The following is a 57,671-nucleotide window of genomic DNA, read 5'->3' on the forward strand; positions in this document are numbered from 1 at the left end:
TGAGTTTCTTTCCGCCATAGGCATCAAGCTGACCTTCGCCGCTGACACCTCCGACTATTAATCCTACAGATGCGTTCCAGCCTTTTTCTTCAGTTTCAGCGAGCGCGTTACTGCCAAACAAGAGAAACCCCAGTATTAGCATTGCTCTTATAGGTAGTGCTTTCATTTCAATACTCCAAGAAAAATTAATAGCCTTGCGACTGTTATCAATACTTTATTCTTAGAGGCATTAATAAAACGTTAAGAAGCGATCGTGCGAGGGGCAACCACTGTTTGCTCAGATTATGCAGCATGGAAAAAGGCTTGTCGGTGATGATGCAGGCTATGGCATGTTATTAAGTAAATATTTGTTGGATCAGGCTGATCACCCTATCGCCAACGTATTCTCAAGTCGCTCAGTAGCGAATTTTGAACATCAATGAAAATAGTAGTGATTTCTGCTCTATCTCGGGTGGAATTGGATAAAGCGCTTGCAAAGGGCGCTGATGCGGTATTGGAGAAGCCGCTTAATGATGGGTTGCTGGTAGATGCGGTGACTCGTTTGGCTAAATAAACTTCTTAGGAGTGAATGATTATGCAACGAAATCTCTTGTTAGTTGATGATGAGCACAATATCCAGACCGCGATGCGACGCGCATTGAAGCAAGATGGCTACAATATCTATTGTGCGACAAGTGGCGCTGATGCTTTGCAGGTGCTGGGGAAGCATAAAATTAACGTCATTATATCGGATCAGCGTATGCCGGGAATGACGGGTTCTGAGCTGTTTAATAAGGTGAGCCACCGTTTTCCTGAAACGATCCGTATTGTACTGAGTGGTTATGCTGATTTTAGTGCTGTGACCGATGCAATTAATCAGGGATCAATTTCTAAATTTCTGACAAAACCGTGGGATGATTCACTGCTGAGGTGGCATGTGCTGGAGGCATTTCAGCGCTACGAGATGAGTTGGCACAATCGGCAATTGACCGAGATATTTAATAGCACCATGGAAGGGATCATGATTACTGACAACGCGGGGGTTATTCAATCGACCAACCCCGCCTTCTCAGCGATTACCGGCTATTCCGAAGGGGAGGTTGTGGGGCGTACACCACGATTGTTACGCTCAGATAAAGAGTCTCCTGAATGTCACCAGCAGATGTGGAAAAACCTAAAATCCCAAGGCCATTGGCAGGGTGAGGTGTGGAATCGGCGCAAAAATGGTGAGGACTATCCACAATGGATGACTATTAGTACATTGCCTAGTGAGTATGGTGAAAATAACCAGTATGTCGCACTGTTCATAGATATCACCAAGCAAAAAGAGCGTGAGGCATGTATCGAATATCAGGCTTATCATGATGCTTTAACGGCTCTGCCTAATCGTCGCCTATTTCATGATCGACTCGAATGTGCTTTGGCTCAGGTGGAGCGCAGCGGTGAATCATTAGCCGTACTATTTCTTGATCTGGATCGCTTTAAAAATATTAATGACAGTCTCGGTCATCGTATTGGTGATCAGTTATTGCAAGCGGTGGCAAAACGGTTGAAAGAGACGGTGCGTCATGAAGATACTGTTGCTCGTTTGGGCGGTGATGAGTTCACCGTGCTGCTCTCACGTATAGCAAAACGACAGGAGGTGGAACAGGTTGTACACAAATTAATTACAGCCTTTCGTCAACCGTTTAAAATAGATGGGCATACTTTGCATATTTCCAGCAGCATCGGTGTTGCACTTTTTCCTTGTGATGGAGAGACTCCTGAACTACTCATGAAAAATGCTGATAGTGCGATGTATCGTGCCAAGGAAAAGGGTCGCAACAACTACTGTTTTTACTCTCAAAATATGAATGCTCATTCTGAAAATCGGCTCACACTGGAGAACGATTTGCATGAAGCTTTGGTGCGCGGTGAGATGACCCCCTTTTATCAGTTGCAACGTGAAGCACATAGCGGGGCAGTCAGTGGCTTCGAGGTGTTATTGCGCTGGACTCATCCAGAACGCGGTATTGTGATGCCCAGTGAGTTTATCACTCTGGCCGAAGAGAGTGGCCTGATCGTACCCATCGGTGCATGGGTTTTGGAGGAGGCGTGCAAGCAGGCGAAGGTGTGGGTTGATGCCGGTCAGGCTGATCTTACCGTAGCGGTGAATCTTTCAGCGCGCCAGTTTCAGGAGCCTGATTTGGCGAAACAGGTGGCCGATATACTTGAAAAAACAGGGTTGCCAGCGAAACATCTGGAACTGGAAATTACTGAAAACCTGTTATTACAGAACTCTGATCAAAATAGTGCAGTGTTGCAAGAGTTGCATGAATTAGGTATTTGTCTGGCACTGGATGATTTTGGCACTGGCTACTCATCATTGAGCTATCTAAAAAAATTCCCGTTTGATCGGCTGAAGATTGATCAATCCTTTGTGCGTAATTTGCCTGATAGCCATGAAGATGCAGCACTTGTGGATGCCATTATTACTCTGGGTCACACTTTGGGTCTCGAAATTATTGCCGAAGGGGTGGAGAATGAAGTACAGCTTGCATTTTTACGTGACCGAGGATGTGATTTGATTCAGGGATATCTATTCAGTGAGCCGTTGCCTGCGGTGCAAGCTGCACGGTTTTTGTGATAGTTATTTTTGCACCGTAACTTGCAGAATTTAGGTTATAATCTGCGCCTGGTTTTGTTTACAAAGGGGAATCATTGCAATGACTGACACCGAAAAACCACTGGTTGGAATCATCATGGGCTCGACCTCTGACTGGGATACCATGAGTCATGCTGCCGAGGCTTTGGAGCGCTTGGGTGTACCCCATGAAGTTGAAGTCGTCTCTGCTCACCGTACGCCGGATAAATTGTTCAGTTATGCAGAAGCGGCTGAAGCGCGGGGTATTGAGGTCATCATCGCTGGTGCGGGTGGTGCGGCTCACCTGCCTGGTATGGTGGCCGCGAAAACTGTGGTGCCGGTGTTGGGTGTGCCGGTGCAGTCCAAGGCGCTTAATGGCATGGATTCCTTGTTGTCGATTGCGCAAATGCCTGCCGGTATTCCGGTTGGAACCTTGGCGATTGGTAAGGCGGGTGCCACCAATGCGGGTCTGATGGCGGCGGCGATTGCTGGAAATAAACACTCTCAGTTCCGTGAGGCGCTGAAAGAGTTTCGTCAAAGCCAAACCGACAAGGTTCTGGCTCACTCTGACCCAAGAGAACAGGGCTAATGATTGGTGTTTTGGGCGGTGGGCAATTGGCGCGCATGCTGGCTTTGGCGGGTTATCCGCTGGGGCTGAATTTTATTGTGCTCGACCCTGCTGAGGGCGTTTGCTCTGCCTCACTGGCGCATCAACTGAAAGGTGCCTACGACGATAAAGTCTTATTAGCCAGGCTTGCAGAAAAAGTTGATGTAGTGACTTACGAGTTCGAAAATGTACCCGCCGAATCAGTGGCTTTCCTCGCCGATAAGGTGGCGATCTACCCACCACGACAAGCCTTGGCAACAGCTCAGGACAGGTTGACTGAAAAAACAGCCTGCCGTGATCTCGGTATTGATACCGCTCCTTTTGTTGCCGTGAATAGTCTGGCTGATTTGCAGGCAGCCATGGACAAGGTGGGTTGGCCCGCTGTGCTTAAAACACGCAGTGAAGGTTATGATGGTAAAGGTCAGGCCGTTTTGCATCAGCCAGAAGATCTGGCCGAGGGCTGGCGGGCCATTGGTGAAGTCCCGGCTATCGTCGAGGGTTTTGTGTCTTTTGATCGTGAAATCTCAATGATTGCTGTTCGCAGTTGCAGCGGCGAAACTGCTTTTTATCCCTTAACCGAAAATGAACATCAAGGTGGTATCCTGCGGGTGTCGATAGCGCGACCTAACGATGCGATGCAAGGTCTGGCAGAAGAGTACGCCGCGAAAGTGCTTAATAAGCTGAATTATGTCGGTGTTTTGGCATTGGAGCTTTTCCAGGCTGGGGATCGTTTGCTGGTTAACGAGTTTGCGCCGCGTGTTCATAATTCTGGCCATTGGACTCAAGATGGTGCAGTGACCTGTCAGTTTGAAAATCACCTGCGCGCCATTCTGGGTTTGCCTTTAGGCGCGACCGATATAGTGGGCTATGCGGGCATGGTGAACCTGATTGGTGAAATCCCAGACAGTAAAGCTGTGCTGGCAATCAACAGCGCTCGCCTACACCTCTATGACAAAAAACCACGTGCAGGCCGTAAGGTGGGGCATATTAATTTAATGAATCAGGAACAAACGGCTTTTGAAACCGATTTTCAGACTGTTCTGGATCTGGTGGCTGACCGTCATGGAAAGGGAAGTGAGGCAGATTGATTTGCGGCGATGAGATAGTGGCTTACACCTAAACTCAGGATAAACAGGTTTACGAATTAACTGAAGAGAGAATGTATAAGTTGTTTCGTGATCGTTCCTAAATACTTGTTCGATAATCTTCGAATTTTTCTAATACTCGTGTCATTTCATGTTCGTCAAGCAATAATGGTGTTCCAATCTGTAATGTCTGGCTGTAGATTTGTGCGAGGTTTTCTATTTCTATGGCAAGTGATAGGGCTTTGGAGAGGTCTTGTTCCAGGCAAAGCATGCCGTGATTGGCAAGTAAGCAGGCTTTGCGTTCTTTAAGGGCATCAAGAGTATAGTCTGATAATTCTTGTGTACCAAAAGTGGCGTAAGGTGCGCAGCGAATATCATTGCCGCCTGCAATAGCAATCATGTAGTGAAATGCAGGTATCTTTTTATTCAGACAAGCCAGAGTCGTGCATGAGGGTGAGTGAGCGTGTAACACAGCTCCTGCATCTTTGCGGTTAAGATAAATATCTTTATGAAAACGCCACTCACTGGAAGGCCTGCGTATGCCCTCCCATTCACCAGACAGGTTCATAAAAACAATATCTTCACACTGGTATTTGTTGTAAGGCAGCGCAGATGGCGTGATTAGAAAACCACCTTCAACACGTACGCTGATATTTCCAGAAGTGCCTTGGTTGATGCCGCTGGCATTCATGGCTAAAGTGGTATCAATGAGCTGTTGGCGTAAGTCGAGGTGTTTCATTGTTGCCCCTGAGCAGTGATGACGATATGGCGACTGCCGCCATAATTTCTATGTTCACAAAGGTATATTCCTTGCCATGTGCCCAGATTGAGTCTGCCATTGGTGATCGGTATCATCAGGCTGTTGCCCAGTATGCTGGATTTCAGATGAGCGGGAAGGTCATCAGGGCCTTCATCGGTGTGTAGATAATAGGGTTCGTTTTCTGCAACGGCACGACTAAAGTAGCTCTCAAAATCCTGCCGTACTGTCGGGTCAGCATTTTCGTTGATTGTCAGCGAAGCGGAAGTATGTTTGATAAAAATATGAATCAAACCAATACTGAAATTTTTCAGTTCTGGAAGTTCACCCGTTATTTCATCTGTAATGAGATGAAAGCCTCGGGGGCGCGCTTTTAAATGGATCTCTTTTTGTAGCCACATCGCTGTTTTTCTCAAGCCGTTTTGATATGGCGACACTTTAACATAGCGCTGTACAATGGCGGTTTCTTTGTAATAGGGTTTTCCATGAAATCACCAGACGTTATCATCATCGGTGCAGGTGCAGCGGGTTTAATGTGCGCCATTGAATCAGGCAAACGTGGGCGTTCGGTGCTGATGTTGGATCAAGGTAATAAACCAGGGCGCAAAATTTTGATGTCTGGAGGAGGGCGTTGCAATTTCACTAATTATGAAGTGAGTGCGGAACATTACCTTTCTCATAATCCCCACTTTTGTAAGTCTGCATTAAGCCGCTTTTCTCAGTGGGATTTTCTGGCTTTGATTTATGATTATCAAATTCCTTTTCATGAGCGTGATCACGGTCAGCTATTTTGTGATAACAGTGCCAAAGATATTCTCAACATGTTGTTGGCCGAAAATAAAAAAGCAGGCGTGGAAACTCAGTTAAAAACTGAAATTAATAAAGTTAATAAACTGGATAATGGTCACTTTACTTTAAAAACATCACGAGGGGATTTTCTGTGTAAATCGCTCGTTATTGCTACGGGAGGGCTCTCTATTCCCTCCATGGGATCCTCGCCCTTTGGCTACAAAATTGCTGAGAAGTTTGGAATTAAAATTCAGCCTACTCAGGCAGGTCTAGTGCCTTTCACCCTGCAACCAGAAGATAAAGCACGTTACTCGGCTTTGACGGGTATTGCTGTAGACAGTGTAGTGACGAATGCGTGTGCCAGTTTTCGAGAAAATGTTCTGTTTACTCACCGTGGTTTGAGTGGCCCGGCAATTTTGCAGGTATCTTCTTTCTGGAGATCGGGTGAGTGGATTGAAATTAATTTGCTCCCGAATTTGGGTTTGTATGAGGGTTTAAAAAAAGCACAGAAGGCGCACCCTAATCAGCAGATTAAAACCTACCTGGCCAAGCATTTACCGAAGCGTTTAGTGACTGCATTTTTGAGTAGGGAGCTGGCCGATAAAATAGTGGCTGATACATCGAATGTACTGCTTCAACAGATCGCTGATACTTTTCATTGCTGGAAGATCAAACCGAATGGCACCGAAGGTTATCGAACAGCAGAAGTCACAATTGGTGGTGTAGATTGTAATGCAATTTCATCAAAGACAATGGAAGCCAATAATGTACCTGGGCTCTATTTTATTGGTGAGGTGATGGATGTGACAGGTTGGTTGGGCGGATATAACTTTCAATGGGCATGGTCATCAGGGTGGTGTGCAGGGCAGTATGTTTAATGCATATACTCAGCCTTTCCTGTATCTTGACCCTACATGAAAAGTCAGGGGAAAAAATTATGGAAAAAAGAGCTGGCACGGTCGATTAAAGCACCGAATGCGTTAGCAGATGCGTTGCAACTGTCCTCAGAGCAGCAGGCCGATATGCAGGGTGCTCATCAAAGTTTTCCCGTTCGTGTGCCGCTGGACTGGATTGCGCGGATTAATCAAAATGATTCGAACGATTCTTTGCTGCGTCAGGTGCTCCCTCATGCGGATGAACTACTGGATGTAGCAGGCTTCACTGATGATCCCTTGGACGAATCCAGTTCAATGCCGTACAGAGGTATTTTGCATAAATATCGTGGCAGAGCGCTGTTGATTGCAAGTGCCGCCTGCGCTATCCATTGTCGATACTGCTTTCGTCGTCATTTTCCTTATCAAGATGCAACGCCAACAACAGAGCAGTGGGCGCAAGCTTTTAGTTATCTGGAAAGTCATGCTGATATTAGTGAGGTTATTTTAAGTGGCGGTGACCCACTGACATTGAACAATGACCGGCTTTTCCAGTTGATGCAGCGCCTTGAAAAAATACCTCATATTCGCAGGTTGCGTTTGCATACGCGCACGCCGATTGCATTACCTTCCAGAGTTGATCATGGGTTTGTTGAACGACTAAGCCAACTACAAGAAAAAATCAAAGTGGTTGTTGTGCTGCATGTGAATCATGCTAATGAAATTGACGCTCATGTCAGTGACTCAATTTTTAGAATAAGACAAACCGGAGTGACCTTGCTCAATCAATCCGTTTTGTTGCGCGGAGTGAATGATTCTGTTGATGCATTGGAGAGCCTGAGTGAAAAGCTGTTTGGTGTTGATGTTTTACCTTATTATTTACACCTTCTGGATAGAGTGCAGGGCGCTGCACATTTTGAGGTGAGCCGAGCTGAGGCGGTTGATTTGATGGTCGCACTGCAAGGGCGATTGCCAGGTTATCTGGTGCCAAAGCTGGTGCAAGAAAATGTGGGTGAGCCATTTAAAACATTGATTGATCTGTCGGTGGCTAAATGATGAATAAAACGCTACACTTCTGCCCTAGATTTCAGCACTACTTACTATAAAAAACTGGAGATAATTCATGGCAATTGAACGTACATTTTCTATTATTAAACCTGATGCTGTTGCAAAAAATGTGATTGGGAAAATCTATAGCCGTTTTGAAAATGCGGGTCTAAAAATTGTGGCTTCAAGAATGGAGCAACTGACGCGTGAGCAAGCGGAAGGTTTTTACGCTGTTCATAAAGAGCGTCCGTTTTTTAATGATCTGGTTTCATTCATGATTTCTGGCCCTGTGATGTTGCAAGTGCTCGAAGGTGAAGATGCGATCAAAAAAAACCGTGACTTGATGGGCGCAACCAATCCTTCGGAAGCAGCGGGCGGCACGATTCGTGCAGATTTTGCAAGTTCCATTGATGAAAATGCAGTGCATGGTTCTGATGCGGTTGAAACGGCTAAAGAGGAGATTGAGTATTTTTTTGGCACAAAATGTGGAAGTTGTGTGTGTGCACGTACTCGGTAATTTGCTTTGAGTGTCGGGACTAAAAAAACTTCGGTCAAAACCAATCTTCTGGATTTAGACCGGCAGGCGATGGAGGCCTTTTTTTCTCAGATGGGAGAAAAGGCTTTTCGTACATCGCAGGTGTTAAAGTGGATCTATTCGGTTGGCGTTCATGACTTTGATGAGATGACCAATTTAAGCAAAGTGCTTCGTACTCATTTGAAAGAGAGTGCAGAGATTAAAGTGCCCGAAATGATACGGCAACAAACATCAAAAGATGGAACATGCAAATGGCTTTTTCAGTTAGACGATGGCAACTGTATTGAAACGGTTCTGATTCCTGAAAAGGAGCGGGGAACATTATGTGTTTCGTCTCAGGTGGGTTGTGCGCTTGATTGCTCTTTTTGCTGCACGGCACAACAAGGTTTTAACCGAAATTTGAGCGTGAGTGAGATCATTGGTCAGGTTTGGTGGGTTTATCATCATTTAAACAGCGAGCGTGGAAAGCCACGCCCCATTACGAATGTTGTTTTAATGGGAATGGGCGAACCTCTGCTTAATTTCAATAATGTCATCAGCGCGATGAACTTAATGAAGGATGATTTGGGCTTTGGTCTATCGAAACGGCGTATTACTTTAAGTACTGCGGGTGTAGTGCCTGCGCTAGATCGTTTCACTGAAATAAGTGATGTAAGTTTGGCGATCTCTTTGCATGCGACTACCGATGAAATACGTAATACGTTAGTGCCTGTGAATAAAAAGTACCCGCTTGAATCACTGATCGCAGCGTGCAGGCGTTATGTTGAAAAGCAAACTGGGCGGACGATTACGTTTGAGTATGTCATGATTGATGGTGTTAATGACTTACCTATACATGCAAGGCAGCTTGTTAAAATGTTAAAAGGAATTCCTTTAAAAATTAATTTAATTCCATTTAACCCTTTTCCGGGAACAAGTTATGTGTGCTCAACACTGGAGGCGATTGAGCGATTCAGGCAAATTTTGATGTCATCAGGGTTGATTACAGTGACTCGTAAACCCCGTGGCGAAGATATTGACGCGGCATGTGGGCAGTTAGCCGGGCAAGTAAAAGATCGAACTAAACGCAATACGATTACCAGGGTGGGTTAATCTCGAATGTATAAAATTATTTTGCTTTTAATTATTGTTGTTAGCCTGATGGCTTGCAGTACAACATCGACAAAAACTCTTGAGGATAATCGTCAAACAGCGGCTGATGTGAATTCTCGGTTGGCACATGCTTATATTCTCCAGGGCAATAAGAGGGATGGTATAGCGAAGTTACGCAAGGCGCTGGAATTAAAGCCGGAGATGCCTTCAACACACCACTATATTGCGGAAACCTATCGTTTGTTGGGGCAAGCAGCACTGGCAGAATCTCACTATTTAAAGGCAACAAAACTCACGCCTGATGATTCATCAATGCAGAACAATTATGGTGTATTTTTATGTGAGCAGGGTCGTTATGATGATGCTGAAAAGCGTTTTTTAGTGAGTGCGCGTAATCCACTTTATGCGACACCGGAAGAGGCTTATGAAAATGCAGCGCTGTGTGCATTGCGCTTGCCGGATAAGGAGAAGGCTGAGTTTTACTTTCGCAAGGCAGTGGAGGTTCATCCACTTCGGGCACGCTCGCTTTATCAGTTGGCGCTTCTTGAATTCGAACAAAAAAACTATATGCAGGCTCGTGCGTTTCTTCAGCGCTATGATGGAGTTTCTGTGGAGAGCTCTGAATCTTTGTGGTTAGGTTTACGAATAGAGCGCTTCAATGAAAATCAGACAATGATGACACAATATGCCAAATCTTTGACTGAGAAGTTTCCTGAATCTCAAGAGGCTCAATGGTATCTGGAGTCGAAAAAACCATGACGACATTTGTCGAATCTTCCAAAAAAGATCAATGCCACTCTTCTGCGGCCGTTGGGATTGGTTCTCAATTGCGCAAAGCGCGTGAGTCACGCCAGTTAAGCCAGATGGATGTTGCTGAGCAATTATATCTGGATGAAAATATAGTGAGCGCATTAGAGCGAGATGATTATGGTGCATTACCTGAGGCTATTTTTGTTAAAGGTTATATTCGTAATTATTCACGTTTAGTGGGATTGAACCCTGACACTTTAGTTAAGCTTTACGAAAATAGTGAAATACAGCAGCCTTTACCTGTGTTGGAAAATGTTTGTAAAACTAAAGATAATGTATCTGAGCAACACGCTTTACCGCGCTGGCAGATTTTATCCTTGGTTGCGGTCAGTTTGGTATTGCTCCTGTTTGTCTATCTTTTTAATAGTTCTGAGCGGCCGGAAAAATCTGTGGCAACAAACGCATTTGAAGAACGTGCTCTGGTGTCATTGCCTGGTGATGAAGTTGAAACGACTGTTTTGGTGGAGCTTCCTCAAAATAGTAAAAACAGAGAGGTGCAGTGGCCCATAGATTATTCGAATGAAAATAATGAGCATGTTAAAGAGTCCTCTCAAGCGGTTGAGACTGTTCAATCTGAATATGTCGTGACCGCACTTGAAGATGAGAGTAAAACGACCAAGGAAGAGCTTCTCATCGATAAAAATGTTGGAGTAAAATTTAATTTTACACAAGATTCCTGGGTCGAGGTTGTGGATGCAACAGGGCAGCGTTTATATTTTAGCTTGGCAAAAAGTGGCAGCGAAATCAAATTGTTGGGTGTTGCTCCTTTTGATGTTATTTTGGGGTTCGCTGTTGGGGTGACAGTTAAATACAACAATAAACCCTTTGATTTAACACCTCATGTTCAAGAGGGTGTGGCGCGCTTTACACTGGGAAAAACAGGCGGCAAGGCGAATAAACAATGAGCTTTAAAACAACGATCAAACGTCGGTTATCCAGAAAAATTCATGTTGGCTCTGTCGCGGTGGGTGGTGATGCGCCTATTTCAGTTCAGAGTATGACCAACACGGACACCTGCGATGTGCAGGCGACCGTGGCACAAATTAGAGCGCTAGAGAGTGTGGGGGCTGATATCGTACGTGTTTCCATTCCGACGATGGATGCCGCAGAAGCTTTGGGAGCCATTCGTAAAGAGGTTGAGGTTCCTTTAGTCGCTGATATTCATTTTGACTATAAAATTGCATTGCGCGCTGCTGAGCTTGGAGTGGATTGTTTGCGCATTAACCCTGGAAATATCGGGCGTGATGATCGTGTTAAAGCCGTGGTTGATTGTGCTCGTGAGCATAATATTCCGATCCGTATAGGAGTGAATGCGGGTTCTTTGGAAAAAGAACTCCTTCAGCGTTACAAAGAACCCACGCCACAAGCGATGGTTGATTCGGCGATGCGGCATGTTGATCTTCTTGATAAATATGATTTTCAAGACTTTAAGATCAGCTTGAAAGCCTCTGATGTTTTTATGACTGTTGCGGCTTATCGAATTCTGGCCAGTCAAATTGAGCAGCCACTGCATTTGGGAATTACTGAAGCCGGTGGTTTTCGTGCGGGTACTGTCAAATCTGCAATTGGTTTGGGTATGTTGTTGGCTGAAGGAATCGGCGATACGTTACGTGTTTCCCTGGCGGCTGATCCCGTTCAGGAGATCAAAGTGGGCTTCGATATTTTGAAAAGCCTTCACTTGCGTAGTAAAGGGATTAATTTAATTGCTTGTCCGAGCTGCTCAAGACAGAACTTTGATGTGATTAGCACTGTAAATGCATTAGAAGCACGTCTGGAAGATATTATTGAGCCTTTGGATGTTGCCGTGATTGGCTGTGTAGTGAATGGGCCTGGCGAGGCGCGTGAAGTTCAAGTCGCTGTGACGGGGGGAACGCCCAACTTGATCTATCTCAATGGCAAACCGGATCATAAAGTTTCCAATGAACAGTTGGTTGATCGCATGGAAAAAGAGATTCGTGATGCAATTGCATCAAGACAGGAATAGAAGCCAAAATGAGGCTTGATGATCGGGTTCGAGTACGTCGATTTTATTCCTGGGCAAGAGTTTATGAAATTAATCATCGACTTTTGCTCAAGCTCATTCCTGAGCTTAAAGAGCTTCCTGATGAAATTTTTCTGCTGGACGGTGGTTCGTGCACGGTGGCTGTTTCTGTTGTTGAACGCTGTAAATTTACCACTTCCATCACGCTGAGTCATGATCTGAAAAGCCATGATCTGTTTGTTATAAATCCTTCTGTAAAAATTCGTATCTACCATGATGCTCGGCTTGCCGAAGTTGTGGCTTGTCAGCAAGATTCGAAATTTTTTGCTGTTTACCCCTTTATTTTAGCTAAAGTCCCTTTTCAAAATGAGAAGCGTGATGTCAATCTATTTTTAAGAGAGTGGCTCAACCACTGCCTTGCACAAGGCTATACTCAAAAATACCGTAAATTAGACTTTTAACGCCCAATAACTGCGTTATAATTTCTTCCTTTATAGGCAGGCTCATACTTCATAGTGATTAAAAAACCACATTTATATGTGGTTTTTTTGTGGGATTTATTTTTACCTTAATAAACAATGAATCATGTATTTTATGTATTTTTTTACATTCAATAATATATTTAACTATTTGATTTGTATATTTAATCATTTTTGTTGGTAATAGATTATATGTAAAGTGGTGATTTTTCTTGTGTGGCATTTAATTGGGGTATATAGTGTTGAAATGTGGTTGTATGTGGGTAAATGTGGGTAATTATGGGAGTAGGTTGAGTTGTTTCGAGGTGTTTCAGCACTGAATCTTGATGGTAAGGGGCGCATGGCGATCCCTGCCAGGCATCGCGGTCGCTTGGCTGATTGTGATGAAGGTCAGTTGATACTTACTGTGGATAACAACTCGCCTTGTCTATTGCTTTACCCTTTGGCGGAGTGGGAAGAAATTGAAAGGAAGCTTATAAAACTTCCCAGCCTGGACAAACAAGCACGTCGTTTGCAGCGCCTTTTGATTGGCCATGCAACTGAGTGTGATATGGATGGTGCAGGCCGGATTTTAGTGCCCTCACCTCTGCGTAGTTTTGCTCAGCTTGAAAAACGTGTCGTGATGATTGGTCAGGGCAATAAATTTGAAATCTGGAATGAGCAAACCTGGCAGACAAGTTGTGATGAGTGGATGTCTGAAAATGATGTCGACGAACCACTTTCGAGTGATTTGGAATCGTTATCTTTATAGTCAATGATGAAAAAATTTTCTCACCAACCCGTATTGCTGAATGCTGCGGTGGATGGACTGGCTGTCGAGCGTAAAGGGATTTATGTCGATGGCACATTTGGGCGAGGCGGCCATGCATCGCTTGTTTTGTCTCGTCTGAATGATTGTGGTCGCTTGTATGCTATCGATAAAGATCCTGAGGCGCTTAAAGTGGCTCAGGATCAGCTGGGTACAGATCCCCGTTTTTCTATTACGCAGGGTTCGTTTGCTATGCTGGCAAGGTATGCCCATGAATGGGGTGTTGCTGGAAAAATCAATGGCGTTTTACTTGATTTAGGTGTCTCATCTCCTCAGTTGGATGATGCGATGCGTGGTTTCAGTTTTAGCTCTGATGGTCCATTGGATATGCGTATGGATCCCAGCTCTGGTATCAGTGCTGCTTCGTTTCTTGCGACGGCAGAGGCTTATGATATTACTCAGGTACTTCGTAAATATGGCGATGAGCGCTTTGCCAAGCGTATTGCTAAAGCGATTGTTGCCTCCAGAGAGACTCAGCCGATTACAACAACAGCTCAGTTGTCAAAAATCATATCTGAAGCCAATCCGCGTTGGGAGAAGAAAAAACATCCCGCAACACGTAGTTTTCAGGCGATTCGTATTTTCATTAATAAAGAGCTGGATGATTTGGAGAGTTGCCTGGATCAAGTTTTGGATGTTCTGGCTCCGGGTGGGCGTTTATCTGTTATCAGTTTTCACTCTCTGGAAGATCGGATTGTTAAACGTTTTATGCGTAAACAGGCGCGTGGTGATGATTTTCCACCTGATTTACCCATTCCCCAGTCACAGCTAAACCCCAAGCTTAAACTGATCAGTAAAGCGATTCGTGCAAGTGACGAAGAGGTGGCGCAAAACCCACGAGCACGCAGTGCAGTGTTGAGGGTTGCTGAAAAAGTGGGGGCTTCAATATGATTGCATGGGAAAAAGCATTACTTTTTTCATTAATGCTAGCTGTATTGCTGTCTGCAATCGGTGTTGTGTATAGCAAGCATACTCATCGTCAGTTGTTTTTTAAATTGCAATCTTTACAAGTCGATGGAGATCAGTTGGAAATTGAGTGGGGTCAGCTTCAGCTGGAGCAAGGGGCTCGCTCAGCGCACTCTGAAGTGGAAAGAGTTGCACGCAATAAGCTTGACATGGTCTCACCCTCAACAGAATCAGTGGTTTTTATTAAGCCATGAATGCGAGCAATAGAAAAATAAAAGCGCAACCTATTCTCCAGCAGCGGAGAATATTGTTGCTCGCTATGTTAGGTGTTTTTGCTGTTGCATTGATGGGGCGGGCAGTTTATTTGCAGGTTCTTAATAAAGAGTTCTATCAGGGAAAGGCGAAGAACCATTCAAGTACCGTGGTAATTGTTTCTCATCGCGGCATGATTACAGATCGTTTTGGTGAACCACTGGCGGTGAGTACTCCGGTCTATTCTGTTTGGGCGAACCCTCAGGAGCTTGATGCAGAGTCTCAGCAGCTCCCGCATTTAGCGCACATACTGGATATGAAAGTATCAAAAATCCATCAGTTACTAGAGAAATACAGTAACAGCTCATTTGTTTATTTAAAACGGCAAATAGAGCCAAGCCAAGCCGAGTGGGCAAAAAAAATTGGTTTGGATGGCGTTCATATTCAGCGTGAATATCGTCGCTATTATCCAACGGCAGATGTCATGGCGCATGTGACGGGTTTTACCAATATAGAGGATCATGGTCTTGAAGGGCTGGAAAAAACTTACGATACCTATTTAAGCGGCATCAATGGCAAAGAGAGGGTGCTGCGGGACAGTCGGCGTCGAGCCGTTGAGAAAGTTGATCGTATGCAGGAGCCTGTTCCTGGAAATGATTTAAAGCTGAGCATTGATCGTCGGTTACAGTATTTGGCCTATCGAGAACTGCAAATAGCCATAGACAAACACAATGCGGTGTCTGGATCAATTGTTATGCTGGATGTTAAAACGGGTGAAGTGCTGGCGATGGTCAACTCCCCCTCATATAACCCGAATGACTGGTCATCTCGCAAAGGGAGTGCTTTACGTAATCGTGCTGTAACGGATATTTTTGAGCCAGGATCCACCATCAAGCCTTTTGTGGTTGCGGCGGCTTTAGAAACGGGACGCTATTTGCCTACAACACAAATTAATACGGCTCCTGGTTATTTTAGAGTCAATAAGCATCTGACGGTGCGAGATATTAAGAATTACGGGTTGATTGATGTCAGCACCATCATCAGTAAATCAAGCAATATTGGGATGAGTAAAATTGCCTTGTCGCTAGAGTCTGAGCTGTTATGGCAGACCTTTTCTGACGTGGGTTTAGGCATGATTACGGGAAGTGGATTTCCTGGGGAAGCGGATGGTTGGTTGAGTTATCCCGGGCGTTGGCGTGAAGCGGAGCGTGCGACTTTATCATTTGGTTATGGATTATCGTTGACTCCACTGCAGTTGGCGCGTGCCTATTCGGTGTTGGCTGATGATGGTTTGATTAAGCCGGTATCATTTACTGTGATTAATGATACGCCTGTCAGTGAACGTGTATTCCAGGCAGAAACAGCCGTACGTTTACGGAGCATGATGGAAGATGTTGTCGCTGATGGGGGAACTGCAATACGAGCGCAAGTGCCTGGATATCGCATTGCCGGTAAAACAGGGACGGTGAAAAAGTCATCAAAGTCTGGGTATAGCGATGATAAATATCTTTCACTGTTTGCCGGAATGGCACCTGCGAGTGATCCACGACTCGTGATGGTGGTGGTAGTTAACGAGCCACGTAATGAAGACTATTATGGCGGAATTGTTGCGGCACCTGTCTTTTCTAATGTGATGTCAGGGGCACTTCGTTTGATGGATATTGCACCAGATCATCTGGAATCACTGGATGCTCATATGGTGCTGGGCTCTGAAGTGTCCGAGTCTTCTCTGGCGGGTGTGCGATGAAACAGCACTCTATAATAAAACTTCAGACTTTATTGAATGGTGATCTGTCAGTAGATGGCATCGTGGATTGTGATGTTTCTAGTATCACAATGGACAGTCGAAATGTTCAGTCAGGCTCTCTATTTTTAGCATGTTCGGGTGAGATGAGTCAGGGGCATCACTTTATTGAGCAAGCCATACAGATGGGTGCTGTGGCAATACTCTATGAAACACCTGTACCTGAGGGCGTATCAGAAAAAGAGCTGAATGACTTGTCTGTCCCTGTTTTAGCATTTCCAGAATTAAGTGCGAAGGCAGGGGTGATTGCAAGCCGTTTTTATGATGACCCATCAACGGATATGACCGTGGTAGGCATTACTGGAACCAACGGTAAAACGTCGTGTTGTCACTTTACAGCTCAAGCATTGCATGACAGTGGACTGTCTTGTGGTGTGATTGGAACATTGGGTAATGGCATTTACGGCTCATTAAAAAGTACAACACATACAACACCAAACGCTATTAAATTGCAGCAGTTATTGGCACAGATGCGTGACCAAGGCGTATCGCATGTGATCATGGAGGTGTCATCACACGGTATACAGCAGCACCGAATTTCAGGGGTTCAATTTGATGTGGCTCTGTTTACTAACTTGAGCCGTGATCATCTTGATTATCACGGTGATTTGGTCAGTTATGCCAATACAAAAAAACGTCTGTTTGTTATGCCTGGGTTGCGTTTTTCTGTGATTAATTCAGATGATTCGGTCGGACGAGAACTGCTTCATGAGTTATCTGAAAAATCGCCTGGAAAAGTTAAATGTTTGAGTTATGGTTTATCGGATGTTGAAAGTAATGTTCAGGGTTATGACTTGGCGTTGATGTCCAGTGGCTTGACGATGCAAGTGAAAACACCTTGGGGTCAAGGTGAGTTGAATAGTCCGTTGTTGGGTCGTTTTAATGCCAGCAATTTATTGGCGGTGCTGACTGTTTTGTTATCACTAAAAATTTCCCTTAATGATGCAATTTATCGTTTGGCTCACCTTAAAGCTGTGCCTGGGCGTATGGAGTCTTTGGGTGGCCAGCAGGGGTTGCCATTAGTTATAGTTGATTTTGCACACACTCCAGATGCTTTGATGCAGGTATTGCAAGCGCTGAGGTTGCATTGCGGTGGAACTCTTTGGTGTGTTTTTGGCTGTGGCGGTGATCGAGATAAGGGTAAGCGAGCGGAAATGGGGGCTGTTGCTGAGCAGTATGCTGACCAGATTGTGATTACCGATGATAACCCTCGTTTTGAACGTGCTGAGACTATTACTGAAAATATCTTGCAGGGAATAAAATCGCCTGAGCAAGTGAAAGTAATGAGTGATCGCGGTGAGGCGATTCACTATGCCATAAGTCATGCTGCCGCCAATGATATGGTGTTGATTGCAGGTAAGGGGCATGAAAATTATCAGCTTATTAATGGTGAAGCAGCGCCGTTCAATGATTGTGAACAAGTGGTTGCAGCGTTAAAGGAGGCCGCTTGATGAACATGCATTTATCAGAAGTTGCCAGCGCTGTAGATGGGAAATTAATTGGAAGTGACTGTCTGTTCCAATGTGTCACTACAGACAGTCGTACTCAAGTTTCAAATGGCCTGTTTGTTGCCCTGAGCGGTGAAAATTTTGATGGACATGATTATATAGAAAAAGCGCAAGAACAAGGCGCTGTTGCGGCATTGGTGTCGCAACAAATAGATTGCCAATTGCCTCATGTCGTTGTGGCTGATACTCAAGTGGCTTTGGGTAAGTTAGCCGCGAGCTGGCGAACACGTTTTGAAATACCATTTATCGCGATCACGGGCAGTAATGGAAAAACCACAGTTAAAGAGCTTGTGGCCTCAATTTTAAGGCAGTGCGGTCAAGTATTAGCGACAAAAGGGAACTTGAATAACGAACTGGGTGTTCCTTTAACGCTACTGTCATTGCGACAAACAGATCAATTTGCTGTTATTGAAATGGGTGCGAATCATTCAGGGGAGATCGCATACTTAAGTCGCCTGGCTCAGCCTGCTGTGGCGATTCTTAATAATGCAGCCCCTGCTCATCTGGAAGGCTTTAAGACAATTGAAGATGTAGCGACAGCAAAAGGTGAGATTATTGAAGGGTTAGGCCCCGATGGTATTGCCATTTTGAATGCGGATGATCCCTTTTATAAAACATGGTGTAAGCGTGCGGGCGTACGGCGCTGGATCAGTTTTGGTTTGAATGGCTCAGCTGATGTTCATGCCTATGTCGATGATGGCTCTTCAAATGCTGCGCTTCAGAACACAAGTTTTCGTATGACAACGCCAGCGGGGAGTATCCCGATTAATTTGCCATTGCCTGGTTTGCATAATGTGAAAAATGCTTTGGCTGCGACGGCGGCATGTCTGGCCGTCGGCATTGATTTGGCTGTGATCAAAAAAGGGTTGGAGGAAGCAGGTGCCGTTGAAGGACGCTTAAATGTTAAAGAGTGTAGGCATGGTTTGACTGTAATTGACGACTCTTACAATGCAAACCCTGCATCGGTTCAAGCCGCACTGTTATTGTTGTCACAATTGACAGGAAAGCAGCGAGTATTGGTTTTGGGCGATATGGCTGAGCTCGGTGACACAGCAAAAAAACTACATAAAGAAATTGGAGTTCAAGCCCGTGAATTGGGCATTGAGTTTTTATATGCGACAGGCGAGCTGAGCAGCTCAACCGTAGAAGGGTTTGGTGAAAATGGATTTTATTTTGAAAACAGAGAGCAGTTACTTGGACAGTTGCAAGCTGATTTAATCGGGAAATTAAAAACAGATGTGGTTGTATTAGTGAAAGCTTCACGTAGTAGTCGTCTGGAAACTGTTGTCCAGGCTTTATACAAAGGAGTTATATAAACAGTATGTTGTTGTACCTGACCGAATATTTGACACAGTTTCATAGTGGCTTCAGTGTTTTTCAATACCTGACACTGCGTGGAATTCTTGGTGTGCTGACGGCTTTGATTATTTCATTCATCGTGGGGCCTTATATGATTCGAAAGTTAAGCTTTCATCAGATTGGCCAAAATATACGCGACGATGGCCCTGAAAGTCACTTCAGTAAAGCGGGTACTCCGACGATGGGGGGTGCGCTGATTATTGTGACAATCGCAATTAGCACACTTTTATGGTCAGACCTCAGTAATCGGTTTGTCTGGATTGTGTTGGTTACAACTTTGCTGTTTGGCATTATTGGTGCGGTGGATGATTATAAAAAGCTGGTCTACGGAAACAGCAAAGGGCTTTCTGCCTCGCAGAAATATTTATGGCAATCCATTGCTGCATTAGGCATTGCATGCTTTATATATTTTAGTGCTTCAAGTCCTGCTGAAACAACGCTTATTATCCCATTTTTTAAAGACTTTGCTTTTGAGTTGGGAATGGTCGGTTTTATTGTATTGTCCTATTTTGTCATCGTTGGCACCAGTAACGCCGTGAATCTGACCGATGGACTGGATGGGTTGGCTATTTTGCCTACAGTGATGGTGTGTGTGGCTCTTGGAATTTTTGCTTATGTGACAGGGCATATCAAGTTTGCAGAATATCTGGGAATTCCTTATATCCGAGGCGTGGGTGAGGTGGTTGTTTTTTGTGGCGCATTGGCTGGGGCTGGGCTGGGTTTTCTCTGGTTTAATGCTTATCCCGCCCAGGTATTTATGGGTGATGTGGGCGCGCTGGGTCTGGGGGCAGCTTTAGGTGTTTTAGCGGTTGTCGTCAGGCAGGAGTTAGTGCTATTTATTATGGGAGGCATCTTTGTGATGGAGGCTGTTTCAGTCATATTGCAGGTAGCCTCTTATAAGTTGACCGGTAAGCGTATTTTTCGCATGGCACCACTGCATCACCATTATGAATTAAAAGGCTGGCCTGAGCCACGTGTGATTGTACGGTTCTGGATTATCACCGTCATACTGGTTTTAATTGGTTTATCGACACTGAAGTTACGTTGATGAATATGACAAACAATGACTCTCAAGAAACAATGGTCAGAACCTCAGAGGAGAAGGTGACAGCTTTACCTGAGTCTGCGGTTGTGATTGGACTAGGTAAAACAGGCTTGTCATGTGCTCGTTTTCTTGAGAGATCAGGCGTGCATGTGACTGTTGTAGATAGCAGAAATGAACCCCCTTGCCTGATTGAGCTTCAAGAGAGAGTTCCAGGCGCTGATATTTGTGTCGGTGGTTTTGATAAAGCACTATTTTGTACAGCAGAATTACTTGTGGTTAGCCCCGGTGTGCCACTGGATACGCCTGAGATTAGCGAAGCGGTAGCGTTTGGTGTGCCTGTGATTGGTGATATTGAGTTGTTTGCTCGATATGCAACGGCTCCCGTGATTGCAATTACGGGTTCGAATGGTAAAAGCAGTGTCACGACGCTGGTTGGGGAGATGTTCAAACAAGCGAATCGCACTGCTATTTTGGGGGGTAATTTAGGCATTCCTATACTGGATCTTCTTGAGCAGGATAAACCTGATTGTTATGTGCTGGAGCTTTCCAGTTTTCAGCTGGAAACTACATTTTCACTGAATCCTGCTGCGGCAGTAATTTTAAACATTAGCCCAGATCATTTGGACAGATACGACAGTGAAAAGAGTTATTTAGTAGCTAAACGACGAATATATCACGGTGATGGTGTGATCGTGATCAATGCGGATGAGCCTCGTTTTCAGCAAAGTTTTGCTGCCACTCGTAAGCTGGTACGATTTGGTCTGAAACAATCAAAACGGGCAGATGATGATTTTGGTGTAGAGCAGTATCAACACGAGCTTTGGTTAATGAAGGGAACCGAACATTTGTTGCCTGTGTCGAGCTTACCTCTACAAGGCCAACATCACCTTTTAAATTCACTGGCAGCACTGGCGTTGGGCTCGGCGCTTAAACTACCCATGCCTGCGATGCTTGGTGCATTACGTGACTTTAAAGGGCTGCCTCATCGAACTTCATTGGTCGCAGAAAAAGAGGGTGTGACTTGGATTAATGACTCCAAAGGCACCAATGTGGGCGCGACGCTTGCAGCACTTAAGGGAATGCCCGGAAAGGTAGTATTGATAGCTGGCGGTGTTGGAAAAGGAGCTGATTTTTCACCACTGCGTGAAGTTGTGTCTGAAAAGGTGCGAGGCGTTATTTTGATTGGACAAGATGCGCCTCTTATTGCAGATGCACTTGAGGGTTGTTCGATCCTCAAACACTCAGACTCACTAGAAAATGCTGTTCTGCAAGCGCATCAATTGGCTCAAAAAGGCGATACAGTTTTATTCTCTCCTGCATGTGCCAGTTTTGATATGTTTAGTGGTTTTGCTGCACGTGGTGAGAGTTTTGTAATAGCCGTTAAAAATTTTCTGAAGATTGATTCAGGAGGTGTGGTATGAGTGCTGTCAGTATGACAGGTTCACGTTCATCCCAGCTGCTGGATTATGAGCTGTTATTCAGTATTCTCATCCTGCTGGGGCTGGGTATTGTCATGGTGGCTTCGACTTCCATGGGAATCAGTGAGAGTAAGTTTGGAAATCCGTTTCACTATCTATCTCGACAGTTACTGTTCGTTGTAGTGGGTGGAGTTTTTGCTGTCGCTGTTTTCAAGCTTCCACTGCAACTGTGGCAACATATCGGCTTTATATTACTGTTGGTCAGTGCTGTTTTGCTTGTTGCGGTGTTAATTCCTGATGTTGGAAAAACAGTGAACGGCAGTTCGCGCTGGCTACCGATGGGGCCTTTTAATTTTCAAGTCTCAGAATTTGTAAAACTTGTTGTGCCCATCTATATGGCGGGCTATCTAGTGCGACATGCTGAGGAGGTGAGAGGCTCATTTACTGGTTTTTTAAAACCGATGGGAATTCTTTCAGTTTTTGGTGTTTTGTTGTTGCTGGAACCTGACTTTGGAGCAACAGTCATCATTATGGCAACGGCTTTGGGCATGCTGTTCTTGTCCGGAGTGCGTTTTGGCCAGTTCTTTTTACTGATCGCATTGATTGCTTTGGCAATGGTTTTATTGGCGGTTTTTTCCCCTTACCGCTGGGAGCGTTTGACAACGTTCCTTAACCCATGGGCGGATCCATTTGATAGCGGTTTTCAGTTAACTCAAGCATTGATCGCTTTTGGGCAGGGAGAGTGGTTTGGTGTTAGTTTGGGCGGCGGTGTACAGAAACTGTTTTATTTGCCTGAAGCACACACTGATTTTCTATATGCAACACTGGCTGAAGAGTTAGGGCTTGTGGGGTCGGTGGTTGTTATTTTGTTATTTGGCTTTATTGTTTGGCGGGCTTTTGATATTGGCCAGCGAGCACTTCGAATAAAAAAAGTATTTGAAGCTCATTTAGCACATGGCCTGGGTTTGTGGTTTGGTTTACAGGCTTTTGTGAATCTGGGTGTGAATATGGGAATGCTGCCCACTAAGGGGTTGACTTTGCCATTGATGAGTTATGGTGGCAGTAGTTTGATTGTGACCTGTATTGCAGTGGCGCTTTTGCTACGTATTGATTACGAAGTGCGTGGACATGTGAAAAAGCAGGAGCAGTCAGCATGAATGCATCACCGCTTAAAAATTATACACCGATGCGGATTCTGATCATGGCCGGTGGCACCGGTGGGCATGTGTTTCCGGCACTGGCGGTTGCAAATGAGTTACGCGCCCAAGGCGCTGAAATAATCTGGATGGGTACGCGCTCGGGTTTAGAAGCGCAAATTGTACCTAAAGCGGGAATTCAAATCGAATGGGTCAGTATCTCGGGTTTACGTGGGAAAGGTCTGTTCAGTTTGGTACTGGCACCGTTTCGATTGTTAATTGCACTGAGCCAGGCATTGAAAATTTTGATGTATCACCGTCCGATGGTTGTGCTGGGAATGGGTGGGTTCGTTGCTGGGCCTGGTGGGTTGGTGGCTTGGTTATTACGCAAACCTTTGGTTATTCATGAACAGAATGCCGTGGCAGGAATGACAAATCGTCTCTTGGCACATGTGGCAACAAAGGTAGTGACAGCATTTCCTGATGTATTACCTGATGCCATTCATTTAGGTAACCCAGTACGTGCGGAGATTAGTCGTTTACCTGAACCGAAAAAACGTTTTGAAAATCGCGAGGGTGCATTACGTTTGTTGGTGATTGGTGGAAGTTTGGGGGCTGCTATTTTTAATGAAGTGGTTCCAGCCGCTTTAGCATTGCTTGCTAAAGAGCAAGGTGGTGATGTGCCGTCGATTGATGTTTGGCATCAAGCGGGGTCACGTAATATTGAAGAAGCTCAGTCGCAATATCGTAAAATGAATGTTAAAGGTCGTATTGAGGCTTTTATTGATGATATGGCCGCGGCATATGCATGGGCCGATGTTGTTCTGTGTCGTGCGGGCGCGTTGACGGTCTCCGAGCTGGCCGCAGCGGGTGTTGCATCCATTCTTGTGCCTTACCCTTATGCGGTTGATGACCATCAAACACACAATGCAAACTATCTGGTTTCAGCCGGAGGCGGCAAATTATTGCCGCAAAACCAATTGAGCAGTGAACGTTTGTGTCAATTAATTGGCTCTTTGGATCGAGTCGAGTTGCTTGAGATGGCTCAAACGGCACGAAATATGGCAAAACTTGATGCAACTCAATCGGTTGCGTCGTTATGCCGAACGCTTGCAGAAGAGGGTGTCGGCTGCAGTCAAGGTGGGGCTCAATGATCAGAGAAAAACAGACACAACAACAGATTATTTTGGAGCCAATGCGACGTATAAGGCGCATTCATTTTGTCGGTATTGGTGGTGTTGGCATGGGGGGGATTGCTGAAGTTCTTCTGAATTTGGGCTATGAAGTTTCAGGTTCAGATATTCAGCAAGGGGCGATGACCAAACGTCTCGGTGATTTAGGTGCTCGAATTTTTATTGGTCACCAAGCGGAAGCTGTTTCTGGAAGTGATGCTGTTGTTGTGTCAACAGCAGTAAGTCAGGAAAATCCTGAATTGATTGCAGCCAATGAACAACGCATCCCTGTCGTACCTCGTGCTGAAATGCTTGCTGAACTGATGCGCTTTCGCTATGGAATTGCAGTGGCGGGTACACATGGTAAAACAACCACGACAAGTTTGATTGCAACAGTATTGGCGGAAGGTGGCTTGGATCCCACTTATGTGATTGGTGGGAAACTTAACAGCGCGGGTAAACATGCACAGCTGGGTACTGGGCGATACTTGGTTGCTGAAGCGGATGAAAGTGATGCGTCGTTTCTCTATTTGCAGCCTATGTTAGCGGTTGTGACGAATATTGATGCCGATCATATGGGAACGTATGGCGGTGAATTTAGCCGTCTAAGGCACGCGTTTACTGAGTTTCTGCACCATCTGCCTTTTTATGGCCTTGCTGTGATGTGTATTGATGACCCTGTGATTCATGAACTATTGCCATCTCTGAATCGACCACTATTGACCTATGGTTTTGATGAAAATGCGGATATTCGAGCCTTTGATCTTGAACAAAATCAAGGGAAATGTACATTTAAAGTCACCTTTTCTACTCGAGAGCCATTGCTTGATATTACGTTGAATATGGCAGGGAAGCACAATGTATTGAATGCACTGGCAGCGATTGCTGTCGCTCACGAGTTAGGGGTTGATGGTTTGGCGATTCAAAAATCATTGGCAGATTTCCAAGGCATTGGACGGCGTATGCAAGTCAATGGTGACATTGAAGTTGCACAAGGTCGAGTGTTGCATATTGATGACTACGGACATCATCCCAGTGAAATTTCAGCCACTTTAAATGCGGTTAAAAAAGGCTGGCCAGGGCGGCGTGTCGTCGTCGTGTTTCAGCCACATCGTTATACTCGCACGAGAGACTTGTTTGAAGATTTTGCAAAAGTGCTTTCTGCCATCGATGTTTTGGTTCTGTTGGATATTTATGCGGCAGGCGAGGAGCCTATTTCTGGAGCCGACGGTCGAGCACTTTCTCGGGCGATCCGTTTACGCGGTCATGTCGATCCTGTTTTTGTTGAGAATGTGAGTGAGTTGCCGGATGCTTTGAAAGTGCTGCTTGCTGATGGTGATATTGTTTTGACGATGGGGGCGGGTAATATTGGTGCCGTAGCAGCTACACTGGCACAAAGTTTGCTAGGTTGATGTTTATGAATTCAGCACAGAGACTACAAGAGCAACGAGGCCAGCTTCTAATTGAAGAGCCGATGTCTCGCCATACTTCATGGCGCGTAGGCGGGATGGCTGAGAATTTTTATATTCCTGCTGATATCGACGACCTTGTACTATTTCTTGAACAATTGCCTGCAGGTGAGAATCTGTTTTGGTTTGGTTTGGGTAGTAACTTGCTGGTTCGTGACGGAGGTATTAAAGGTACGGTGATCTGTATGACGGGTGTATTGAATACAATCAGAAAAACAGATGCGCTGCATGTTGATGTGGGTGCCGGCGCTTCCTGTGCAAAACTGGCACGATTTTGTGTGAAATCCGGGCTAACAGGTGCAGAGTTTCTTGCAGGAATACCGGGCACAATGGGTGGCGCACTGACAATGAATGCGGGGGCTTTTGGTGGAGAAATCTGGCCACTCGTAGAGCAAGTTGAAGTGATAAATCGCTTTGGAAAACGAGTATGGCGATCAAGTGATGAGTATCGCTACTCTTATCGTCATGTTGAGGGGCCTGAAAATGAGTGGTTCATTGCGGCACGGTTAAAATTGAAAATCGGCGATAGCGCTCTGGCCATGGTTCGTATTAAAAAGTTGCTTGAACAGCGTAACGCAGCACAACCCATTGGTTTGCCGAGTTGTGGTTCAGTATTCAGAAACCCTGATAACGACCATGCGGGGCGATTGATAGAGATGTGTGGTTTAAAAGGGCACTCTCTAGGCGGGGCTATGGTCTCTGATAAACATGCCAATTTTATTATCAACAAAGGTCATGCGACTGCGGCAGATATAGAGTCGTTAATAAATTTGATTGTAACAACGGTTGAAAAACAGTGTGATGTACGGTTGAAAACTGAAGTGCGTATTGTAGGGGTCAGTTCATGATTGATGAGCGACAAAATAAAATAGATCATCCTGCAGATTTTGGGCGTGTTGCTGTCTTGGCGGGTGGAAGTTCAGCTGAGGCTCATATTTCACTGAAAAGTGGCAGTGCCGTATGGCAGGCTCTGCGCACACGCGGTGTTGATGCTGTTTTAATTGATACTGCGATGGGTGCGGTTCCGTTGCTGCAGAAACTTGTCAATGAATCTTTTGATCGAGCTTTTATTGCACTGCATGGGCGCGGTGGCGAAGATGGATTGTTGCAAGGTGCTTTGGAAACATTGGAGATCCCTTATACGGGAAGTGGTGTTTTAGGTTGTGCCATCAGTATGGATAAAGTGCGTTGTAAAATGTTATGGAAAGGGGCGGAGTTACCGACGCCTGATTTTTGTATTTTAGATAGTATTGATGCTTGCACTCGTGCGGTGAAAAAATTAGGTTTGCCGCTGGTGGTAAAGCCTGCTCATGAAGGTTCCAGTTTTGGAATTAGTAAAGTCACCACTGAAAATCAAATTGAAGCGGCATGGCAAACAGCATTAAAGTTTGATGAATATGTGATGGCTGAGTGCTGGGTCGAAGGCAATGAGTATACGGCGACCATTCTTGAAGGCGAGGCACTGCCATTGATAGGGATTAGCCCTTGTGATGGGTTGTATGATTATGCAGCAAAATATGAGCTGGATAATACTCAGTTTTTTTGCCCATCGGGTTTATCTGCAGAGATAGAAATTCAACTTCAAGCACTGGCAGTAAAAGCGTTCAATTCCGTGGCCGCCCGAAGTTGGGGGCGAGTTGATTTCATGCTTGATGAAGCGGGCAACCCTTGGTTGATAGAAGTGAATACTGTGCCTGGAATGACAGATCATAGTCTGGTACCTATGGCTGCCAAAGCGGTGGGAATTGAATTTAATGATTTGGTATGGCGTATTTTAGAAGGTGCAACAGCATGAGTTTGCGTAATAAGCGAAAAAAAACAAACCAGCGCAACGCTGTTGAGCGAGAAAAACGTCAGTGGTTGAAACCTGGTTGGCTTAAGCGAGGGGCTGTTTTTGTAGCCTCCGTGAGTGTTGTTATGTGGGGTTTGGTTATGTTGTCAGACCCACAAACAATGCCGTTGAAAAATATTCAGGTTGAAAGTGAGTTTCGTCATATTGATGCGGATCAAATAAGGCAAGTTGTTGCAAATTATGCAGAACAGGGGTTTTTGAAAATTGATACTGATACGGTAAAAAGTGATTTGATGACAATGCCATGGATTGCTGCGGTAAATATAGAGCGTGTATGGCCTGATGAGCTGTATGTGAAGGTCGTTGAACATAAAGCGGTTGCTCGTTGGGAGGATGGAGGATTGCTTGATGAGTCAGGTGTACATTTTTCTCCAGAAGAGAGTACTTTTCCCGAGAGTCTGGTGATATTTTCCGGGGATGTGGATCATGCTTTAGAGATGACCCAATATTATCAAAATAACAAAGAAACGATATCCCAGTTGGGTTTGAGTATTGTACAAATTAAACTTGACGAGAGACATGCCTGGCATATCACTCTGAATAACAGTATGACGTTGATTTTAGGGCGAACAGAAAGTGAGCAGCGTTTGCAGCGTTTTGTGCGTTGGTATCCTCAGTTGGAAGGGGGGGAAGTAAAGCAGGTTGACCTGCGATACAGCAATGGTTTTTCAATTGAATGGTTAGAGCAAACAGAGGAGGCCACAAAAGCTTAAGCAATTTGTTTGAGCGTGTACGCATCTATGTCAAAAAAATCTGAAAAAAATTTAATAGTCGGTTTGGATATTGGAACTACAAAGGTCGTCGCTATTGTTTGTGAAGTCGGTGCGGATGGTACGTTAAGTATTATTGGCGAAGGGACTTGTCCTTCACGAGGAATGAAGAAAGGTGTTGTGGTTAACCTGGAATCAACGGCGGGTTCAATTCAGCGAGCAATAGAAGCGGCTGAATTGATGGCGGGATGCCAGATTAATACCGTTTATGTGGGGATTGCAGGTAATCATATTAGTAGTTTTAATTTACAGGGTATGGTGGCTATTCGTGATAAAGAGGTCACGCAAAATGATGTCTCCCGCGTTGTGGATTCGGCCAGCACTTTAAATATGCCGAGTGATCAACAGATTATCCATGTGATTCCTCAAGAATATATCATTGATAAACAAGAGGGGATTCATGAACCGATAGGGATGGCTGGCGTGCGCCTGGAAACCAATATTCATTTAGTTACCGCAGCATCAGGCGCGGCACAAAATATTGAAAAATGTGTGCATCGTTGTGGTCTTGAAGTTGAAGATCTTATTCTTGAACAGTTAGCTTCTAGCTGTGCTGTTTTGAGGGAAGATGAGAAAGAACTGGGTGTTTGTCTGGTTGATATTGGTGGTGGAACCACTGATATAGCCGTGTTTGCCAATGGTGCAATTCGTCATACAGCGGTGATACCGATCGCAGGAGATCAGGTGACTAATGATATTGCGGTCGCGTTGCGCACGCCGACGAGATACGCTGAAGAGATCAAAGTTAAACACGCATGCGCTTTAGCGCAGTTGGCTGATCCAGAGAGAGAGATTGAAGTTCCTGCTGTGGGGGATCGGCCTCCACGGATTTTGACCCATCAAATATTGGCTGAAGTTGTGGAGCCACGTTATGAAGAGCTTATGCAGCTAATACAGGCAGAGCTCCGGCGCAGTGGTTATGATGATCTGTTAGGGGCAGGCATTGTTCTAACAGGGGGAAGTTCCAAGGTAGAGGGGTTGGCGACATTAGCAGAAGAAGTTTTTCATCAGCCAGTACGGATTGGCATTCCTTCGCATGTGTCTGGTTTGTCAGATGTTGTAAAAAACCCGATTTATGCTACAGCGGTTGGGCTTTTGTTATTTGGTCATCAACAGATGGATCAGGAAGATAGTATGGATAACGTGAAAAATAGCCATGGTAGTTTTTGGGCAAAAATAAAAAATTGGTTTCACGGTAGTTTTTAGTGCAGCTCACTTTAAGTGATGGGCTACAATTGTTTTTAGTTTAAGGGGGATTGAAAATGTTTGAATTCGTAGATACATGTACACAAAGTGCAGTGATCAAAGTGATTGGTGTAGGTGGTGGTGGTGGCAATGCTATTGACCATATGGTGCTGGAGGGGATCGATGGGGTTGAGTTTATTAGTGCAAATACCGACGCTCAGGCATTAAAAAACTCTTCCGCAAAAACAATTTTGCAATTGGGTAACAGTATTACTAAAGGTTTGGGAGCGGGTGCAAACCCTGAAATCGGACGTGAGGCTGCAAAAGAGGATCGTGAACGTATCATGGAAGTTCTTAGCGGAGCTGATATGGTGTTTTTGACGGCGGGTATGGGCGGAGGAACCGGTACTGGTGGGCTTCCTATTGTTGCTGAGTGTGCAAAAGAGCTCGGTATTTTAACGGTCGGTGTTGTGACCAAGCCTTTTCCTTTTGAGGGGCCAAAGCGAGCGTCTATTGCAGATGAAGGGATTGCTGAACTTTCTAAATATGTTGATTCGCTCATTATTGTTCCTAACTCTCGTCTACTGGCGGTGCTGGGAAAAAGTGCTTCACTGCTGGATGCCTTTAAAAAAGCAAATGATGTTTTAAAGGATGCAGTGCAGGGTGTTTCTGAGTTAATTACCAAGCACGGTATGATGAATGTTGATTTTGCCGATGTACGTACGGTTATGTCTGAAATGGGCGTGGCAATGATGGGTTCTGGAGTCGCACAAGGTGAAAATCGTGCCAAAGAGGCTGTTGAAGCGGCGATGTCGTGCCCATTCCTTGAAAATGTCAACTTGTCAGGTGCTCGCGGTATGTTGGTCAATATTACTGCAGGCCTGGATATGTCCATGGGTGAGTTTGAAGAGATTGGTAATACCGCCAGAGCGTTGGCATCCGATGGAGCTACGGTTGTTGTAGGAACCGTTCTAGAACCCGAAATGGAAGATGAGTTGCGTGTAACAATTGTAGCAACTGGGCTTGATAGCTCAGCTCCCAACCGAGTTGAAGAAGAAAAAGTTGACCTTGTAAATACCAGAGTGGTTAAGAGAAGTGAGCCTGTTACTGTTACGCCGGAAAAACCTGCGCATGAAGTGGTTGCCAAAGTTGAGCTTGAGACCGTTCGTTTGAATACTAAAGATGCAGTTAACCATGGTAATCTTGAATTTAGAGCACTTAACTCCAAGAGAGCGTCCAAAGTGAATCAAGATCATCTGGATCATGATAACTTGGAATATCTGGAAATCCCAGCATTTTTACGTAGGCAGGCAGATTAAGGAATATTAGGTTTAACTAGAGGTGTGTGCTAACATTTTGCGGGTTTTTTAGGCTTGGTTATAACTGTATATACTTAAACTCTGATTGCTGTGAGGATGTTGGCAATGATCAAACAACGAACACTGAAAAATACGATTCGAGCCACAGGAATTGGGTTGCACACAGGCGAGAAAGTGTATCTGACTTTGAAGCCTGCTGCTGCAGATACCGGTATTGTATTTCGCCGTGTTGATTTTGATGTGCCCGTTGAAATAACAGCATGTCCTGAAAATGTTGGGGATACACAGCTTTCGACAACCTTAATTAAAGGTGATGTGCGTATTTCTACTGTGGAGCACCTATTGTCGGCCCTGTCAGGCTTGGGTATTGATAATGCTTATATAGAATTAAGTGCATCTGAAGTGCCTATTATGGATGGCAGTGCTGGGCCGTTTGTATTTTTAATTCAATCTGCCGGTATTGCGGAGCAAGATACGCCTAAGCAGTTTATTCGTATTAAAAAATCTATCACGGTTCATGATGGTGAAAAATGGGCAAAGTTTACCCCTTTTAATGGCTTTAAAGTCTCATTTTCAATTGACTTTGATCACCCTGCTTTTCGAGGTCGAGCGCAGAAAGCTGAGGTGGATTTTTCCTCAACAGCTTTTGTTAAAGAGGTGAGTCGTGCACGTACTTTTGGCTTTATGCGTGACTTGGAAATGCTGCAAAAAAATAAATTAGCATTGGGTGGTAGCTCGGATAATGCCATAGTTATGGATGAGCAACGCATTTTAAACGAGGATGGCCTTCGTTACGATGATGAGTTTGTAAAGCATAAAGTGCTTGATGCGATTGGTGATCTCTATTTACTCGGACATAGCTTGATTGGTGAATTTACAGGCTATAAGTCGGGGCACCATTTAAATAATAAATTGTTGCGTGCATTGGTGTCAGATGAAAGTGCTTGGGAAATGGTCACTTTTAAAGACGATGAACACGCACCTGTTCAATATATGCCGGCAATGAATGAGTTGTAGCGGGTTATTATGTTACCCCAGGCTGTTTCGACCTCGGTTTGATAGCCTTTTAAGTGCGGCTTTTAAGGTTTTATCTTGTGTGCTATTGGCTGCTTGTGCGATGAGGTGAGCACTCTCGCTGGACATATGTACGACTCTTATTTGCTCATCCTCGACATGATATTCCCGAGGTCGGGTTTTGATTCGTACTGAGTTTAGCTGCTGCAGTTCTGGGCGTTTTTTCATATGAGCCAGAATGGTGGGAAGGTAGAATCGAACCTTGGTGCTCCAAGCGGGCGAGTCTGTAATGAGTACAAGATTCATATTGCTACGGTTCATTTTAATGTTGGCAACTTGGCAATGAGGTGCAACGGCCTCTGGTAAAATAGTGCGTAAATAACGGGTCAGTTCATTTAAATAACTGGCACGATCAAGTAGCCCTTTAATCTCCTTTGATGAGCCGAAGAGTAGTTTGTTGATCGGTTTTGGTGATTTCATACGGACTGTTTGCTTTTCAAGGGTTGAGATTTATAGCTCTGCCTATATAGAGATATTAATAAATATAACTTTTTTGGATATTGGTCAATTAAATGATAAGCGGATTTTTTAGTAAAGTTTTTGGCAACCGTAATGAGCGGTTATTAAAAAAGATTCGAAAAACGGTTGAAAAGATTAATGTGTTTGAAGACGCATACGTTGAACTATCTGACCAGGAACTGCAAGAAAAAACGCCGATACTTAAGCAGCGTCTGGAAAGTGGTGAAACGCTGGACGATATCCTACCCGAGGCTTTTGCCGTCGTGCGTGAAGCGAGTAAACGGGTGCTGAATATGCGCCATTTTGATGTGCAGCTCATCGGAGCGGTTGTGCTGCATGAGGGTAAAATCTCGGAAATGGGTACGGGTGAAGGTAAAACGCTGATGGCGACATTGGTAGTTTACTTAAATGCACTGCTGGGCAAAGGTGTTCATGTTGTTACTGTCAATGATTATTTGGCTCAGCGCGATGCGACATGGATGATGCCTCTGTATGAATTCTTAGGTTTAACCACTGGCATTATTCTTTCGGGTCAGGATTCTGAAACTAAACGTGCGGCTTACGCTTCGGATATTACATACGGCACCAATAATGAGTTTGGCTTCGACTATCTGCGCGACAATATGGCTTTTAGCCCAGAAGATAAGGTTCAGAGAGAGCCGTTTTTTGCCATTATTGACGAAGTAGATTCAATTTTAATTGATGAAGCACGTACGCCACTGATTATTTCTGGTCCTGCGGAAGATAGCTCGGAACTCTATAAAAAAATTAACGAACTGATTCCCAAGCTGACTGAACAGGAAAAGCAAGAAGGTAGTCAAGAGGGCGAGGAGAATGATGGGCCAGGTGATTACTCACTTGATGAAAAAAGTCGCCAGGTTCACCTCACCGAAGAAGGGCATGAACGTATTGAAAATATGCTTTTGGATGCAGGCTTATTACAGGAAGGTGAAAGTCTTTACGACACGTCAAATATCAGCTTGATGCACCATATTAATGCTGGATTGCGTGCTTATACCTTGTTTCAGCGAGACGTACATTATTTGGTACAAAATAAGAAGGTTGTGATAGTTGATGAGTTTACTGGGCGTACCATGCCGGGACGACGTTGGTCTGATGGTCAGCATCAAGCGGTAGAAGCCAAAGAAGGTGTGCCGATTCAGCATGAAAATCAGACGTTGGCATCCATTACATTTCAAAATTACTTCCGCCTTTATGACAAATTGGGGGGGATGACAGGCACAGCCGACACCGAAGCATTTGAGTTTCAGCAAATTTATAGTTTGGAGGTGGTCATTATTCCGCCTAACCGTCCCAATGCTCGAATTGATATGGGGGATTCGATTTATCTGACGACGAAAGAAAAATATGTAGCAATGGCTGAGGAGATTCGTACATGTATCTCGAATGGCCAGCCTGTACTCGTCGGAACCGCATCCATTGAAAGCTCTGAAATTCTATCGGACTTATTGAAAAAAGAAAAAATAAAACACAGCGTACTCAACGCTAAGCATCATGCTCAGGAAGCTGAAATCATTGCGCAGGCAGGCAGACCCGGTATATTGACAATTGCAACCAATATGGCCGGTCGAGGTACAGATATTGTGCTCGGTGGAAATCTTGAGGTCGAAATTTCTGAATTAAAAAATCCGGATGATCAAGCCGCCGTCGAACGTTTACGTGAAGCGTGGGAAGAGCGTCACCAACAAGTGCTGGATAGTGGCGGTTTGCATATTATTAGTACTGAACGCCATGAGTCTCGCCGTATTGATAACCAGTTACGCGGTCGCTCGGGTCGTCAAGGGGATCCAGGTTCCAGCCATTTTTACTTGTCACTTGAAGACAGTTTGATGCGTATTTTTGCTTCGGGGCGTATTTCGACACTGATGCAAAAACTAGGGCTTGAAGCGGGTGAATCTATAGAGCACCCTTGGGTTTCAAAAGCCATTGAAAATGCTCAGCGTAAAGTCGAGGGGCACAACTTCGATACGCGTAAACAACTGTTGGAATATGACGATGTTGCAAGTGATCAACGTAAAGTCATTTACGAACAGCGCAATGAGTTGATGGCTTCTGAAGATGTTAGCGAAATGATTGACGTGATGCGTCAGGATGTTGCAACTGCGCTTGTTAATGATTATATACCGCTTCAAAGTATGGAAGAGCAATGGGATGTTCCCGGTCTGGAGGCAGCGATTGAGCGTGAATTTGGAGCAAAATTTGATATCCGAGGTTGGTTGGATGCGGATGATGATTTGCATGAAGAGACGTTGCGAAGCAAAATATCGGATGAGTTGCTCAAGATACATCAGGAAAAAGAATCTGGAGCAGGAACGCAAGTGCTGCGTCACTTTGAAAAGGCGGTGATGTTACAGGTATTGGATAATCTTTGGAAAGAGCACTTGGCAGCGATGGATCACTTGCGTCAGGGTGTTCATTTAAGAGGTTATGCGCAGAAAGACCCTAAACAAGAGTTTAAACGTGAAGCTTTTGAAATGTTTGGTCTGTTGCTTGATCGTATCAAGCATGAAGTTGTTAGTATTGTTTCAAAAGTGCAGGTGAATACCGAAGCCGATGTTGCAGCGATAGAAGAGCAGCGCCGTATGGATATGGCCAGTGGTTCAATGGAAATGCAGCATGAACAGACGACTGCGATGGCTTCTGATGATGCTGTTGGTGAAAGTGGTGATGATACCTTTGTACGAAAAGATCGCAAAGTTGGGCGTAATGAGCCTTGCCCGTGTGGGTCAGGTAAAAAATATAAACAATGCCATGGGCGATTAAGTTAAGAATAAAATGGCTGTTGGATTAACTGGGTTATCAAAATTATTGCCTGTTGAAGGCATACGTTTAAGTGCGGTTAATGCTGGAATCAAGCAAACAGAGCGTGCTGATGTTGTGCTTGTAGAACTTGCGACAGGGGCGCGAACAGCCGCTGTTTTTACACAAAATGCTTTCTGTGCAGCTCCTGTTATTGTTGCACGCCAGCATTTAGAGTCAGATAATCCACGGTTTTTATTGATTAATTCTGGTAATGCCAATGCTGGAACGGGTGATGCGGGGCTGGTAGATGCACATCTTTGCTGTGATGGCATAGCAGCCGCTGCAAATTGCCAATCAACTCAGGTATTGCCATTCTCAACGGGTGTGATTGGTGAGCCACTGCCTGTGGCTAAAATTCAGGCTCAGTTTGCAGCTTTGGTCGATAAGTTATCGGCAGATTCCTGGTGTGATGCTGCACATGGCATCATGACAACGGATACTGTAGCAAAAGGTCTGTCTCGGCAGATAGAGATTGATGGGCATCAAATTACGGTGACGGGTATTGCTAAAGGGTCTGGAATGATTCGCCCAGATATGGCGACAATGCTGGCCTATATCGCAACCGATGCAACTGTTTCCCAAGAGCTTTTACAGCACTGTCTGGAAGCTGCTGTCTCAGGCTCTTTTAATAGCATTACGATAGATGGAGATACATCAACGAACGATGCCTGTGTGTTGATGGCGACAGGTAAAAGTACTCTTCCTGAAGTAGTGGGTAAAACTTCAAAAGCGTACACTCTTCTAGAAAAAACAGTCAGAGAAGTATGTGAATATTTAGCCGCGTCAATTATTCGTGACGGTGAAGGGAGTACAAAGTTTGTCACAATAGAAGTGCTTGAAGGGCAAAGTGAAGCAGAGTGTCGCAAGGTTGCTTATACTGTTGCACAATCTCCACTTGTTAAAACTGCGCTGTTTGCCAGTGACCCTAATTGGGGGCGAATACTGGCTGCGGTCGGGCGCTCAGGTGTGGTTGATCTTGATGTGGATTTAATATCAATATATCTGGGCAAAGTCTGTATTGTTCGTCAAGGCTCCCGTGCCGCCGAGTATACTGAGTCTGCAGGTGTTGCTGTGATGGCGAGTGATGAAATTATTATACGGATTAATTTGGGTAGAGGCCATGCTCAAGCGCGAGTCTGGACGAATGATCTCTCCTATGACTATGTACGTATTAATGCGGAATATCGAACTTAAATCCGATTATTGTAAAATTTATTAATTCTTAATATTGGCTGAGACAGGAGATAAATAATGGATATGACGGCTATATTGATCGCGGTGGCTTGTTTGGTCATTGGAATGATTATTGGTGGCTTTATTGGAGCATCATTAAGCAAGTCGGCAAAAGAAACTAAAGGATTGCGCCGTGAGTTGGATCAGGTGCGTGATGAGTTAGGAACCTATAAAAAACAGGTCAGACAGCACTTTTCTCGTACCTCTGAACTCGTTAACAATATGACAAGTAGTTACCGAGCAGTACATGAACATTTGGCAAGCAGCGCTCAAGACCTATGTGATGGCTCTGTTGCAAATCTCGATTTGGCAACACCGGAGCTGCTAGTATCTTCTAATTCTGATAAAAAATCTGGGCTGGAAAGTGCAGCAACGACATCAAAAACAGAAGCTAAAGAGAATCTGGCAGTAAAAGTACAAGCAGCAAGTGGAGCCGCCGCTTACGATGCTAGAACACTGTTTGAAAAAATTGGGGGTGACTCTAAAGTTGCAGTGGCGACTGATATATTTATTGAAAAACTGTCATCGGATGAGCGGACTAAAGAGGTTTATAATTCTGTTTCAAAATCACAGCATAAGGCATTTCTAACCTTTGCTTTTGGTGGAACAGATGATTATAGAGAAAAGGATCTAAAAAATCTTAATAATGCACATTTTGATGTCGTGATGGAGCACTTGAACTCAACATTGAGTGGGTTGGGTATGTCTCCTAACTTAACCACCGAAGTGTTGAATTTAGTTCGATCAGTACACCCCACGGTTGATGAAAAAATAGCAGTTGATGGAGTTGCAAAAGCTTCCCTTAAAAATGAGACTCCACAAGTCTACCATTAAGGTTTATGGTTTTTATCCATGACTAAAAAGCTATAGTCATACGCGTTACGTTCGTCTGCCTCATGGTCTGTACGTTCTATCAAAGACCACTCCTGTGGGTTAAATTCAGGAAAGTAAGAGTCTCCTTCAAAATCGGCATGCACTCTTGTTAAATAAAAACGCTGTGCGAGTGGTAATACTTGTTTGTAGAGTGATGCTCCGCCGATGATCATCACCTCTTTTGTCGCCCCTGTTTGCTGCAATGCTTCTTCAATAGAGTGAGCCACTATGCACCCTTCGGCATGAAAATCTAAATCTCGGGTGATAATGATATTGGTGCGCCCAGGCAGCGGTTTACCGATAGATTCGTAGGTCTTACGCCCCATGATAATGGGTTTTCCCATCGTTGTACTTCGGAAAAACTTCATGTCAGCAGGAAGCTTCCAAGGAAGTTGATTGTTAATGCCGATGACTCGGTCATTTCCCGTAGCGGCGATAATTGAGATGATCATATATAACTTTCCAGTGTATTGTTTGAATTCAGTTAATACCCCGTCAGCTTATTGTGGGGTCGTTTTATTAAAGTTTAATCTTCCTGTTTCCGATAGATCTTTCGGGAGCGGTGAATACTTACTTGTTGAGTATATCCGCTAAAATTTTAACCTTCAGTGCCTTTATTGCCGTTCGGCTAGGGTGCTTATAGGAGATATCACATGGCTGCTGTCATTAATACTAACGTTGCTTCATTAAATGCTCAACGTAATCTTTCACAATCACAATCTCAATTAACCACGTCATTAGAGCGCTTATCAACTGGTTTACGAATTAACAGCGCCAAGGATGATGCTGCGGGCTTGGCGATCAGTAATCGCATGACCTCTCAAATTCGTGGTATGGATCAGGCCGCACGTAATGCCAATGATGCGATCTCGCTCGCCCAAACGGGTGAAAGCGCGATGGCTCAAATGACCACTAACTTACAACGTATGCGTGAGCTCTCCATTCAATCAGGTAATGCGACTAATACGGAAGCTGACCGTAAATCACTGGATGCAGAGTTTCAGCAACTTCTTCAAGAAAATGATCGTATGGCAGAAACCACCAGTTTTAATGGTCAAAAAATTCTTGATGGTAGTATGCAAACCGCTACGTTCCAAGTGGGAGCCAATGTCGGTGAAACAATCTCTGTCGATATCAACCAGAGTATGCGGACTGATTCTGTCGGTTCGTTTGCCAATGTTAGTAATGCGCTTCAGGGGTCGGTGGGTACAGTTGTTGGCGCCGCAGCTGTACCTGAAGATGGCCTTCTTGATGCTGATGGCGACATTGAGATCAACGGTACGGAGATTGTTGCAGCTAAGGATTATAGTACAGCCGCATCACCTGATTTTAAAGAAGGTTTGGCTGGTGCAGGTAAATCTGCTGGCAGTGCATTTTCTATTGCCGAGGCAATCAATAAGGCACAGGATACAACTGGTGTAACGGCGACTGCAACAGGAGCTGAGCAGGAGATTACCGCAGCTACTATTTCATCAGCGGTTGTGGGTACTGGTGATACTTACACTATGAATATCAATGGTACCGATATCTTCACGCAAGGTGAGGGTGAAAAATTTACAGCCTCCGAGTTAGCAAATGCCATTAACAATAAAAGTGGTGATACCGGTGTGACTGCAAAAGTGGGTAATGATGGTGGTCTCACAATCACAGCAGCGGATGGCCGTAATATTGAGATGACAGAAACAATCGGTGGTACAGGTACTGGTGTCTCTGGTTACACTGGAGCTGGGCTAACTGGAACTGAGGTTGGCTCAACCATGAGCAAAGGTTCAATTGAACTTTCATCCAATGCCGCAATTACAGTGACATCTGATAATACCGCCGGCGGTGATATTTTTGCAGGAATCGCTGCTACTGGCGGTAGCCAAAACACTACAACCACAACATTAAATAGCACTGATATCAGAACTGTTGAGAATGCCAATGCATCCATTCAACGCATTGATGCGGCGATCACCCAAATTGATAGTTTGCGCGGTACTTTTGGTGCGGTTCAGAGTCGATTTGAGTCCACCATTTCCAGCCTTCAAAGTGCTTCTGAAAATATTTCAGCCGCGCGTAGCCGGATTATGGATACTGATTTTGCCGCTGAAACAGCCGCGATGACTCGTGCTCAGATTCTACAGCAAGCAGGTACCGCGATGGTTTCTCAAGCCAATGCATTGCCTCAAGGCGTACTCTCTCTTCTCGGGTAATTGAAACCTGACAATAGGATTGTGGCTCATCATTAAAGATGGGTCACTTCCTTCTTTATAGTTAAGTGAGGTCATGATATGAATGATATCGGACTTGAAAATTTACAAAGCATCTCTCTTTCTGGATTAAAACCAGCCGTCTCTCCTGTCATCAAATCAGACTCTGAAAAAAATTCTGAAACAGTGAAAAACCAACAGCCAATAGCTTTGAAAGAGTCATCAAAAGTTGACGAATCAGAGCTTAAACTGGCGATGAACCAAATAGATGATTTGATGAAAAATATGCAAAGGGAGTTGAGCTTCAGTGTCGATAAAGAGAGTGGCAAAACAGTTGTTAAGGTGATGGATGCACAAACCCGAGAAGTGATTCGGCAAATGCCATCAGAGGAAGCTTTGAAGCTGGCTCAAAGAATCAAGGAAGGCCATGATTTTGAAGGAATGTTACTGAATAGCAAGGTATAAACCTGGAAAAATAAAACAGTTTTAATTTACTTAGGAACGAGCGCGAAATAATTTATAAGTTATTTTGTGACCGTTCTTTATTTCAGGCTTGTTTTTTAATTCTCGATAGTAAAGGGTGGCGTGATTATGGCAGCTATAACTTCAGCAGGTATCGGTTCAGGAATTGATATAGAAGGCTTGGTTAGTCAGCTAATGGCGGCTGAGCGAGCGCCGGCAACGAATCGCCTTGCATTTAAAGAATCCAGATTTTTGGCGGAGCTTTCAGGGCTGGGTCAATTAAAAGGTGCAATGTCACAATTTCAAGACAGTGTGACTTCTCTGAAAAATTTATCCACCTTTATGGCGCGTGATGCGGCATCTGCTAATGAAGAGCTGTTCACCGCGACGGCAAGTTCGTCAGCCGTTGCGGGCAACTATAATGTTGAAGTCATTCAAAAAGCCCAGGTGCATAAATTAATGACGGAAGGGTTTACCGATAAAAACAGTGAGGTAGGAACAGGCAACTTAATTATCTCCACCGGTACAAAGAGTTTCACAATTGAAATTGATGATAGCAATAAAACATTGGAAGGAATCAGCCAGGCGATTAATAGCGCATCAGATAATCCAGGTGTGACAGCCACGATTATAAATGTAGATGATGGTACGGGCGGAACAGTCAGCAAATTAGTGATGAGTGCTACGGAAACAGGAAGTGATAATGCACTGGAAATAAGGGTCACTAATGATGGTGATGGGGATAATGAAGATCATGGTGTCGGTTTGTCACAACTGATTTTTGACAAAGATTACCATAATGAATATTTGACGGAAATTAATGCCTTTGCTGACCTGGATGCACAGATAAAAATTGATGGGCAGATGGTGACGCGTTCATCTAATTCAATTGATGATGCCATTGAAGGTGTGACCATTGATTTGCAAAAAGCTGAAATAGGCACTGAAGTTTCTCTTAATATATCTTTGGACAGTGGCGAGTTAAATGAGACGATTTCAGGCTTTGTAAGCAGCTATAACAGTATGATTGAGACGATGAAATCACTCTCAAAATTTGATCCGTCGGGTGGTCCATCGGGTGTATTTCTGGGTGACTCTACACTGCGCAATATTCAGTCACAAATACGCTCTGTCATTGCATCTGTTGTGGGTGATAGCAACGAATCAGCATTTACGATGTTGAATGAAATAGGTATCACTACAACGGCGCAGGGAACACTGGAAATTAACACCTCAAAATTAAATGAAGCAATGGATCAGGATTTTGGCGCTATTGGTGAGCTGTTTGCGTCCGATAACGGAATTGCAGCACGGCTTGATGCATCACTCTCTTCTTTTCTGAACTCTGATGGAGTGCTGGACAGTCGTACCAAAGGAATTCAGGGCAGTATTGATCGTTTATCAGATCAGCGTGAGGTGCTGGATCGTCGTATGCAATCGCTTGAGGCTCGCTATCGATCCCAGTTTGTTGCAATGGACCTGTTATTGAATCAGTTACAAACGACGGGGGGGTATTTGACATCACAGCTAGAGAGTTTGCCGGGTGTTGTCAGGCGTAATAGATAGAAGTGACAAGGAACTTGAAATTAATCATTGAGAGAAATTATGAAACAATCACATAGTCCAATTGATCAGTATATGCAAGTCAATGTACATGGTGGCACCAGTGATGCCAGCCCTCATCGCTTGATTCAGATGTTGCTGGATGGTGCGCTGGATCGAATCGCCGTTGCGAAGGGACATATGGCGCGCGGTAATATTGCTGAAAAAGGTCGGTATATTGGTTTGGTTATTTCGATTATTGATGGTTTACGCATTAGCTTGGATAAGCCAGGCGGCGGAGAGATTGCTCAAAATCTGGATGATCTGTATGAATATATAACAAGGCGTCTGGCGGAAGCGAACCTTAAAAATGATGAGGGAATGCTGGATGAGATAACGAGCCTGTTAAAAGAGGTTAAAGAGGGGTGGGATGCGATTCCTGAGGAGTTTAGGCATCAAAAAAATGAAACAATAGATGAAGAGCGAGAGCCTGTATTGCTTGATTGAGTAATATGATAAACCGTGACAATGTGATGCCTCGGCAGCAAAAAACAGTGCAATTTCAGCAGTTAGGAAAAATTGTCGCAACCAGTCGAAAGATGTTGGAATACGCACAAGTAGATGATTGGAATTCGCTTGTTTTATTGGAAAAGGAGCGAAGTCACTTGTTATCTGAATTTTTTCAGAAACCTGCTGATGAAAGTGAATCCAATGATATCGCCTCTGCCATTCTTCTCATACAGTCACTGGATAAAAAAACGATGGAATATGTTAAGTCCGAGCATAAAACGGTCTCCGAGGAGCTGAAAAAACTGAATAAAGGGCGGCGTGTCAATAAGGCATATTTACAATGAATGCATTAATCAGAGGCGATCAATTAGGGCACAGTCTGACATACCAAGGTGATGTGCCATTGCGTTGGTATCTTCCTGAAAAACCTTTGGATGCTGCTCAAGCTTTACAACTGCAAAATAAAAATGAATCCGTACTGTGCAAGCTGCTGGAGTTGGATGATATTCATGTCGATGTGAATGATGAGTCGCGTGAAAATCATGCTGATCTGGCGCGCCTTGAATTTAAAGTTGATCTGGCTCTGGAATTACTCAATCAACTTTATATGCGAGAGATAAACCTACCCGACGTATGTCCATTAACGCTGAATACGGCTTACGCCGAATGGATGGATGCACGATCTCCTTCAGTGAATAAATACATTCATCTGGAAGTTTTTTTAGATACTAAATACCCTCACTCTTTGGTTTTTCCCGCTACGGTTCAGAGCGTGATTGAAAAAAGTGGTCGTTTTAAAGTGACGGCTAAATTAGATTTTTCTGGCGAATTAGTGAACGAGAGTCTAGAAAAACTTATTTTTCGCCACCATCGACGCAGTATTGCAGTTTCACACCAGGGTTAATCCATTTGATGGTGTCGAATTTTTGACACACTGATATATCAATGTTCTACTAAAGGGATGTTCGACTTTTTTAACATGGAGGTTAATACTACATGTCGGCAAACCTGTTAGTTATTGATTCTGATCCGCAGCGGTGTGCTGCCATTAAAACGATTCTTGAATTTAGTGAGTATGGTGACGTGATTACATCGTCATATCAAGATTGGCAGGAAAAATCTCGCCCGCCTGAATCAATTATGGCTGTCTTGTTAGGTGTCTCGGAGTCTGAAAATCAGCTAATGACGCTGTTTTATGCATTGAAAGCATGGGATGAATCCACTCCTGTTTTGCTGGTTTTTGATAAATCACAAAAAAAATATATTCCCGAAGCTGTTCTTAACAGTGCTCTGGCGACTCTGGAATCACCTCTTAAGCATAGCGAACTCTCTCATTCGTTAAATCTGGCGAAAGTCGCTTATAAAAAAAGTAAAACTGAAAGTGTACGCAATACTGAGCTGTTTCGTAGCATGGTGGGCAACAGTCGTGGAATTTTGCAAGTTAGAAAGCTTATAAAACAGGTTGCAAATACAAGTGCTAATGTACTAATTTTGGGTGAATCTGGAACAGGCAAAGAAGTTGTGGCGAGAAACCTGCACTATTTTTCAGCACGTCGTGATCATCCTTTCGTGCCGATTAATTGTGGCGCAATACCTGCTGATTTATTAGAAAGTGAGCTGTTTGGTCACGAAAAAGGGGCTTTTACAGGAGCGATCAGCACTCGCAAGGGGCGCTTTGAACTGGCTGAAGGTGGCACTCTGTTTCTTGATGAAATCGGCGATATGAGTTTGCCGATGCAAGTGAAATTATTACGTGTGCTGCAAGAGCGTGTATTTGAAAGGGTCGGCAGTAATAAAAGCATAAGTGCTGATGTGCGCATTATTGCTGCAACGCACCGCAATTTGGAAGAAGCGATTACTAACGGTAATTTTCGTGAAGATCTTTATTACCGCCTGAATGTATTTCCCATAGATATGCCGCCACTGCGTGAGCGCATTGAAGATATTCCACTGCTTATTAATGAATTGATCGCACGGCTTGAAAATGATGGGTGTGGCACGGTACGTTTAACAAATGCTGCAATGATTGCTTTGTGCCAGTACGAGTGGCCAGGTAACGTGCGTGAGTTGGCGAACTTGATGGAGCGATTGGTGATTATGTTCCCGAGTGAACAGGTAAATATGCATGATTTACCGGCCAAGTTTCGTAAAGATGATACAGATTCGAATACCACAGATACAAAATTAAACATCTCTTCTTCACTCCTCGATATAAGTTCATCTTCAATATTACCTCGCTTACCTAAAGACGGTGTTGACTTAAAAGAGTATTTGGCTAATTTAGAGCAGGATTTGATTACTCAGGCACTTGAGGAGGCTGATGGCATCGTTGCCCATGCCGCGACTTTGCTGGGGCTGCGTCGTACGACTCTGGTTGAGAAAATTCGCAAATATGAATTACAAACCCTAAGCTAAATTTTCATACTTGCTGTCGGTTCACAAGCTCACCGTCAACCTACGGTATACCACTATTAACCTGCCCGAGCTGGATTTAGGTGTCATTAAATTGACAATAAAATTTTATTTAATTCTAACTCTGTGATTCTTCTCTTTATATTATTTCTGGTATGCATCTTGCTCTTCGTAATACTCAACGAAAAGCGAGATATATATCATGAGTCAGTTAGCTACGTTCGACAACTATTCAACAGGTAACGCGGGTTTAATGCAATCGGTATTCGATTCTTTTCCGAATGCTGTCGTTGTTGTGGATGGCAAGGGGTGTGTTCAGGCTTGTAATACTGCTGCACAGTTACTGTTTGACGAAGATTTTTCTGGCGAAAAATGGAGTGCTGTGATTCATCGTGCCTTTATGCCAGAGAATGAAAATGACTCTTATGTAAAACTGCGTAATGGTCGTTTACTGACCCTTGTAACATGCCCGTTGTCTTTGAATAAAGGGCAAATTCTGGTATTCACTGACATGACCCATAGTCACTCACCTGACAGTTCACAACCACCTTGTGCGGTTGATGAGAGCTCTGGTGTCATTGCAGTGGATCCTGAAAGCCGTAAATTACTGGTTTTGGCCAAACGTGTGGCCATGAATAATGTCACTGTCATGATTTGTGGTGAAAGCGGGGTCGGCAAAGAGGTTATGGCCCGCTATATCCATGAAAATTCAAAATATGCCCGTGGGTCTTTTGTGGCGATTAACTGTGCCGCTATTCCTGAAAATATGCTTGAAGCAACTCTGTTTGGTTATGAGAAAGGTGCTTTTACAGGGGCGCACCAAGCATCTCCAGGTAAATTTGAGCAAGCGCAAGGGGGAACGTTATTGCTGGATGAAATTTCAGAAATGGCGTTGGATCTGCAAGCCAAGTTGTTGCGTGTATTACAAGAGCGTGAAGTTGAACGGTTAGGAGGACGTAAAATAATCTCTTTGAATGTAAGGGTTTTGACAACCTCCAACAGGGATATGAAAGCAGAAGTCGCGGCAGGGCGGTTCCGTGAAGATCTATTTTTTCGCTTGAGTGTATTTCCGTTGCTGATACCGCCTTTACGAAAACGTAGTCGTGATATTTTGCCGTTAGCGAGCATCATTCTGAAAAGTTTTGCGGCATCCAATGGAGTGATCATTCCTGCTTTGACAAAGCGTGCAGAAAAACTTTTGTTAAAACATGCCTGGCCAGGCAATGTTCGTGAACTGAATAACGTATTGCAGCGGGCAATGATTTTAAAGGATGCTAAAGCCAGAAAGATAGATGTGGGTGATTTGCAAATTGAGTGCTACGACTCCTCTGTAGCTACAGTTTTTTCGACTAAAGTCGATGATTTAAAACAATTAAATGAAAACCTCAAGGAGCATGAGCATGATTTGATTATTCGTGCATTGAGAGAGGCGATGGGTGATCGCTCAGTGGTTGCAAAAAAGCTGGGGATCAGCCCGCGAACTTTACGTTACAAATTAGCAAAAATGCGTGAAAGAGGTATGGTTGTTTAAGGGATCTATGATGTTTTTTTTAAAAGGAGGACGCTATGAATGAAATAGATAGCAGTCAGATGATATCTCAATTGCGCAGTATGGCAGCACTTGCGCAAGGCCAGAATAGTGAAACGGGCAATGTTGGAAAAGCAGTCGATTTTTCAGCTTTACTGGGCAATGCGATTGACAAGGTGAATCATATGCAAAAAACAGGCGGCGCAATGGCCAAAGCATTTGATGCAGGAGACCCGTCTGTCTCTTTACCTGAAACAATGGTCGCGATGCAAAAATCGAGTATTGCTTTTGAGACGATGAAGCAGGTGCGAAACAAAATGGTTTCTGCTTATCAAGACGTTATGAGCATGCCAATTTAATATGGCTGAAAATAAAACGGGTGGCCTGATTGCTTTTCAGGGGTTGAATAAACTTCCTGTATTACGACAAATTGGTTTGATGGTCGGGCTGGCGGCGAGTGTTGCCATTGGCGTTGCTGTTGTGCTGTGGTCGCAATCACCAAACTATCAGCAGCTTTATAGCGGTCTGTCTGAAACTGATATGGTGTCTGTGACGGCTTCACTGCAAGGTAGTGGTGTCGATTTTAAGATGGTTCACTCTTCAGGAACCGTTTTAGTGCCCTCCAACCAGTTACAGAAACTGAAGTTGTCGATGGCATCTCAAGGCCTGCCTGCGGGTAAGATGACAGGGTTTGATATTCTGGATCAAGAACAAAGCTTTGGCACCAGCCAGTTTATTGAAAAAATACGTTATCAACGGGCGTTGGAAGGTGAGCTGGCAACAACGATTTCATCCATGCGTAATGTTCAATCCGCACGCGTTCATTTGGCACTCCCCAAGCAGTCTGTTTTTGTTCGTGACCGAAAGCCCCCTTCGGCTTCTGTTTTTGTGAATTTAATTTCAGGGCGTAGCTTATCTAAAGATCAAGTGGCAGCGATCACTCATTTGGTGGCTTCAAGTGTGCCGGATTTAACCAATGAAAATATTAGTGTGACCGATCAAAAAGGGCGGCTGCTTAGTAATAAACAGCAGTCACCCGATATGAAGATGAACTCGGATCAGTTTGAATATAAGCATCGTCTGGAAAACTATTACGTCAAGAGAATTGAGGAGATTATTTCACCCATGGTGGGGATTGAAGGAATCCGGGCTCAAGTCAGTGCAGAGCTTGATTTTACCGTTATTGAACAGACTGAAGAGCGCTTTGATCCTGATCAACAAGCGATTCGCAGCGAACAAATTACTGAACGCCAAACACAAGGCCGAGAAAATGTTGGCGGTGTGCCTGGAGCGCTCTCGAACCAACCCCCGGAAGAGGCCGTTTTGGAAGATGGAGCCGTGGGTGCGGTTGGAACCGCTGTGGGGGCAGGAGGCGGTTCTCTGAATTCAAGTCGCCGCGCAGTTCGGAATTATGAAATCAATAAAAAAGTGAGCCATACGCGTAATCCAAGCGGAACCATACAGCGTCTTTCGGTTGCGATACTGGTTGATGAACGCAGCACCACTAATGAGGAGGGTGTTGTTGAAAGTCACCCATTAAGTGAGAATGAAATAGCCAATATTACAACCTTGGTCAAAGAGACGATTGGCTTTGATGAGGCTCGGGGAGATCGTGTGAGTGTCGTCAATAGCTCTTTTTATGTGCCGGAGGCTGTGGTCATTGAAGAGCCTGGGCTTATGGATAACCCGGCTTTAATGGAAGGTGGTAAGCAGTTACTCGGTTGGTTGATGGTTTTGATTTTGATTTTTGGAGTGTTACGGCCTGTATTACGCTCTTTGGCTGAAAAAGGTGTGGCACCACCACCTGCACTCGCTGTTGCAGCACTTCCTGATGGAGGTGGTGGTAGCAGCAGCTTGCCCGTTGGAGCACTGGAAAATAAAGCGGGGGCTGGAGCCTCTCAAAAAGAGCTGTCTCCAACTGCTTTGGATCATAATATGATAGCCGCAAAAGCGATTGTTGATCAGGATCCTAAACGAGTCGCACAAGTTATGAAAGAGTGGATCTCTGAATAATGGCGGATGAGGCATTAAGTTCATTAGAAAAGGCTGCCGTTTTATTGCTTTCCCTTGGTGAAGAGAGTGCCGCTGCGGTGATGAAGTTTTTAGGGCCTAAAGAGGTTCATAAAATTGGCTCGGCGATGGCTGAAATGAGAAAGGTCAGTAAACCTCAGGTTGAGCAGGTCATGGATAGCTTTTTGGTGGCTGTTGGTAATGAAACTTCCATTGGCATGGGTGCCAATGATTATGTGCGTAAGGTGCTTGTTTCAGCGCTGGGAGAAGATAAAGCGGGTAATTTGGTTGATCGTATTCTGATGGGCTCTTCAGTCACTGGGCTTGAGCAATTAAAATGGATGGATTCACGCTCTATTGCAGAGATTATTCGTCTGGAGCATCCGCAGATTATTGCGATTGTGCTGGCCTACCTTGATTCTGATCAGTCGGCAGATGTGCTGGCGCAGTTTCCTGACCGTGTTCGAGAAGATGTGCTGATGCGAGTCGCTGCGCTGGATGGTATTCAACCTGCCGCCCTTCATGAGTTGAACATGATCATGGAGAAGCAGTTTTCAGGAAGTAATAACGTAAAATCTTCGGCGTTGGGTGGGGTAAAGTGTGCGGCGGATATTCTTAATTTTGTAGATGGTAGTGTTGAAGAGCAGGTATTAAATCATATCAAAGAAGTAGATGAAGATATGGGGCAGCAAATTCAGGATCTCATGTTTGTTTTTGAAAATCTGAAAGAGCTGGATAATCGAGGCTATCAAACATTACTACGTGAAATTTCAACAGACTCCCTGATTTTGGCGTTAAAAGGAGCCGATGAAGAGATTAAAGACAAGTTTATTGGAAACATGTCAAAGCGTGCCGCAGAAACTTTACGTGAAGATTTAGAGGCGAAAGGTGCGGTGAAGTTAAGTGAGGTGGAGACTGCACAAAAAGAGATTTTAGGGATTGCCAGACGTTTGAGTGAATCAGGTGAAATAAGTTTGGGTGGTAAGGGGGAAGAGCTTGTCGGGTAATCATAAAAAGCCGGCTTCCCGCTTGATAACGGCTGAAGGTTTTGGCTCCGTTCAGCGCTGGAAACTTCCTGCTGTGGGCGGTGTTCTTGTTGAAAGCCCTGAAGATGAATCTAAACTTTCTATAAATAAGCTGCAGATAAAGTCGAAAAACAGTCGTTCTCAAACGGCTCATAAACCTGTCACGGTGGGGCAAGTTGAAGAGATCCATAAGCAGGCATATCGAGAAGGGTTCGAGTCAGGTAAAAAAGAGGGGTTTGAAAAAGGAAAAAAAGAGGGGCGTGATCTCGGTTCCAGGCAAGGAAAGGCTGAAGCCAAAGAAAAAATTCAACAGTTTGAAAGTATTCTTCAAACACTCAGCAAACCACTACTGCAGCTAGACGATGCAATTGAGCAGGAGCTGCTATCTCTGGTTATGGCGATTGCACGACAAGTGATTCGCCGTGAGTTGAAAACAGACCCCGGACAAGTGATTGCCGTGGTTCGAGAAGCCGTGGGTGCTTTACCGTTAGCGGATGCAAAAGTGCGTGTTTTTCTTCACCCTGAAGATGCTGCCTTGGTACGTGAAGCACTGACGATGCCTGAAGATGAGTATGCTTGGCAAGTTGTGGAAGATCCCGTGTTGTCACGCGGTGGTTGTAAGGTGGTGACAGAGACATCTCAGGTGGATGCGAGCCTGGATACGCGTCTGGCTGCACTCGTGAGCGGTGTTTTTGGGGAGGGTCGCCAAAGTGATTGAAACTGCTGACCGTCGAATTCGGTGGCGAGAGCGCCTGAACCAATGCCGAAAGCGAATACAAAAGGTGCCTTCACATGTTGTTGAAGGTCGCTTGACACGCATGGTGGGTCTTACGATGGAAGCTGTCGGTGTTCAAGCGGCAGTAGGTGAACGTTGCCTAATACGTGATTCACTAGGGCGAGCCATAGAAGCGGAGGTGGTCGGCTTTTCGGGGGGAAGCACTTATTTGATGCCGACAGAGCATGTTAGTGGTGTGGTTCCAAATTCCCGCGTGATTCCCACGGGGCGTGTGAGTGATGTTGCGGTCAGTCATGAGTTGTTAGGGCGTGTGTTGGGGGGCGACGGTGAGCCACTTGATGGCAAAGGGCCTTTGAAATCAGAGCGGCGTGTGTCACTGACAGGGTGCCCAATTAATCCGTTAGAACGTGACCCTGTGCGTACGCCTCTGGATGTCGGCGTGCGTGCGATTAATGCACTGCTAACAGTCGGGCAAGGGCAGCGCATGGGGTTGTTTGCTGGCAGTGGTGTGGGTAAAAGTGTGTTGCTGGGAATGATGACGCGTTTTACCAAGGCTGATGTCATTGTGGTCGGTTTGATCGGTGAGCGTGGCCGTGAAGTTAAAGAGTTTGTCGAAAATATTTTAGGTAAAGAGGGGATGGCGCGAGCCGTTGTGATCGCCGTGCCTGCAGATCAATCGCCCTTGAAACGATTGCATGGTGCGATGTTGACAACAAGTATTGCAGAGTACTTTCGTGATCAGGGGCTTCAGGTTTTAATGTTAATGGATTCACTCACACGTTATGCGCAAGCGCAGCGTGAAATCGCTCTGGCGGTGGGCGAGCCGCCTGCTACAAAAGGTTATCCACCTTCAGTATTTGCCAAGCTGCCTGCATTGGTTGAGCGTGCGGGCACAGGGGGTGCAGGAGGGGGCGCTATTACCGCATTTTATACCGTTCTTACCGAAGGGGATGATCCGCAAGATCCCATTGCAGATTCAGCACGCGCTATTCTTGATGGACATATCGTACTTTCACGGAAAATTGCAGAATCAGGTCAATATCCTGCGATTGATATCGAAGCATCAATCAGTCGGATTATGACAGAAATTGTCACGCCAGAGCATCAGCAGCAAGCACGCCGTTTTAAACAAATCTATTCAACTTACCAGCAAAATCAGGATCTTATTAATGTGGGCGCATATACAAAAGGCAGTGATCCACATATTGACGAATCAATTATCTACCAACCTCGCTTACGCTCTTTTCTGGAGCAGAATATTTACGATGTGGTGGATTATGAAGCAAGCATGCAGGAGCTGTATAAATTAATGCAATCACCGCAGCCAGAGAAAATGAGTCAGCATGAAAAAGTCTAAACGATTATCAAAAATTGCATCATTGACAGGGCATCAAGAGCGTCAAGCTGCGGAGGGTGTTGGTGAAGCCAAAAATGTTGTTGATGAACGTAGTTTGCGCCTGAGTGAGCTGGAAAACTATCGTGATGAATATATTGCTAATTTTCAATCAAAGGTCGGTGGTGTGCTGAATGTGAATCAATTAAAGGATTATCGTGCATTTACTGCCCGTTTAAATAGTGCAGTTGAACAGCAAGGGCAGTTGTTAGAGCAGAGTCAAAATATTTTAGAAGAAAAAAAGAGAGCGTGGTTTATTATACGTAATAAATATCAGTCTATTGAAAAAATAGCGGAGCAGAGCCGTGATGCTGAACAGTTTGATGTAAACCGCCAGGAACAAAAAGAGAGTGATGCCAGAAGCCGTATATCTGAGCCATTCTATTAACAGGAATAAGCACCGCTTTAAAGTGAATCTCATAGTCAATACAGGCAAGTAAATAACATCGTGATTATATGTTTTTCCCTACCTGCCATAAGAGTTTTTTCTGTGTTTGAAATCGACTATAAATACGATAACCTTCTGGTTGTCTATCAGATAAAATAGCCTGTAGTTGCCTATCCTGTATCGATAGTAGCCCTCGAATTCTCCTTTTAGATTTTTAATGTTTGTTCCAAAAAATGGGTTGTTTCGTAATTGTGGATAGACAATTTGTTTGATTTTTTGATACAGTTTTTCATCAATTTTTTTCTTGGTTTTTTCAAACACCTTTGTTTCAGCGATTTTGAATTCAGACAATGGTGTAATCACCTTTTTTGATATCCTTCAAGCCACTTCTCAAGTTTGAGAGAAGTTCTGAGTCGCTGAGTATCTGTTTCATCTCTTTGTCATCGACATAGCTTTCTGATGTTAAATATTGCAATGTTGCGAATTCAATAAAGTTTGAAAGGTTTCGCCGTTGCCCGTCGGCTGCCATTTTTATCATTTGATAGATATTGTCATCAACTCTAAGTGTGACTGTTTTAGACATAATGTTCCCCGTCCTTTTTGAATTAATAATGTTGCTGTTGTATTCAATTTTATTCAAATGAATTCGCCAAGTCAAATATAGTGGTGTTAATAGATTTGTAAATTTCAAGCAAATCAATTGATCGCCGATATTGCTTGAAAGATTGTAAATTAATAGGGAAATATGGATATGAAATGGAATAAGTTAGGCTTGTTATGGCAAATGATGATCCCTGTGTTTGCTGTTTTTTTTATTGGTATTATTGTGACTGTATCGCTTATTCCTGGGCAGATTGAGCGCAATGTGATTGAAACGGCGATACAATCATCAGAGCAGACCGTTCAGCAGTTCAAAACACTGCGTAAATATTATGCCGACTATGTCGTTCAACCTGTTAAGGGCAGTGGTGATATCAGTGTGGCTATTGATCATAAGCAGAACAATAAAGCCATTCCACTTCCAGCGACGATGATTCATGATTTAAGTGAACTGTCTGCAGGTGAAGGTGTGACTGTAAAACTTTACAGCGATTTTCCTTTTCCAAATCGGGCATCACGCCAGCTCGAAGCGTTTGAATCAGATGCCTGGAGTGCCATCACTCGTAACCCAGATGAAACCTATAGTAAACGAGATGTTATTGACGGCAAGCAGGTGCTTCGAGTTGCCATTGCAGACAAAATGGCTAGCAAAGTCTGTGTAGGTTGTCATAACAGTCATCCACAAACACCTAAAAATAACTGGCAGCTGGGGGATGTGCGCGGCATCCTTGAGGTCACGACCGTCATTGATGACCAACTCTCTTCTGGAGCACTTATAAGTAAAGAGGTTTTACTGTTATTGCTTGGAGTTCTGGCGATTTCGATGCTTGCAATATATTTTGCCTATAAAATGACAATTGATCGGCGTTTGAGTGAAATAAACCGAGCCATGAGCAGCTTGGCACAAGGGTATAGTGATCTTGATAGTCGGATGGATAGCTCTGGTAATGATGAAATCAGTATATTGGCTAAAAATTTCAACAGCTTTATAAGCAAACTTCAAGAGCTGATTCATGGAGTAGCAAATTCGAGCTCTAGTGTAGAGATTGCTGCGAGTGAAATGTCTGATTTGGCTAATCAATCCAATCAAAAAATTTCACAGCAAAAAAATGAAACGGATCAAGTCACCTTTGCGGTAGAAGAGATGGCAACGGCTGTTCAGGAGGTCGCAAGTAACGCGGCGACCGCAGAGAGTGCAGCGAGTAGAGCGCATGATGAAGCCGTAAATGGACAGGCTGTCGTTGCAAAAACAATCGCTTCAATTAATTTGTTGGCTGGTGAAGTGGAAAAAGCCTCTGATGTGATAAAAACGCTTGAAACAGAGAGTGAGTCAATTGGTTCTGTGTTGGATGTAATAAAGGGCATTGCTGAGCAAACGAATCTGTTAGCGCTGAATGCTGCAATTGAAGCCGCACGTGCGGGAGAGCAAGGACGAGGGTTTGCTGTGGTGGCCGAAGAAGTTCGAACATTGGCGAGCCGTACACAAGAATCAACGCTTGAAATACAAGATATGATTGAGCGTATTCAGGCCAGCGCAAGAAGTGCTGTAAGTGTGATGAATGGTGGAAGTTCACAAGCAGGTGAGAGTGTGCAGCAGGTGGCGATGGCTGAAGTGTCGCTAAAAGCCATTATGAACGTTATTAATGAAATTCATGAAGTTAACGCAGGAACTGCAAGTGCTGCAGAGCAGCAGAGTGCGACTGCGGAGCAAATTAAAAACAGTATTGTCGCAATCGGTGATATTGCAGGACAAGCGACTATGATGGCAGAGAAAACTGCACAAGGCGGTGGGAAATTGGTTGATTTAACAAAGGAGCTTAATACAAAATTTGACCACTTCAAGTCATAGAGTCGAACCGCTGTATAAATTGAGCGGTGATGGAATCCATTGTATCAACATGTAGATAAAACCAGGGTGTGACAGTATCAGAAATGTATTTTTCCAAGGCTTCTCTGTCATGCCTGTTGTCCCAGTCAATGACAGCACTTTTCAGTGAATCTATAACCTGATCATGTTCACCCTTATGCATTGGGTATGGTGGAAAACTGATACGTTGCATCTCACACTCTTCATGTGAAAAATGTTCACAGGTATGCTCAACTAGTTTAGTTAGAAGTTCACTTATTATTTTATTGGAATCATTTTTCAATGCTGTATTGAGCTGGGTTAATTGCTCAACGAATTCAGCATGGTCTTTGTTCATAAAATCAATAGCGACAGTGACTGGAAGCTGCATATAGGTAACCTGGAATTTGTTTTTACTGTAGATTATTTTAGATATACATCTAATTTTTAGTTGGGTCAAGGTTGACATTTTTTCATTGTAATAAAAAGATGTATTTAAAATACTTCTCTAAAGAATTTTGGTAAGATGCCGAATGCGTAGGTGCTTTGATAAGGGTCTAATGCATATTAAATGTTGAAGCTTTTTTTATTAATTTTAAAAGGGAAATAAAGAGATGGGTGGAGAAATGAGTAACAAAAGTTTGTTTGAAAAATTGGGTGGTGAAGCTGCGGTTGATGCAGCAGTTGATATTTTTTATCGTAAAGTTCTTGGTGATGACAGAATCAGTCATTGGTTCGAAGGGACTGATATGGAAAAACAGGCCGTTAAGCAAAAAGCTTTTCTGACCTATGCTTTTGGTGGCCCTAATAATTATACAGGAATGGATATGCGTAAAGGGCATGCTCATCTGGTAGAAAAAGGCTTGGGTGATAGTGATTTTGACGCGGTTGTTGAGCTTCTTGGAGCAACATTGAAGGAGCTGGGTGTTGCGGATGATCTCATTGCAGAAGTTGCTGCAACGGCTGAAACAACACGTAAAGATGTATTAGGCCGGTAAAAATAGAAAGGTCGCCGCACAATGTCTAGTGTAAGTTATGACGGTCAGGTTTATGAAGTTCTTGATGGTGAGTCTGTTCTTCAATGTTTACATCGCAATAGTGTGGCGATTCCCTCATCATGTGGGAATGGTATTTGCCAAAGCTGCTTGATGCGTGCAACGGAGGGTATGCCGCCTGAAAGTTCACAAAAAAATCTGAAAAAAAGTTTGAAAGAGAGTGGTTATTTTCTTGCCTGTATCTGCAAACCTGAAGGTGACCTTGAGGTCACTTTGGCTGGCGATGAAGTCTTTCATCGAACAGCGGTTCGTATTGTTGATAAATATCAAATGAATGGCCAAATTTTAAGGTTGCGTTTGGAGTGCCTTGAAGCGTTTGAGCACAAAGCGGGGCAGTTTATTAACTTACATCGACCCGATGGTTTGACACGTAGCTACTCTATTGCAACTTCACTGCCAGATAATATGCTGGAACTTCATGTCGAATATTTGCCAAATGGTAAAATGAGCGCCTGGATTCATGATGAGTTACAGGTGGGTGATCTACTGGAAATTGATGGGCCTCATGGCGATTGTTATTATTCACCCGATGATCAAGAACAAAATCTGCTACTGATTGGTACGGGATCAGGGTTGGCTCCATTAGTGGGTATTCTTCACGATGCGTTGGCACAAGGGCACCGAGGTCATATTCACCTGTTTCATGGAGTGATTGATGTCAGCAGGCTTTATATGGTTGATGAATTGTGCCAGTTAGCCGATGCACATAAAAATGTTTTTTATACACGATGCATTTCTGGGGATGTTGTACCCGAGGATTGTTATGCTGGGTTTGCCAATGCTGCGGCACTAGAGCAGTACACCAGTTTGACAGGTTGGCGACTGTTCCTTTGTGGTCATCCAGATATGGTGAAAGATAGCAGGAAAAAAGCTTTTCTTGCAGGCGCTTCATTGCAAGAAATTTTTAGTGATCCGTTTGAGTTTAGTCATTAATTTACACGTAGCTCACGAATTACATCTGTATGTGCCAATATTCCGACCAAACGCTGTTCATCGTTCAGTATGGGAATATGACGAATTCCTTTCTCTTTGAAAATTGAAAAAGCATGGGCAACAGGTTCGTTTTCTTGCAAAGTAATCACAGGCGATGTCATCAACTGCCCTACCACTTCAGGTTTAATTGAGGTCAGTTCGCCCATCTGTTTGGTCACTATTTTTAGGCGCTCCTCAATGCTTTTTTTATGATATTTATCGGCCTCTTTTATGAAATCACAGGCAGTGATGATGCCACTGATTCGTCCAGATTTATCAATCACTGGAATGCTACGTATTTTGTGTTCTTGCATGAGCCTCCATGCTTCATCCAGACTACTGCCAAACTCTACTGAAATAACAGGGTGAGTCATAATATCCTTGCAAGCCTTCGTTCCCAAATTGCGTTTATGAGCGAGCAGAGTTGCATTTGTATAAATATTGTTTAAATCTGTAATGGAAACATCTATATAAGCGTTGATCTCTTGCAGCGCCTTGTTTAAATCATCTTTTGAAAAAGGCAGCAGGTTTGGCAAGTCACTTTCTTTGCTCTCTTCGTCATCAAAAACAAAGGTTAACTCTTTTGTTTTACGTCTCTTGGCGAGTATCAGGCGTGTCAACCAGACTGCCACGGCCATAATTAACACATTCAGGCCAACAGGCACGAGTACGTAAAGATACCCCAAAGCATGAATTTGATCACCACCAACGACAGCAACCAATGCAGCTGCGCCTCCTGGAGGGTGTAAACAGCTCAATTCATGCATCACAAAAATAGCGAGCCCCACAGCTAAAGCACTGGCTAGAAACAGATCAGGAATCCATTGAGCACAGGTAACTCCCACAATGGCTGACACCAAGTGCCCGCCTACAAATGGCCAAGGCTGAGTTAATTGGCTATGTGGCGCTGCATAGAGTAGTACTGCGGCGGCTCCCATTGAAGCGACTACAAAAGGTAATCCAGCATCACCTACAAAGTGATGGCTAACCCATGTGACAAGACCAATGCCAATAATGGCACCTAATGAAGATAAGAACACTTCATCCTGGGATTGCCTGGCTGGTATTTCGCCAAAAACAAATTGTTTTAACCTTATTAGAAGATCCAATTGATGGCCTATACATTATGATTGGTTAAGTTATCGTCATTTGTTGCCGCAATTAAAACTATATTTAGAATAAATTGGGTGGAATTGGTGGCAAATTTTTTTATTAAGCCTGCCAGGATGGCGAATGCAGCATTTAAGTTTTTATCTAAGGTCGTACTGTTAGCAGCAATAATGCTGGGAAGTACGGCAACCTTGAGCTATTTGGTTAATAATCAATACCAGCAACAAATTAATATATTACAGAAAGATAACGCATTAGAAAAAGTTCAGGAAATTGAGAAAAAGCGCTTGGATTTACTTCTGTTTTCGGTGTTGATTTTTGCTCTGTTTATTTACATATTGACCGGTTATTACTCGGGTACTATGCGAGCTATTAATGATCTGAAAAGAAATAGTCAGGCGATTGTGGATGGTGAATTGTCACTGCATCTTAAATCAACAACGCATGATGAATTGGGTTCGTTATATGGCAGTTTAGAGACAATTTCTACAGAGTTTGAACGTGCCATCAGTGAAATTACAGAGTCAGCTGCTGAAGTGCAAAGTGCTGCATCTGAACTGTCAATAGCCGCTAAACGAGAAGTTAAAAACTCACAGCAACAGGTGCAATCTGTTTCTGCAATTACTTTGGCTATTGAGGCGGCTGCACAAAATAGCCTTGAAATCGCAGGTCAGGCAAAAGATGTTAAAACGGCGGTTGATCATACTGATCAGCTTGCGGGTGATGGTGGGGAAGTGGTTATTAAATCTATTGAAAGTATTCAGCAGAC

Annotated in this window: 58 protein-coding genes (1 of these 58 running past the window's edge); 50 read left to right on the forward strand and 8 right to left on the reverse strand. The window is 44.2% G+C overall.

Annotation, left to right across the window (positions count from 1 at the left end):
* Window positions 1-284 precede the first annotated feature (284 nt).
* From L3J70_02275 to L3J70_02290, 4 genes are all read left to right on the forward strand, one after another.
* Window positions 285-422, forward strand: coding sequence for a hypothetical protein (locus L3J70_02275; protein MCF6235197.1), 138 nt, complete (start codon window positions 285-287; stop codon window positions 420-422).
* A 152-nt stretch (window positions 423-574) separates the two neighbouring features.
* Entirely contained in the window at window positions 575-2,605 is a 2,031-nt protein-coding gene (locus L3J70_02280) for an EAL domain-containing protein (GenBank protein MCF6235198.1), read from the forward strand.
* A gap of 79 nt (window positions 2,606-2,684) precedes the next feature.
* Entirely contained in the window at window positions 2,685-3,191 is a 507-nt protein-coding gene (purE, locus tag L3J70_02285; protein ID MCF6235199.1) for a 5-(carboxyamino)imidazole ribonucleotide mutase, read from the forward strand.
* Window positions 3,191-4,297: a 5-(carboxyamino)imidazole ribonucleotide synthase gene (locus L3J70_02290; protein ID MCF6235200.1), complete on the forward strand. Its 1,107-nt coding sequence runs from the start codon at window positions 3,191-3,193 to the stop codon at window positions 4,295-4,297. Before purE ends, L3J70_02290 begins: the two co-directional genes overlap by 1 nt.
* A 97-nt stretch (window positions 4,298-4,394) precedes the next feature.
* Here L3J70_02290 and L3J70_02295 read toward each other — a convergent pair whose 3' ends face one another.
* Together L3J70_02295 and L3J70_02300 are read right to left on the reverse strand one after the other, a co-directional pair.
* On the reverse strand, window positions 4,395-5,033 hold the full coding sequence (locus L3J70_02295; protein MCF6235201.1) for a class II aldolase/adducin family protein: 639 nt from the start codon (window positions 5,031-5,033) through the stop codon (window positions 4,395-4,397).
* Complete coding sequence (locus tag L3J70_02300) at window positions 5,030-5,452, reverse strand: secondary thiamine-phosphate synthase enzyme YjbQ (protein ID MCF6235202.1); 423 nt, start codon at window positions 5,450-5,452, stop codon at window positions 5,030-5,032. The genes L3J70_02295 and L3J70_02300 overlap by 4 nt, the downstream gene beginning before the upstream one ends.
* An 84-nt stretch (window positions 5,453-5,536) precedes the next feature.
* Between L3J70_02300 and L3J70_02305 the strand changes: the two genes are divergently transcribed.
* The 25 genes from L3J70_02305 (at window position 5,537) to lpxC (ending at window position 31,676) form a co-directional block, all read left to right on the forward strand.
* A complete protein-coding gene (locus tag L3J70_02305) occupies window positions 5,537-6,718 on the forward strand; it encodes an NAD(P)/FAD-dependent oxidoreductase (GenBank protein MCF6235203.1) in 1,182 nt (393 codons plus the stop codon).
* A gap of 36 nt (window positions 6,719-6,754) precedes the next feature.
* Window positions 6,755-7,768: an EF-P beta-lysylation protein EpmB gene (gene epmB / locus L3J70_02310; protein ID MCF6235204.1), complete on the forward strand. Its 1,014-nt coding sequence runs from the start codon at window positions 6,755-6,757 to the stop codon at window positions 7,766-7,768.
* Between the two features lie 67 nt (window positions 7,769-7,835).
* A complete protein-coding gene (ndk, locus tag L3J70_02315; protein MCF6235205.1) occupies window positions 7,836-8,276 on the forward strand; it encodes a nucleoside-diphosphate kinase in 441 nt (146 codons plus the stop codon).
* 69 nt (window positions 8,277-8,345) lie between these two features.
* On the forward strand, window positions 8,346-9,386 hold the full coding sequence (rlmN, locus tag L3J70_02320; protein ID MCF6235206.1) for a 23S rRNA (adenine(2503)-C(2))-methyltransferase RlmN: 1,041 nt from the start codon (window positions 8,346-8,348) through the stop codon (window positions 9,384-9,386).
* A gap of 6 nt (window positions 9,387-9,392) precedes the next feature.
* Complete coding sequence (gene pilW, locus L3J70_02325; protein MCF6235207.1) at window positions 9,393-10,145, forward strand: type IV pilus biogenesis/stability protein PilW; 753 nt, start codon at window positions 9,393-9,395, stop codon at window positions 10,143-10,145.
* Entirely contained in the window at window positions 10,142-11,101 is a 960-nt protein-coding gene (locus tag L3J70_02330; GenBank protein ID MCF6235208.1) for a DUF4115 domain-containing protein, read from the forward strand. Before pilW ends, L3J70_02330 begins: the two co-directional genes overlap by 4 nt.
* Window positions 11,098-12,180 (forward strand): flavodoxin-dependent (E)-4-hydroxy-3-methylbut-2-enyl-diphosphate synthase, encoded by a 1,083-nt coding sequence (ispG, locus tag L3J70_02335; protein ID MCF6235209.1) that lies wholly within the window; start codon window positions 11,098-11,100, stop codon window positions 12,178-12,180. The genes L3J70_02330 and ispG overlap by 4 nt, the downstream gene beginning before the upstream one ends.
* A gap of 8 nt (window positions 12,181-12,188) precedes the next feature.
* Window positions 12,189-12,638, forward strand: coding sequence for a DUF1249 domain-containing protein (locus L3J70_02340; protein ID MCF6235210.1), 450 nt, complete (start codon window positions 12,189-12,191; stop codon window positions 12,636-12,638).
* 313 nt (window positions 12,639-12,951) lie between these two features.
* Complete coding sequence (mraZ, locus tag L3J70_02345) at window positions 12,952-13,407, forward strand: division/cell wall cluster transcriptional repressor MraZ (GenBank protein ID MCF6235211.1); 456 nt, start codon at window positions 12,952-12,954, stop codon at window positions 13,405-13,407.
* Between the two features lie 3 nt (window positions 13,408-13,410).
* Window positions 13,411-14,355, forward strand: coding sequence for a 16S rRNA (cytosine(1402)-N(4))-methyltransferase RsmH (rsmH, locus tag L3J70_02350; protein MCF6235212.1), 945 nt, complete (start codon window positions 13,411-13,413; stop codon window positions 14,353-14,355).
* Window positions 14,352-14,624 (forward strand): cell division protein FtsL, encoded by a 273-nt coding sequence (ftsL, locus tag L3J70_02355; protein ID MCF6235213.1) that lies wholly within the window; start codon window positions 14,352-14,354, stop codon window positions 14,622-14,624. The genes rsmH and ftsL overlap by 4 nt, the downstream gene beginning before the upstream one ends.
* Before the next feature lie 65 nt (window positions 14,625-14,689).
* Complete coding sequence (locus L3J70_02360) at window positions 14,690-16,369, forward strand: penicillin-binding protein 2 (protein ID MCF6235214.1); 1,680 nt, start codon at window positions 14,690-14,692, stop codon at window positions 16,367-16,369.
* Complete coding sequence (locus L3J70_02365) at window positions 16,366-17,877, forward strand: UDP-N-acetylmuramoyl-L-alanyl-D-glutamate--2,6-diaminopimelate ligase (GenBank protein MCF6235215.1); 1,512 nt, start codon at window positions 16,366-16,368, stop codon at window positions 17,875-17,877. The genes L3J70_02360 and L3J70_02365 overlap by 4 nt, the downstream gene beginning before the upstream one ends.
* Before the next feature lie 5 nt (window positions 17,878-17,882).
* On the forward strand, window positions 17,883-19,250 hold the full coding sequence (locus L3J70_02370) for a UDP-N-acetylmuramoyl-tripeptide--D-alanyl-D-alanine ligase (protein MCF6235216.1): 1,368 nt from the start codon (window positions 17,883-17,885) through the stop codon (window positions 19,248-19,250).
* A 5-nt stretch (window positions 19,251-19,255) separates the two neighbouring features.
* Window positions 19,256-20,341, forward strand: a complete 1,086-nt coding sequence (gene mraY / locus L3J70_02375; protein MCF6235217.1) for a phospho-N-acetylmuramoyl-pentapeptide-transferase — start codon at window positions 19,256-19,258, stop codon at window positions 20,339-20,341.
* Entirely contained in the window at window positions 20,341-21,759 is a 1,419-nt protein-coding gene (murD, locus tag L3J70_02380; GenBank protein ID MCF6235218.1) for a UDP-N-acetylmuramoyl-L-alanine--D-glutamate ligase, read from the forward strand. Before mraY ends, murD begins: the two co-directional genes overlap by 1 nt.
* The gene (ftsW, locus tag L3J70_02385; protein MCF6235219.1) at window positions 21,756-22,913 is read left to right on the forward strand and encodes a putative lipid II flippase FtsW; all 1,158 of its coding nucleotides are present in this window, start codon (window positions 21,756-21,758) and stop codon (window positions 22,911-22,913) included. The genes murD and ftsW overlap by 4 nt, the downstream gene beginning before the upstream one ends.
* Window positions 22,910-24,046, forward strand: coding sequence for an undecaprenyldiphospho-muramoylpentapeptide beta-N-acetylglucosaminyltransferase (gene murG, locus L3J70_02390; protein MCF6235220.1), 1,137 nt, complete (start codon window positions 22,910-22,912; stop codon window positions 24,044-24,046). The genes ftsW and murG overlap by 4 nt, the downstream gene beginning before the upstream one ends.
* Window positions 24,043-25,476: a UDP-N-acetylmuramate--L-alanine ligase gene (gene murC, locus L3J70_02395; protein ID MCF6235221.1), complete on the forward strand. Its 1,434-nt coding sequence runs from the start codon at window positions 24,043-24,045 to the stop codon at window positions 25,474-25,476. Before murG ends, murC begins: the two co-directional genes overlap by 4 nt.
* A 5-nt stretch (window positions 25,477-25,481) precedes the next feature.
* Window positions 25,482-26,381, forward strand: coding sequence for a UDP-N-acetylmuramate dehydrogenase (murB, locus tag L3J70_02400; GenBank protein ID MCF6235222.1), 900 nt, complete (start codon window positions 25,482-25,484; stop codon window positions 26,379-26,381).
* Window positions 26,378-27,328: a D-alanine--D-alanine ligase gene (locus tag L3J70_02405; GenBank protein MCF6235223.1), complete on the forward strand. Its 951-nt coding sequence runs from the start codon at window positions 26,378-26,380 to the stop codon at window positions 27,326-27,328. The genes murB and L3J70_02405 overlap by 4 nt, the downstream gene beginning before the upstream one ends.
* Window positions 27,325-28,098 (forward strand): cell division protein FtsQ/DivIB, encoded by a 774-nt coding sequence (locus L3J70_02410; protein MCF6235224.1) that lies wholly within the window; start codon window positions 27,325-27,327, stop codon window positions 28,096-28,098. Before L3J70_02405 ends, L3J70_02410 begins: the two co-directional genes overlap by 4 nt.
* Before the next feature lie 27 nt (window positions 28,099-28,125).
* A complete protein-coding gene (ftsA, locus tag L3J70_02415; protein ID MCF6235225.1) occupies window positions 28,126-29,361 on the forward strand; it encodes a cell division protein FtsA in 1,236 nt (411 codons plus the stop codon).
* A 56-nt stretch (window positions 29,362-29,417) separates the two neighbouring features.
* The gene (ftsZ, locus tag L3J70_02420; GenBank protein MCF6235226.1) at window positions 29,418-30,659 is read left to right on the forward strand and encodes a cell division protein FtsZ; all 1,242 of its coding nucleotides are present in this window, start codon (window positions 29,418-29,420) and stop codon (window positions 30,657-30,659) included.
* 105 nt (window positions 30,660-30,764) lie between these two features.
* Window positions 30,765-31,676: a UDP-3-O-acyl-N-acetylglucosamine deacetylase gene (gene lpxC, locus L3J70_02425; GenBank protein MCF6235227.1), complete on the forward strand. Its 912-nt coding sequence runs from the start codon at window positions 30,765-30,767 to the stop codon at window positions 31,674-31,676.
* Between the two features lie 12 nt (window positions 31,677-31,688).
* Here the strand turns inward: lpxC and L3J70_02430 are convergent, their stop codons facing one another.
* Window positions 31,689-32,153 (reverse strand): DUF721 domain-containing protein, encoded by a 465-nt coding sequence (locus tag L3J70_02430; protein ID MCF6235228.1) that lies wholly within the window; start codon window positions 32,151-32,153, stop codon window positions 31,689-31,691.
* A 92-nt stretch (window positions 32,154-32,245) separates the two neighbouring features.
* Here L3J70_02430 and secA point away from each other — a divergent pair, with 92 nt between their 5' ends.
* From secA to L3J70_02445, 3 genes are read left to right on the forward strand one after another with little or no spacing between them, the layout of a single operon-like run.
* Window positions 32,246-34,981 carry a preprotein translocase subunit SecA gene (gene secA / locus L3J70_02435; protein ID MCF6235229.1) on the forward strand — a complete coding sequence of 912 codons (2,736 nt, stop codon included), beginning with the start codon at window positions 32,246-32,248 and terminating at the stop codon, window positions 34,979-34,981.
* A 7-nt stretch (window positions 34,982-34,988) separates the two neighbouring features.
* Window positions 34,989-36,209: a bifunctional glutamate N-acetyltransferase/amino-acid acetyltransferase ArgJ gene (gene argJ, locus L3J70_02440; GenBank protein MCF6235230.1), complete on the forward strand. Its 1,221-nt coding sequence runs from the start codon at window positions 34,989-34,991 to the stop codon at window positions 36,207-36,209.
* A 57-nt stretch (window positions 36,210-36,266) separates the two neighbouring features.
* The gene (locus tag L3J70_02445; GenBank protein MCF6235231.1) at window positions 36,267-37,082 is read left to right on the forward strand and encodes a DUF1043 family protein; all 816 of its coding nucleotides are present in this window, start codon (window positions 36,267-36,269) and stop codon (window positions 37,080-37,082) included.
* Here L3J70_02445 and folA read toward each other — a convergent pair.
* Window positions 37,079-37,573: a type 3 dihydrofolate reductase gene (gene folA, locus L3J70_02450; GenBank protein ID MCF6235232.1), complete on the reverse strand. Its 495-nt coding sequence runs from the start codon at window positions 37,571-37,573 to the stop codon at window positions 37,079-37,081. The two genes, L3J70_02445 and folA, sit on opposite strands and share 4 nt — an antisense overlap.
* A gap of 201 nt (window positions 37,574-37,774) precedes the next feature.
* Between folA and L3J70_02455 the strand changes: the two genes are divergently transcribed.
* The 14 genes from L3J70_02455 to fliJ all read left to right on the forward strand — a co-directional run bounded on the left by L3J70_02455 (window position 37,775) and on the right by fliJ (window position 51,319).
* The gene (locus tag L3J70_02455; GenBank protein ID MCF6235233.1) at window positions 37,775-39,316 is read left to right on the forward strand and encodes a flagellin; all 1,542 of its coding nucleotides are present in this window, start codon (window positions 37,775-37,777) and stop codon (window positions 39,314-39,316) included.
* 78 nt (window positions 39,317-39,394) lie between these two features.
* The gene (locus tag L3J70_02460) at window positions 39,395-39,778 is read left to right on the forward strand and encodes a flagellar protein FlaG (protein MCF6235234.1); all 384 of its coding nucleotides are present in this window, start codon (window positions 39,395-39,397) and stop codon (window positions 39,776-39,778) included.
* Between the two features lie 126 nt (window positions 39,779-39,904).
* A complete protein-coding gene (fliD, locus tag L3J70_02465) occupies window positions 39,905-41,341 on the forward strand; it encodes a flagellar filament capping protein FliD (GenBank protein MCF6235235.1) in 1,437 nt (478 codons plus the stop codon).
* Window positions 41,342-41,380: 39 nt separating this feature from the next.
* A complete protein-coding gene (gene fliS / locus L3J70_02470) occupies window positions 41,381-41,824 on the forward strand; it encodes a flagellar export chaperone FliS (protein ID MCF6235236.1) in 444 nt (147 codons plus the stop codon).
* Between the two features lie 5 nt (window positions 41,825-41,829).
* Window positions 41,830-42,171 (forward strand): flagellar protein FliT, encoded by a 342-nt coding sequence (locus L3J70_02475; protein MCF6235237.1) that lies wholly within the window; start codon window positions 41,830-41,832, stop codon window positions 42,169-42,171.
* A complete protein-coding gene (locus L3J70_02480) occupies window positions 42,168-42,731 on the forward strand; it encodes a PilZ domain-containing protein (protein ID MCF6235238.1) in 564 nt (187 codons plus the stop codon). The genes L3J70_02475 and L3J70_02480 overlap by 4 nt, the downstream gene beginning before the upstream one ends.
* A gap of 92 nt (window positions 42,732-42,823) precedes the next feature.
* The gene (locus tag L3J70_02485; GenBank protein MCF6235239.1) at window positions 42,824-44,242 is read left to right on the forward strand and encodes a sigma-54 dependent transcriptional regulator; all 1,419 of its coding nucleotides are present in this window, start codon (window positions 42,824-42,826) and stop codon (window positions 44,240-44,242) included.
* Between the two features lie 508 nt (window positions 44,243-44,750).
* On the forward strand, window positions 44,751-45,770 hold the full coding sequence (locus L3J70_02490; GenBank protein ID MCF6235240.1) for a sigma-54 dependent transcriptional regulator: 1,020 nt from the start codon (window positions 44,751-44,753) through the stop codon (window positions 45,768-45,770).
* 35 nt (window positions 45,771-45,805) lie between these two features.
* Window positions 45,806-46,126 (forward strand): flagellar hook-basal body complex protein FliE, encoded by a 321-nt coding sequence (gene fliE / locus L3J70_02495; GenBank protein ID MCF6235241.1) that lies wholly within the window; start codon window positions 45,806-45,808, stop codon window positions 46,124-46,126.
* A 1-nt stretch (window position 46,127) separates the two neighbouring features.
* Window positions 46,128-47,780: a flagellar M-ring protein FliF gene (fliF, locus tag L3J70_02500; protein ID MCF6235242.1), complete on the forward strand. Its 1,653-nt coding sequence runs from the start codon at window positions 46,128-46,130 to the stop codon at window positions 47,778-47,780.
* Complete coding sequence (fliG, locus tag L3J70_02505; GenBank protein MCF6235243.1) at window positions 47,780-48,784, forward strand: flagellar motor switch protein FliG; 1,005 nt, start codon at window positions 47,780-47,782, stop codon at window positions 48,782-48,784. The genes fliF and fliG overlap by 1 nt, the downstream gene beginning before the upstream one ends.
* Complete coding sequence (locus L3J70_02510) at window positions 48,774-49,520, forward strand: flagellar assembly protein FliH (protein ID MCF6235244.1); 747 nt, start codon at window positions 48,774-48,776, stop codon at window positions 49,518-49,520. The genes fliG and L3J70_02510 overlap by 11 nt, the downstream gene beginning before the upstream one ends.
* Complete coding sequence (gene fliI / locus L3J70_02515; GenBank protein ID MCF6235245.1) at window positions 49,513-50,895, forward strand: flagellar protein export ATPase FliI; 1,383 nt, start codon at window positions 49,513-49,515, stop codon at window positions 50,893-50,895. Before L3J70_02510 ends, fliI begins: the two co-directional genes overlap by 8 nt.
* Window positions 50,882-51,319, forward strand: coding sequence for a flagellar export protein FliJ (fliJ, locus tag L3J70_02520; GenBank protein ID MCF6235246.1), 438 nt, complete (start codon window positions 50,882-50,884; stop codon window positions 51,317-51,319). Before fliI ends, fliJ begins: the two co-directional genes overlap by 14 nt.
* Window positions 51,320-51,397: 78 nt before the next feature.
* Here the strand turns inward: fliJ and L3J70_02525 are convergent, their stop codons facing one another.
* Together L3J70_02525 and L3J70_02530 are read right to left on the reverse strand one after the other, a co-directional pair.
* A complete protein-coding gene (locus L3J70_02525) occupies window positions 51,398-51,670 on the reverse strand; it encodes a type II toxin-antitoxin system RelE/ParE family toxin (GenBank protein MCF6235247.1) in 273 nt (90 codons plus the stop codon).
* A complete protein-coding gene (locus tag L3J70_02530) occupies window positions 51,663-51,902 on the reverse strand; it encodes a CopG family transcriptional regulator (GenBank protein ID MCF6235248.1) in 240 nt (79 codons plus the stop codon). Before L3J70_02530 ends, L3J70_02525 begins: the two co-directional genes overlap by 8 nt.
* 168 nt (window positions 51,903-52,070) lie before the next feature.
* Between L3J70_02530 and L3J70_02535 the strand changes: the two genes are divergently transcribed.
* Entirely contained in the window at window positions 52,071-53,768 is a 1,698-nt protein-coding gene (locus L3J70_02535; GenBank protein MCF6235249.1) for a methyl-accepting chemotaxis protein, read from the forward strand.
* Here the strand turns inward: L3J70_02535 and L3J70_02540 are convergent.
* Window positions 53,758-54,156: a hemerythrin family protein gene (locus L3J70_02540; GenBank protein MCF6235250.1), complete on the reverse strand. Its 399-nt coding sequence runs from the start codon at window positions 54,154-54,156 to the stop codon at window positions 53,758-53,760. The two genes, L3J70_02535 and L3J70_02540, sit on opposite strands and share 11 nt — an antisense overlap.
* A gap of 235 nt (window positions 54,157-54,391) precedes the next feature.
* On the opposite strand from L3J70_02540, the gene L3J70_02545 reads away from it, so the two are divergent.
* Both L3J70_02545 and L3J70_02550 read left to right on the forward strand, forming a co-directional pair.
* Window positions 54,392-54,763, forward strand: a complete 372-nt coding sequence (locus L3J70_02545) for a group 1 truncated hemoglobin (GenBank protein ID MCF6235251.1) — start codon at window positions 54,392-54,394, stop codon at window positions 54,761-54,763.
* 21 nt (window positions 54,764-54,784) lie between these two features.
* A complete protein-coding gene (locus tag L3J70_02550) occupies window positions 54,785-55,753 on the forward strand; it encodes a 2Fe-2S iron-sulfur cluster-binding protein (protein ID MCF6235252.1) in 969 nt (322 codons plus the stop codon).
* Here the strand turns inward: L3J70_02550 and L3J70_02555 are convergent.
* The gene (locus L3J70_02555) at window positions 55,750-56,832 is read right to left on the reverse strand and encodes an HPP family protein (protein ID MCF6235253.1); all 1,083 of its coding nucleotides are present in this window, start codon (window positions 56,830-56,832) and stop codon (window positions 55,750-55,752) included. The genes L3J70_02550 and L3J70_02555 overlap by 4 nt on opposite strands.
* A gap of 156 nt (window positions 56,833-56,988) precedes the next feature.
* Here L3J70_02555 and L3J70_02560 point away from each other — a divergent pair, with 156 nt between their 5' ends.
* A protein-coding gene (locus L3J70_02560) for a methyl-accepting chemotaxis protein (GenBank protein MCF6235254.1) crosses the window boundary here: on the forward strand, window positions 56,989-57,671 show its 5' portion. It continues 586 nt past the right edge of the window; the window shows 683 of its 1,269 coding nt (coding positions 1-683); the start codon lies at window positions 56,989-56,991; the stop codon falls past the right edge of the window.

Source organism: Gammaproteobacteria bacterium, assembly GCA_021648145.1.
Classification (GTDB): Bacteria; Pseudomonadota; Gammaproteobacteria; order JAADGQ01; family JAADGQ01; genus S141-38.

Bases quoted from the DNA above. Each gene is read 5' to 3' on its own strand.
- L3J70_02275 (MCF6235197.1), top strand. From the start codon at position 285: ATGCAGCATGGAAAAAGGCTTGTCGGTGATGATGCAGGCTATGGCATG.
- L3J70_02280 (MCF6235198.1), top strand. From the start codon at position 575: ATGCAACGAAATCTCTTGTTAGTTGATGATGAGCACAATATCCAGACC.
- purE (MCF6235199.1), top strand. From the start codon at position 2,685: ATGACTGACACCGAAAAACCACTGGTTGGAATCATCATGGGCTCGACC.
- L3J70_02290 (MCF6235200.1), top strand. From the start codon at position 3,191: ATGATTGGTGTTTTGGGCGGTGGGCAATTGGCGCGCATGCTGGCTTTG.
- L3J70_02295 (MCF6235201.1), bottom strand. From the start codon at position 5,033: ATGAAACACCTCGACTTACGCCAACAGCTCATTGATACCACTTTAGCC.
- L3J70_02300 (MCF6235202.1), bottom strand. From the start codon at position 5,452: ATGTGGCTACAAAAAGAGATCCATTTAAAAGCGCGCCCCCGAGGCTTT.
- L3J70_02305 (MCF6235203.1), top strand. From the start codon at position 5,537: ATGAAATCACCAGACGTTATCATCATCGGTGCAGGTGCAGCGGGTTTA.
- epmB (MCF6235204.1), top strand. From the start codon at position 6,755: ATGAAAAGTCAGGGGAAAAAATTATGGAAAAAAGAGCTGGCACGGTCG.
- ndk (MCF6235205.1), top strand. From the start codon at position 7,836: ATGGCAATTGAACGTACATTTTCTATTATTAAACCTGATGCTGTTGCA.
- rlmN (MCF6235206.1), top strand. From the start codon at position 8,346: ATGGAGGCCTTTTTTTCTCAGATGGGAGAAAAGGCTTTTCGTACATCG.
- pilW (MCF6235207.1), top strand. From the start codon at position 9,393: ATGTATAAAATTATTTTGCTTTTAATTATTGTTGTTAGCCTGATGGCT.
- L3J70_02330 (MCF6235208.1), top strand. From the start codon at position 10,142: ATGACGACATTTGTCGAATCTTCCAAAAAAGATCAATGCCACTCTTCT.
- ispG (MCF6235209.1), top strand. From the start codon at position 11,098: ATGAGCTTTAAAACAACGATCAAACGTCGGTTATCCAGAAAAATTCAT.
- L3J70_02340 (MCF6235210.1), top strand. From the start codon at position 12,189: ATGAGGCTTGATGATCGGGTTCGAGTACGTCGATTTTATTCCTGGGCA.
- rsmH (MCF6235212.1), top strand. From the start codon at position 13,411: ATGATGAAAAAATTTTCTCACCAACCCGTATTGCTGAATGCTGCGGTG.
- ftsL (MCF6235213.1), top strand. From the start codon at position 14,352: ATGATTGCATGGGAAAAAGCATTACTTTTTTCATTAATGCTAGCTGTA.
- L3J70_02360 (MCF6235214.1), top strand. From the start codon at position 14,690: ATGTTAGGTGTTTTTGCTGTTGCATTGATGGGGCGGGCAGTTTATTTG.
- L3J70_02365 (MCF6235215.1), top strand. From the start codon at position 16,366: ATGAAACAGCACTCTATAATAAAACTTCAGACTTTATTGAATGGTGAT.
- L3J70_02370 (MCF6235216.1), top strand. From the start codon at position 17,883: ATGCATTTATCAGAAGTTGCCAGCGCTGTAGATGGGAAATTAATTGGA.
- mraY (MCF6235217.1), top strand. From the start codon at position 19,256: ATGTTGTTGTACCTGACCGAATATTTGACACAGTTTCATAGTGGCTTC.
- murD (MCF6235218.1), top strand. From the start codon at position 20,341: ATGAATATGACAAACAATGACTCTCAAGAAACAATGGTCAGAACCTCA.
- ftsW (MCF6235219.1), top strand. From the start codon at position 21,756: ATGAGTGCTGTCAGTATGACAGGTTCACGTTCATCCCAGCTGCTGGAT.
- murG (MCF6235220.1), top strand. From the start codon at position 22,910: ATGAATGCATCACCGCTTAAAAATTATACACCGATGCGGATTCTGATC.
- murC (MCF6235221.1), top strand. From the start codon at position 24,043: ATGATCAGAGAAAAACAGACACAACAACAGATTATTTTGGAGCCAATG.
- murB (MCF6235222.1), top strand. From the start codon at position 25,482: ATGAATTCAGCACAGAGACTACAAGAGCAACGAGGCCAGCTTCTAATT.
- L3J70_02405 (MCF6235223.1), top strand. From the start codon at position 26,378: ATGATTGATGAGCGACAAAATAAAATAGATCATCCTGCAGATTTTGGG.
- L3J70_02410 (MCF6235224.1), top strand. From the start codon at position 27,325: ATGAGTTTGCGTAATAAGCGAAAAAAAACAAACCAGCGCAACGCTGTT.
- ftsA (MCF6235225.1), top strand. From the start codon at position 28,126: ATGTCAAAAAAATCTGAAAAAAATTTAATAGTCGGTTTGGATATTGGA.
- ftsZ (MCF6235226.1), top strand. From the start codon at position 29,418: ATGTTTGAATTCGTAGATACATGTACACAAAGTGCAGTGATCAAAGTG.
- lpxC (MCF6235227.1), top strand. From the start codon at position 30,765: ATGATCAAACAACGAACACTGAAAAATACGATTCGAGCCACAGGAATT.
- L3J70_02430 (MCF6235228.1), bottom strand. From the start codon at position 32,153: ATGAAATCACCAAAACCGATCAACAAACTACTCTTCGGCTCATCAAAG.
- secA (MCF6235229.1), top strand. From the start codon at position 32,246: ATGATAAGCGGATTTTTTAGTAAAGTTTTTGGCAACCGTAATGAGCGG.
- argJ (MCF6235230.1), top strand. From the start codon at position 34,989: ATGGCTGTTGGATTAACTGGGTTATCAAAATTATTGCCTGTTGAAGGC.
- L3J70_02445 (MCF6235231.1), top strand. From the start codon at position 36,267: ATGGATATGACGGCTATATTGATCGCGGTGGCTTGTTTGGTCATTGGA.
- folA (MCF6235232.1), bottom strand. From the start codon at position 37,573: ATGATCATCTCAATTATCGCCGCTACGGGAAATGACCGAGTCATCGGC.
- L3J70_02455 (MCF6235233.1), top strand. From the start codon at position 37,775: ATGGCTGCTGTCATTAATACTAACGTTGCTTCATTAAATGCTCAACGT.
- L3J70_02460 (MCF6235234.1), top strand. From the start codon at position 39,395: ATGAATGATATCGGACTTGAAAATTTACAAAGCATCTCTCTTTCTGGA.
- fliD (MCF6235235.1), top strand. From the start codon at position 39,905: ATGGCAGCTATAACTTCAGCAGGTATCGGTTCAGGAATTGATATAGAA.
- fliS (MCF6235236.1), top strand. From the start codon at position 41,381: ATGAAACAATCACATAGTCCAATTGATCAGTATATGCAAGTCAATGTA.
- L3J70_02475 (MCF6235237.1), top strand. From the start codon at position 41,830: ATGATAAACCGTGACAATGTGATGCCTCGGCAGCAAAAAACAGTGCAA.
- L3J70_02480 (MCF6235238.1), top strand. From the start codon at position 42,168: ATGAATGCATTAATCAGAGGCGATCAATTAGGGCACAGTCTGACATAC.
- L3J70_02485 (MCF6235239.1), top strand. From the start codon at position 42,824: ATGTCGGCAAACCTGTTAGTTATTGATTCTGATCCGCAGCGGTGTGCT.
- L3J70_02490 (MCF6235240.1), top strand. From the start codon at position 44,751: ATGACCCATAGTCACTCACCTGACAGTTCACAACCACCTTGTGCGGTT.
- fliE (MCF6235241.1), top strand. From the start codon at position 45,806: ATGAATGAAATAGATAGCAGTCAGATGATATCTCAATTGCGCAGTATG.
- fliF (MCF6235242.1), top strand. From the start codon at position 46,128: ATGGCTGAAAATAAAACGGGTGGCCTGATTGCTTTTCAGGGGTTGAAT.
- fliG (MCF6235243.1), top strand. From the start codon at position 47,780: ATGGCGGATGAGGCATTAAGTTCATTAGAAAAGGCTGCCGTTTTATTG.
- fliJ (MCF6235246.1), top strand. From the start codon at position 50,882: ATGAAAAAGTCTAAACGATTATCAAAAATTGCATCATTGACAGGGCAT.
- L3J70_02530 (MCF6235248.1), bottom strand. From the start codon at position 51,902: ATGTCTAAAACAGTCACACTTAGAGTTGATGACAATATCTATCAAATG.
- L3J70_02535 (MCF6235249.1), top strand. From the start codon at position 52,071: ATGAAATGGAATAAGTTAGGCTTGTTATGGCAAATGATGATCCCTGTG.
- L3J70_02540 (MCF6235250.1), bottom strand. From the start codon at position 54,156: ATGCAGCTTCCAGTCACTGTCGCTATTGATTTTATGAACAAAGACCAT.
- L3J70_02545 (MCF6235251.1), top strand. From the start codon at position 54,392: ATGAGTAACAAAAGTTTGTTTGAAAAATTGGGTGGTGAAGCTGCGGTT.
- L3J70_02550 (MCF6235252.1), top strand. From the start codon at position 54,785: ATGTCTAGTGTAAGTTATGACGGTCAGGTTTATGAAGTTCTTGATGGT.